A 57671-nucleotide genomic window follows, 5' to 3' on the forward strand; every position below is an offset into this window, starting at 1 on the left:
CACAGTTCGAAATCTGCCTTCTCCACACCGGGTTTAGCAATGATGTTCATCCGGAGACCAAATTTGACCTGGGCGTAATCATCTCCGAGCCAGTTCTTAGCCCGATAAGCCACATTATTCATGGCCATGATGCTGGCGGCACCTAAAGCAGCATTAACAGCTTCATCGGAAAGATGCTCGCTGGCTTCTTCCGAGATTTCCGAGAACACCGTATCATTTCGAGTAGCTGCTGCGGAGGCCAGCAAGCAGCCCCACAGTTGCTGTTCATTGAGCTCGCTGGAACGAATCAAGGATCCCAAGTTCAATTTGAGGTCCTTGGCGTATTCCGGCAGGCTGGAGCGCAAGTTATCAATGCTCATTACTTAAGAGCCCCCTGCACAACTTCCATCTTGTCGATGTTCTTCGTGGGGTCATTAGCCTGCCAGTTGCAAGCACAAACTTCTTCAGACTGCAACGCGTCGAGAACGCGCAGCACCTCATCGACATTGCGTCCCACAGCGTCGGGAGTAACCGAAACAAATTGAATAATGCCGTCGGGATCAATGATGAAGGTAGCTCGATCAGCCACACCAGCGGAGTTTTCCACACCCAGGGCACGGATGAGATCGTGACGGATGTCGGAGAACATCGGGAACGGGATTTCCTTCAGCTCAGGGTGGGTTGCCCGCCAATTGAAGTGGGAGAACTCGTTGTCGGTGGAGCCACCCAAGATCTGGGTGTCGCGATCTTCAAATTCCTCGTTGAGCTTGCCGAAAGCTGCAATTTCCGTCGGGCACACGAAGGTGAAGTCCTTCGGGTAGAAGAACACAACCTTCCACTTACCTTCGTACTTGTCTAGCGAGACGTTCTCAAAATAGTCCTCCGGCTGCTGCGCATTGGCCTTGTGCAGGTCTCCACCTTTTAGTGCGGTGAGCTCGAACTCGGGGAACTTTTCGCCAACGGTCAAAATCGCCATAACTTAACTCCTCCTCAGAGTGTTCTTTTCTAGGCCAGATCTAAGATTTCCTGGCCAAGGCAACCGAATGGCTGCCAACGACCCCCATTATGCACACCGAATCCCGTCGCGTCAATAGGAAATTACAACCAAGTCCGTTATAGTTATAGGTGTGTTTAATAAAGACTACCGACCCACCCTCGCTCAGCTTCGAACATTCGTTACTGTTGCTGAAAACCGCCACTTTGGCATTGCGGCAGCAAAATTAGGCATCTCCCAACCTTCTCTTTCTCAGGCCCTCGTGTCATTAGAAACTGGGCTCGGCGTGCAATTGATTGAGCGCTCCACGCGCAAGGTGTTAGTCACCCCCACGGGATTAGAGCTTCTACCTCTTGCTAAAGCCACGCTTGATGCCGCCGATGCATTTTTAGCCCGATCCAAAGGCGTTCAAGGCACTCTTACTGGGTCGCTGACGTTGGGGATTATTCCTACTATTGCCCCATATCTGCTTCCTGACTTATTGAAGCTTGTCCACGCGGACTACCCAGAACTGGAACTCAGCATTGTTGAAGACCAAACCCGCCACCTGGAAAATATGCTCCGGGACGGGCAAATTGATATGGCTCTTATGGCAGTACCTTCAGAATTACCGGGGATGCGTGAGATTCCGCTCTATTATGAAGACTTCGTTGTTGTGGTGCCCGAAGGCCATAACTTAGCCGGTCGCCATGACCTTGATCTGGAATGTTTAGAAGATCTGGACTTACTGTTATTAGATGACGGGCATTGCCTCCATGACCAAATTGTTGAACTGTGTCGTCAGGCAAATATCAAGCCTTCAGATGCCGCCCACGCTATTACCCGTGCGTCTAGCTTGACCACCGTCATGCAGCTTGTTGTTGGCCACATGGGTAGCACCTTGGTCCCCGTATCCGCGGTTGCAGCAGAATGCCAACGCCCCGGTTTAGCTACGGCTACGTTCGACGACAATGTCACCGCCCGACGCCGGGTGGGTCTGGTCTATCGCCATTCCAGTGCCCGTGAAGAAGAATTTATGGCTTTCGGAGCGATGATCACCCGAGCCTTTAATTCCGTTGCTCGCCAAAGTCGCGCGCTCCTCTGAGTTTCCTCCGATACAGAGCTAGAATCTAGCTTCAGTATGTCTCACTCTGCCTCTTCCCCCACCCGCGCTGATCTTTTTTCTCGACTCCCCCACGTTTCCCTCATCGAGGAACGTCGCTTCCGTCGGAGATTAAAAAAGGCCCGCTCCAGCTCCGCTCTCAACGCTATCGCACGAGATATTTCTGCCGCTGAACACCGCCTTCAACGTCGTCTCGACGTAATCCCTGAGTTGTCTTTCCCGGAACAACTGCCGGTGAGTGCGCGCAGATCTGACATCGCAAAGGCAATTGAAGAAAATCAGGTCGTTATTATTGCCGGCGAGACAGGTTCGGGTAAAACTACACAGATCCCCAAAATTTGTCTCGACATAGGCCGGGGGCGCCGGGGGCTGATCGGTCACACTCAACCTCGCCGCTTAGCCGCTCGCAGTGTTGCTGAAAGAATTGCCGAAGAACTGTCTCAACCAATTGGCTCGACAGTGGGCTACGCCATCCGCTTTGATGATCACGTTTCACCAGACACCAGCATCAAGCTGATGACAGATGGAATCTTGCTGGCAGAAATGCAGCGAGATCGCTTCTTTAACGCCTATGACACCATCATCATCGACGAAGCCCACGAACGCAGCTTAAATATTGACTTCCTCCTGGGTTATCTGAAACAGCTGCTGCCGAAAAGACCGGATCTCAAGGTAATCATCACCTCAGCTACTATTGACCCAGAGAGTTTTGCCCAGCATTTTTCCCAGCCCGATGGCACCCCAGCTCCCATTATTGAAGTTACTGGCCGAACGTACCCAGTCGAGATACGGTATCGACCCTTAACCCAAGAAAAGGGCAAAAAACTTATCGATATTGATCCGCTAGATGGTGTAATCTCCGCCTGCGAAGAACTCATGGCTGAAGGGCCCGGGGATATTTTATGCTTTTTCCCTGGAGAAAGAGATATCCGCGATGCTTTAGAAGCCATTGAGGGACGTCGCTGGAAAGGAGTTGACGTCACTCCCCTCTTCGGCCGCTTATCTAACCAGGAACAGCACAGAGTCTTTGCTCCTCACTCGGGCCGACGCATTGTCTTGGCCACCAATATCGCGGAAACGTCACTCACCGTACCCGGAATTCGCTATGTGGTAGATACCGGAACCGCTCGAATTTCACGTTATTCCTCTCGCACTAAGGTTCAACGACTACCCATCGAGGAAATCTCTCAGGCTAGCGCCAATCAGCGTGCTGGCCGGTGCGGACGAGTTGCTGAAGGTATTGCCATTCGTCTTTATTCTGAGCAAGATTTTCTGGCTCGGCCGGAATTTACCGATCCGGAGATTTTGAGAACAAATCTGGCAAGTGTCATTTTGCATATGGCTCATTTACATCTGGGAGACATTAGCCAATTCCCCTTTGTTCAAGCTCCAGATACAAAAGCCATTCGAGACGGTATAGCACTTCTTCATGAATTAGGGGCTTTAGAGGGCAAAGAAAAACATCATGAACCTGTGTTGACGAAAGTTGGAAAAACCTTGGCGCAAATTCCGGTTGATCCGCGGATGGCTAGGATGCTTATCGAGGCTGATCGACTGGGTTGTCTCAGAGACACCATAGTGGTTGTGGCGGCTATGACGGTACAAGATGTCCGTGAACGTCCCTTAGAATTTCAGACCCAAGCAGCCCAAAAACATGCGCGCTTTAGAAATAAGAAAAGTGACTTCCTGGGGATTTTAAATTTATGGGATTATATTGATGAACAGCGCAAAGAGCTATCAGGAAACCAATTCCGTAAAAGGATGAAAGCTGAATATCTCCATTATCTCCGAATCAGAGAATGGCGAGATTTAGTTTCCCAGCTTCATGATGTCACAAAAGATTTGGGCTGGACGGAGCCAGAATTCCGAGCCGAACAACGTGACCCTGAAGCAATTCACCGATCCCTCCTATCGGGTTTGCTATCTCATATCGGAGTCAAGGATTCCTCCACTCCTGATTTCCAGGGTGCGCGTAATACCCGTTTCCGTATTTTCCCTGGATCGGCGCTTTCCAAAAAGCCGCCACATTTTGTTATGGCGGCGGAGCTCGTCGAAACATCTCGGTTATGGGCTCGTGAAGTGGCTGAGATCAAGCCGGAATGGGCTGAGAATCTAGCGCCGCATTTGCTTAAGCATCACTATTCCGAGCCTGTGTGGTCTGCGAAGAAGGTTGCTGCGCAGGTACATCAACGCTCTACTCTTTTTGGTGTCCCGGTCGTCGATGACCGGCTTGTTCCCTATCACCGAATAGATCCACGTGCCGCCCGCGATATGTTTATTCGCCACGCACTAGTCGATGGGGAATGGAACACCCATCATGAGTTCTTTCATCGGAATCTCGCTGCATTGGATGAAGCCGGAGACGTCGAAGATAGGCTACGGCGCCGTGGGATTGTCGCCGATGATGAGGCACTATTCCAGTTTTATGATGCTCGTCTGCCGGAGTACGTAACCCACGGCAAGTCTTTTGACTCTTGGTGGAAGAAGAATCAACAACAACACCCTCACCTCTTAGATTTCGATAAAAAGGCTCTGTTGAGTGAAGAAGCCGAAGCAGCAACCGAGGTGGATTTCCCAAATTCGTGGACTCATTCTCAACATCAATTTGACTTGTCTTATCGCTTTGAGCCCGGCCATCCTCAAGATGGGGTTACTTTGCATGTTCCCCTGCCCATGTTGGCTTCAATTGATGCCACGGAATTTGACTGGTTGGTTCCTGGGTTGCGCTATGAATTGCTAACCGAACTGATTAGAAGCCTGCCGAAGACTTTAAGGCGGAATATAGTTCCGGCACCTGAGTATGCTGAGAAAGCTCTTCAACGACTACGCCCCTACGCCTCATCCCTGACTGCTCAGTTAGCTGAGATTCTCAGTGATCTAGGGGGGCAACGTATCACGGCGGAAGATTTTCAGCTTGGCAAAGTCTCTCCGCATTTAAAGATGTCCTATGCGGCTATTGACCGTCATCAAAAAATAGTCGATGCGGATAAAGATTTAGCTGCCCTAGTCAAGCGCCGAAGCCAGCAAATTAGGTCATCAGTTAGTCGCGTGAGTCGCAATGTGGAAAGCACGGTCGTTAAAACCTGGAATCAAGATACGCTAGGGACAATCCCTCGCAGCATCATGACGACAGTGGACGGACAAAACGTTGAGGCATATCCCGCGTTAGTAGTCAGCGCTCAAGGATTATCTATGAAGGTTCTCCCTACCCAGGCCGCAGCAGATACGGCGATGATGACCAGCATTCTCACCCTCCTGTTACGGGAAATCACTGTTGGGGTGGCACCAATGATCAAAGGGCTTCCCTTGCAACAAAAAGTAGCTATTGATCGCTATCCTCACGGTGGCGCGGATGGTCTTATCAACGATGCTCGGATAGCGGCGACCAGGGATGCTCTGATAGCAAACGGTGGCCCAGTGCGTGACCCCGATGAATTCACCATATTGTTGGGGAAGGTGAAAGATGAAGTACCAGGTCGGGTCAGGAAAAGTGTGGTGGCCTTGGCCCCCGCGCTGGTGAAATTTGAGAAAATTCAAGCCGAATTAGCCACCTGGACTGGCGAGGCAATCGTGGATATGCAGAGTCAGCTTGACTTCATGTTGCCTCAGAATGCACTCACGAAATATGGGATTTCCCGCCTTCAACACTTGCCACGTTATCTCCAAGCCATTGAAATTCGTTTAGAGGAAATGAGCCGCGATCCGGATCGAGACGCTGATCGTCAGGACCAAGTGGAAGAAGCACAAGAGTATTTAGCGAAGAAGCTCACGAAACTTCCACCGAACAGAGCTCAGTCCACAGCTGTTCGCGATATTCAGTGGCTCATCGAGGAGTTCCGCGTTAGTCTCTTCGCTCAACGTCTAGGGACAGCTCAGTCCGTTTCTATGCGGCGTATTCAAAAAGCAGTAGATAAGCTGCGCTAGTTTCGCTAGGAGCACTTGACCACGAATAGCTACTCTTCGTGCCGAAATTTCCGACGCATTAACCTGATCTCGCTCTCAAAGTCTTCTGCTGAATCGAAAGACTTATATACCGAAGCAAAACGCAGGTAGGCTACCTCATCCAACCGGCGTAAAGGTTCCAAAATTGCAAGACCAATGTCATTGGCCGCCACCTGCGAACTACCCTTTTTCCGAACAGCTTCCTCTACTTCCTGAGCAAGTAGTTTCAAAGCATCGTCGGAAACATCCCGGCCTTGACACGCCCGACGTACACCAATGATCAGTTTGTCGCGACTAAAAGGCTCAGTAATACCGTTTCTTTTGACAACGAGAAGCACCGCCTTTTCCACAGTGGTAAATCTCCCACCGCAACTACTGCACTCTCGTCGCCGCCTAATCGTCATACCCGCGTCGATGACCCGTGAGTCGATCACTCTCGAATGAGGAGTCTGACAAAAAGGACAGAGCATGAAGCCAACCTCGCACTAGGAAGAATTCTCAGCTGTATATCCTAGTGATCTGCTGGTACATGAGAAACCGCCTGGGTCCCATAAGAATTACTGTGGAGGTCATCGACACTATCCAAAAAAAGAAAACCTCCCAGGAGGCTCAATCCGAACACACCTCCGAGAATAAAATTCAGTACGTTGGTGCGTCGAACCTGGTAATTTCGACTCCCGTTTCCTGAATTCCCCTGCGTTCCCGCAATGCCATAATCACGTTTATATGTTCGATTCATCACTGATAGTGTTCGCACATTATCTCCATGCTCCGAATCCTTGGACATAGTAGGAGGATCCCAGACCTGGCCTTTAAAAGAGGGCCGAGAAGCGTGAAAATTGCGCCCTAAAATGCATGGTTTCTGAGCAATAGTCATTTCCGAATACCTTTCATTTCAATGTCATTGAACGTTCTGCGCTAGAGATACTAGACCTTCCAATGGACCATCCCGTTCTCTTCTTCGCTTCTATGTTCGATTTATAGCAATAATTCGAACATTTGTCCAGAGTTGTCGGTGTTTTAGTCGAACAGCTGTACCAAGATGAGCTAAAGTAAGGTACAGTGAAGTGAAGTACCGCATCGAAGATTGATGAAGAAGGGGAAGTATATGCCGCGGAAAAAGGGGGTTCGGACCTCAGTTAATAAGAAGTTAGATCAGTCAGATTTATCTGAGCGTCAACGGCGGATCTTGCAAGTTATTAATGACGCCGTCGTGCTTCGCGGATACCCCCCGAGCATTAGAGAAATTGGTGACGCTACTGGTTTACAGTCAACCTCATCCGTCGCCTATCAGCTCAAGGTTCTGGAAGAAAAAGGGTATCTACGGCGGGATCCAAATAAACCGCGAACCGTGAATCTTCGACTGCCGGATCAGTACACCTCCCCACAGCAGCGTGCGAAACAACCTGAACCCGACATCGACGCTGAACGCACCCCTCCTAGCTACATTCCTATCGTGGGGGAGATTGCAGCGGGAGCCCCTATCCTCGCTGAGGAAAATATTGCCGACTACTTCCCACTTCCCGAAGAAATTGTTGGAGATGGTGAATTATTCATGCTCAAAGTCGTCGGGCTTTCCATGAAAGACGCCGGCATTCTTGACGGGGATTGGGTAGTTGTTCGTTCACAACCAGTTGCAGAAGTCGGTGAATTCGTCGCCGCCATGATCGATGGAGAAGCAACAGTCAAAGAATTCCACCGCGATCGCTCAGGAGTGTGGTTACTTCCCCACAACGAAAGTTTTGATCCCATAAAAGCCAACGACGCCATCATCATGGGGAAAGTAGTCAGCATACTCAGAAAACTCTAATTCTGTTTCCACCACCTGCCCTCACCCCCATTTTTGGTTAGCTCTCTGACATATTTCTTCTCTCATCCGACCTCAACACGCACACTATAAGACCAGGTTATCGCCAGATTGTGCCCGATTATCCGCAGTACTTTGGGTATAGTCGGGCATCTCTTATGCCCGATCCCACGCATAACAACATAAATAGTGGGAACATAGAAACGTGAATGCCCATTTTCGCTCACAATGGGGGCACAAAGTTTAAGGATGATGATGTACGCAGAGGAAAGACGGAGACAAATTGCCTCGCTGACCGCAGTGGAGGGAAGAGTCAACGTCACAGAACTAGCAGGTCGCTTTGACGTGACCGCTGAAACCATCCGACGAGACCTCGCTGTTCTTGACCGAGAAGGGATTGTTCATCGAGTCCACGGCGGTGCGGTTGCTAGTCAGAATTTCCAAACCACTGAGCTTAGCCTTGACACTCGATTTCGTTCTGCACCCACGGCTAAATCAGCAATAGCTCGAGCAGCACTGAAGTATTTACCTGAACCTCATGGCGGAATGTTCCTGGATGCCGGAACCACGGTCACGGCTTTGGCTAATCTCATTGCCGAACAACCACATGCCCGCGACTGGTCAATCGTCACCAACTCTTTAGCGACTGCTCTTGACTTGGCTAATAAAGGGATGAGTGAAGTCCAACTCCTCGGTGGCAGCGTACGGGCTATCACTCAAGCAGTCATCGGTGATACAGCTTTGCGAACCCTAGCTCTCATGAGGGCTGATGTAGCGTTTATTGGCACCAATGCTTTGACTATTGATCATGGACTATCAACAGCGGACTCTCAAGAAGCTGCCATCAAATCTGCCATGGTCACAAATGCGCACAAAGTTGTAGTGCTATGTGATTCCACAAAGATGGGGAATGATTATTTGGTGAGTTTCGCTGGTATTGATGACATAGATGTCGTCATTACTGACACCGGAGCCGCAGACACCTTTGTTCGAGCTCTACGAGAGCGAGATATCGAAGTCGTGTTAGCAGAGTGACCATACCCCGTCATTGAACACTTAAGGCCTAGGCTTCTCTGCGAGCCTAGGCCTTAGGTTTAAGCAGATGCCAGGTTATCCCAGCAAAATAGCACGAACGGCTTCGCGAGCCTCTTGAGCGCCAGAAGAATCAAGCGCAGCTTCCGCAGCTTTTTGGCAGGTTTCAAGATCGACTTCAGCTAACTGAGCACCGACACCAGCAACAGCAGTTGAGGCGGCAGATAAGGAATCCACTCCCAAACCAGTAAGAACACAAGCCAAAAGTGGATCAGCTGCTGCCTCACCACACACCCCTACTGGGGTGCCGGTGCGTTTGCCTTCTAAACAGGTATGTTTAATGAGTCGAAGAACCGCAGGCTGCCAAGGATCCGTCAAATAAGCCAGCTGGGGAGACATACGGTCGGCGGCCATGGTGTATTGGGTGAGATCATTCGTCCCGATGGAAACAAAGTCCAGATAGGGCATGATCTTATCGGCCATAAGTGCCGCGGCTGGCACTTCAATCATGGCGCCGGCGGTCAAACCGCGCTCCTGGCACAGCCCAGCAAACCATTTTGCTTCCCTAGCGGTAGCCAACATTGGAGCCATCACCCAGGTAGGGGCTTGTTCCCCGCGCCCAAGCTTCTGAGAAGCCAAGGCAATAGCGTCGAGCTGCCTGGTCAACAAGGCTTCGTTATCTCGAGCAATACGCAATCCTCGTACCCCAAGAGCGGGATTCTCCTCTTCTGACATATTTGCGTAGGCAATCGGCTTGTCAGACCCTGCGTCCAAGGATCGCACTACCACCTTCGATTCAGGATAAGCAGCTAAAACCTTTGAATATACCTCCGCTTGTTCTTCGACGCTTGGCTCTTCCGTCGCGTTTAGGAAGCACAATTCGGTACGGAACAGGCCAATTCCTTCAGCCTGGGAACTCGCGGCAATTCGCGCCGCGTTGCCATCCTGAACGTTGGCAAGTAACTGGACTCTGTGCCCATCGCGAGTTGTAGCTGGCCCCACCCAGCGGGCGATAGCTTCAGCGCGGCTTCGTGACTCGGCAACCATCTGCCGGGCTTCTTCAGGGTCGGCATCAACAGTGACTGTACCCAGCGCCCCATCGACCAATACCACTTCACCGGCCGAAATATTACGCAGCGCGACGCCCGCCGCCACGATACACGGCAGATTAAGCTGACGAGCAATAATGGCCGTGTGGCTGGTCGGCCCGCCAAGCTCGGTGACTAACCCGATGATATGGGTTGTATCAAGGGCCGCAGTATCTGCTGGAGAAAGATCATCAGCGAACAGCACCGCTTCCTTGGAAACCTGCGGCAAGCCAGGTTCTGGTTCGCCGCGTAACTCAGCAACGACCCGGTCGCGAATATCCTTGAGGTCCATCGTCCGCTCTGCCATTACCCCACCGGCAGCCTCAAACATGTTGACGAACTTATCCGTCGCCGTCACCACGGAATATTCCGCCGAATGCCCACCCCGGACATTCTTCCGCACTGCCTTTTGCCAGCCCCGGTCCCGAACCATCCCGGCTGTTGCCTTAAGAACTTCAGCAGCAGGACCTTCAGCTTGTTCTGAACGGTTTTCTAGCCGCTGAGCTACAGTCTCAGCGGCTGATTGAAACCTTTCATATTCAGCCTCACGATGTTCTTCAGGGACTGCCTCACCCCCTTTAGGAAGCTCAGGTCGTGGTCTAATCCATACCACCGGAGCATAAGCGATTCCAGGAACTACACCCGTGCCGGAAACAGGCACAGAAGGAGAGGACGCAGACATAACGCCACCTATCTACATAAGGGGATCATTCTTAATTACAAGCACACCATAAATTCAGGAATACCGCAAAGACTCAAAAAGCAAAGCCTTGACTTTCGGACACATTCGGACATACAATACACACAAACAAAAATGAACGTGTCCAAGACCTCATCTGGTTCCGGAAGTGTTGTGTGCTATACGGAACCACGAATTGTTCACATCCCAAAAGGTAAGTGCTGTGATTGTTACCCTGACGCTTAATCCGAGCATCGATGCTACCCTCGCTCTCGCCGAACCGCTGGAACGAGGCAGCGTCCATCGCCTTGACTCAGCGACTCGGGTTGCTGGAGGGAAAGGCATCAACGTCTCAAATGCCATCCATCGTGCCCAATCTCAGACGTTAGCTATCTTCCCCAGCAGCATAGATGATTTATTTATCTCCCTACTCAAAGAAACCCAGATCCCTTATCGCTCTTTCCCTATTAACGAAGCAATTCGAACAAACACCACGGTAACTGAACCTGATGGTAAGACAACTAAACTTAACGGTCCTGGCCCTAGATTGACGCCGGAAGAAATCGATGGATTGGTTGAATTAACCCTCGCTGAAGCACAACAGGCGCAGTGGATAATTCTTGCTGGATCTTTACCTCCCGGCTGCCCCGAAGACCTATATTCCCACGTGATCAGGAAACTGAGAAGTCAGCAACCAGACTTGAAGATAGCTGTTGACACATCAGATGCTGCGATGGTGGCGTTGGGACAGAATCTTAGCGACGCTTGTCCGGACCTCATTAAACCCAATGGCCTCGAACTTGCTCAGCTCAGTGGAAATCACGGGGAATCCTTTGAAGAAGCGGCTGCACGTCGAGAATTTTCAGGAATTCTTGCTGCCGCTCAAGAACTACAACAACGCGGCATCCCGGAAATCCTCGTAACCTTAGGTGCATCCGGAGCCGTGCTGGTCACCCAGGACGGTGCCTGGCATGCTTCTCCACCCCCCATCACTGTGGTATCCACTGTCGGGGCTGGGGATTGTTCCCTAGCCGGATACGTTTTGTCCCGTAGCCGTGGAGCTGATTATCCACAATGTCTAAAGAATGCGGTGGCCTATGGATCCGCAGCTACAGCCTTACCAGGAACCACTATTCCTAGTCCTGAGCTGATTCACCCAGAGGCTGTTCAACTAACCCACTTGAAAACTCATCCCTAAATTCCCCATATCCCTATCAACTCAAGGAAGTTGCATCCAATGAATGCCGACCTCATCACCCCGGAGCTGGTGGTTCTGGATCAATCACTGGGAGATACCCCCGCCGATGTCATCACCGCCTTAGCCGCTCTAGTGACCCGAGCTGGCCGCAGCACCAGCACCGAACAGTTAGCCCAAGACGCTCAAGCACGGGAAAACAAATCACCCACCGGAGTCCCCGGCGGTGTGGCCATCCCCCACTGTCGATCTCGTGCAGTAACCCAAGCGACACTAGCGTGCGCCCGACTCTCCCACAAAGTTGATTTTTCAGGGCCGGACGGACCAGCAAACCTAGTTTTTCTTATCGCTGCACCGGAAGGAGCGGGAAAAGACCACTTACGTATTCTTTCCTCCCTAGCCCGAGCCCTCGTGCGAAAAGATTTCCTCGCTACTCTCAACCAAGCCCCGACCTCTGAAGAGTTTGTGCAGTCAATAAAGGAGGTGCTGAACCGCCCCAAGAAAACTGCCGACGCTACGAAAGCAAGCAGCGCGCAGGCGTCGGAGCTAAACACCAAGAATGAAGCCATTACCCGAATTGTGGCAGTTACCGCCTGCCCCACCGGAATTGCGCACACCTATATGGCGGCGGATTCATTAACCCAAACCGCCCAAGGCCGAAACGACGTAGAACTCCACGTAGAAACTCAGGGTTCTTCTGCCGTCACCCCCCTTGAGCCAGCAGTAATCAGCGCCGCAGACGCCGTTATTTTTGCCACCGACGTGGGGGTGAAAGACCGAGCACGCTTTGCCGGAAAACCCGTGATTAGCTCGGGGGTGAAACGAGCTATTAACGAGCCAGACCGGATGATCGACGAAGCGATTCACGCAGCTCGTACTCCTGGTGCACCTATAGTGCAAGCACAAGGAGACGGACACCAAAGCGAAACTAGCGACACCGAATCCGCAGTGGCGGAAAAACAAAGTTGGGGTCGACGCATACAGCAAGCTGTCATGACCGGCGTGAGCTACATGATTCCTTTCGTAGCTGCTGGCGGTCTACTTCTAGCACTGGGGTTCCTCGTCGGCGGATCAGATATGGCCAATGCTTGGAAAGCGCTCGCCACCGGCTTCTCCCCCACCAATTTACCCAGTCACACCATAGTTTCCGACGGAGAAACCTTCACCTTTGAGCGCTCCGGTTGGTTGCTTTACCTCGGTGCTTTGCTTTTTGCCAGCGGCCAAATGGCTATGCAATTCATCGTTCCAGCTCTCTCTGGATATATCGCCTACGCCTTAGCTGGCCGTCCTGGAATTGCGCCTGGTTTTGTCGGCGGAGCTCTTTCCGTTCTCCTTGGTGCCGGTTTTATTGGTGGCCTCGTCACCGGAATAATCGCCGGCTTAATAGCCATGTGGATCGGGTCATGGAAAGTACCTCGGGTGATTAGCTCCCTCATGCCAGTTGTCATCATCCCCCTTCTGTCTTCTCTATCAGTAGGGCTGCTAATGTTCTTGCTCCTAGGCCGACCACTCAGTATGGCCATGGACGGAATGCAAAATTGGCTCACCAGTATGTCTGGATCTTCAGCAGCCATCTTGGGAATTATCCTTGGCATGATGATGTGCTTTGACCTCGGTGGGCCCGTCAACAAAGCCGCTTACCTCTTTGCTACCGCGGGACTATCTACCGGCGATGAAGCAAGTCTCAAAATTATGGCAGCGGTCATGACCGCGGGTATGGTTCCGCCCATCGCCCTGAGCATTGCCACCTTCGTGCGGAAATCTCTCTTTACTCCAGCCGAACAAGAAAACGGTAAATCTGCATGGCTGCTAGGACTGAGCTTTGTCTCTGAAGGCGCCATTCCTTTTGCAGCCGCGGACCCCCTCCGGGTCATACCCGCCATGATGACGGGCGGAGCTGTCACCGGCGCCCTCAGCATGATGCTTGGGGTAGGAACTCAATCTCCCCACGGCGGAATCTTCGTCATTCTAGTGATTCAACCACAATGGGCATTTTTAGTGGCCTTAGCTGCCGGAATTCTAGTATCCACGCTCACGGTCATAGCACTCAAGCAATTCTGGCCTAGCAAGGCTAACCGCCTTGGAGCCAGCAACCATGAAACTGCATGAGATTTTCTATCCCATTGCAGATATAAAAATGCTGTACTTCCTGGCAGGTTGAGGAAATAACACCTAAAATATATAAAGAACCGAACTTGGTACGAAGGGTGACCATACCAGCCAAGTTCACACTCAAGAGGAAAGGAAAACCCATGGCCTCCAAGACCGTTACTGTCGGATCTTCCGTTGGGCTCCATGCCCGTCCAGCATCCATCATCGCTGATGCCGCTGGAGAGTACGATGACGATATCTTCCTCACCCTAGTGGGGTCAGAAGATGATGAAGAAACCGACGCCGCCTCCTCTTTGATGATCATGGCTCTTGGCGCGGAACAAGGGGATCAAGTTACTGTCACCTCAGATAATGAAGAGGCAGTGGAAAAGATTGCCGCGCTCATTGAAAAGGATCTCGATAACGCTTAAGAGGCTTGAGACCACACCAGAACCGGGGTTAGTTTACAACGACCAACCCCGGTTCTGGTGTATCTTCGGCTGGAGGAATTATTGAGGAAGTGTTAATAGCGCGCGGATTGTCCTTCTCCCACGTGACTATAGAGCCATTTAAGGACCGGGTAGGCCACAATAATTCCACCTGATCCCCAGGCAATGCCTTCTAAGTTAAGAGGTCCGACGGCCAAGGTGAGGTTGCCGATACCTGCGATTAACGCTATAGCTGCGGTGGTTAAATTAACTGGATTATTGAAATTGACCTTATTGTCCTGCCAAATTCGGATACCGAGCATTCCGATTAAACCGTAGAGAACAATAGTGGCACCGCCTAAAACCCCGGTGGGGATGGTAAAAATAAGCGCCCCGAATTTAGGAATAAAAGCCAAAGCTATGGCGGTGAAACCGGCCACCCAATAAGCCGCCGTTGAATACACCCGGGTGGCTGCCATAACACCAATATTTTCGGCATAGGTGGTAGTTCCGGAACCACCGAATCCACCGGCTAAGGTTGTGGCTAAACCATCACCAAAAAGCGCCGTGCCAGCGAGGTCATCGAGATCGCGGCGAGTCATTTCACTAACGGCTTTTACGTGGCCGACATTTTCTGCAATTAAGACAATGACCACAGGTAACGCCACTAAGATGGCAGACGCGGAGAATTGCGGAGCGTGGAACGTAGGAAACCCGATCCATGGAGCATGTGCAATAGCTTGGCGCGAGCCCTCAGCAAGATTGCCAGTGACGGCGGCGAAAATCCAACCCACCACGACGCCAATAAGAATTCCTAGGCGTGAAATCATGCCGCGGCCAGCAACAGTCGCCACAATGATCACCACCATTGTTACCGTGGCTACCAGTGGTTGAGCCTGAAAATTTCCGGTTGCTGCTGGCGCTAGATTCAGCCCGATGAGTGCCACGATGGCACCTGTGACCGCTGGCGGCATGACCGCGTCGATAACTCGTCGGCCTGCGATTTTCACCAGAATACCGACGCCCATTAACACGAGACCGACAAAAAGCACCGCTCCAGTCTGAGCGCTAGGACCTTCTGCCTGGCTAGCTGTAAGCGGAGCTATGAACGCAAACGATGATCCCAAATATGAGGGAAGTCGATTCCGGGTGAGGAGAAGAAAAATGAGCGTCCCCAGGCCGGAAAACAGCAAGGTGGTATTGACGGGGAATCCAGTGAGGGTAGGCACCAGGAGAGTTGCCCCAAACATGGCAATGACATGTTGCATACCAATGCCAATAGTGCGGGACCAGTTCAATCGTTCCTCTGGGGCTACGACCCCACCTGGTTCAATATGTTGTCCGTCGCCGTGAAGCGACCAGCCAAATAGTCGACCCGGAGATTCAGGTTGCTTAATCACGACCTGATTATAGGAGGAAAAATGACGTGGTGCTTTGTGGGGCAATCAGAAGGATGAGGCGGCTATTTATCTCGTAGCGAGATTCCTCGCCGATACCGCGGTTGTAGAGAAGGTGACAGCTGTACTCAATGGGAGGGCAACAGCAAAGGAACTATGATTCACTAGTTTCTAGTTTCAGGATTCCAGTTTTTAGTAAGGGGGCTGCACTCAACACCATCCCGGCTACAAAAGAGGTTTACCTGCTAATCCTGGGGACTTTCATAAAGTGACCATCCAAAGTCAGGTTCGTCATTAACTTCATAGAAGTCTATATATTCACCGTGTAGTACATGTAAATCCCAGTAGCCATCTTTTTGCAAACAGGCCAGCATTACTGCGTAATCTCTACCCTCAGCAACATCATTTGACCACGTGATTACCTCTTGCACGGATGAAGCATGCAGAATTCTATACGAGGAACGCAGAAACGTTTTACCCTCGATGGGATCCGGAGAGGTTTCCTTCCAAAAGAAAACCCAATACTCTGGATGATCTAGAAAACGATTTGAATATCTTAGTGAAGTATTATCCGGCTTAAATTTCTCAATCTCCATAAAATCCGTCCTTATCTATCCTGCAATTTACTAAATGAATTCATAATATTTGACTACCTAAGAATACTTTTGCTATTTAGTATCAGCCAGGTACTTATACAAAGTAGTACGTCCAATGCCTAGACGTCTAGCGACCACGGCTTTAGGCACCCCTTGGTCTACCCATTGTTTCGCTTGAGAGACTTGGGCAGGGGTTAATACTTTCGCTCTGCCTTTATACACCCCCCGAGCTTTCGCTTTCGCAATCCCTTCTGCCTGACGCTCACGAATAATTGCTCGCTCAAACTCAGCAACCGAACCTAACAACCCCAACATCAACCGGGATACAGGAGACGATGTTGCTGAATACACCTGTCCTTCTTTTAAAAACTTCACCGACACACCCCGACCGGTGAGCTCATCAATAAGGCCATACAAATCCACCAAAGATCTCGCAAGCCGATCCATCGAGACCACCACAAGCTGATCCCCCGCCCGGAGATAACGCAACGCCTCATCCAACTTCGGGCGTTTCCGTACCGACCCGCTCACGGTGTCTTCAAAGATCGTAAACACCTGTTCTTGATCTAAAAGATCACGCTGCCTATCAAGGTTTTGATCTTTCGAACTTACCCGCGCATTAGAGGAGTTCTTGCCCACTGGGCTACTTCAACTCCTTGGTCTGTCTTGGTTATTACCTGAGAAACCATGACATGTGAAATGTTTTTGACATTTGGTATAATTGGTCCCCGTTGAGCAAAACGTATTACTATACCCACGCCTATTCTATTACATTCATCGTTTGCTGTTTTTATCGGAATCCCTTATTTCGCTATCGCAATGGAGGGAATTGCGGTCTATTGTAAGATTCCCACTTCTATGGTAGGTGACGAATTAAGTAGAATCATCAAAACAATTTTTGGGGAAAGAATTAGTGCTTTTACTATAAGGAGATCGCGTGACTAAGAATTTAAAACCGCGTGGACGAAATAAGTTTGAGGCAACGGTCTTCGCCTATGGACCGACGAGACTGATAATGAGTATGTTTTTTTCAGTAGGATTCATTCTAATTGTTTCGGTTGCTGATGGTGTTTATTCTGTAGTGTGGGGCGTGATTTTTTTACTCACTGCAACGGCGGCTTCACTGTTTAATGTCACTGTTCGTGTGACCGTATCGGGTGATGTGAGGGTTTCAGTGTTAGGGATTCGAATTTTCCGCGATTCGGCAACGGATATTGTGGCTATTACTCGGCTTACTGATGCTGATAAGTCGTGGTCGACGAAAGTGTCTTTTGGCCTGTACTTCGCGGGCATCCGTACGTTATGGGCGGCTGCTGGTATTCCCGTTGTTCGTATACAAGGGGAGCGGAAATCGGTGATAGTTACGGTAACGAAAATAGATGAGTTTGTTGACTGCGTGGCAAAGTGTCAAGGGAAAGATCCCAGCGAAATCTATCGGGAGTCTACTTTCATGCGACAAAGCGCCAAATCCGAAGGGCGAATCGGTAACAAGAGCCGTCTGATGTAGATCCGGTTGACTTTCTAAATGTGCAGTGATGGGTTTTCAGGGGAATTATCGCATTGAGTCCCGTTGAACTCATCTGAGTAGTGCTTCGGTATGATCTGGTCCTCTCACGAATATGTTGGCATAGTTACGGAGAATCAATACACCGCCACCAGATCTCTTTAATCGTAGGCTGCTTTCCCTCAACAAAATACCTGGTTCGCAAAGCAATACGGCGTAGCTATCTGGTCATTATTTACGCAATCCTAGAGTCATGTAGCGCAACGTGAGCGGCGTGATAACCACACATTCCGTGAGCTCCACCCCCGGAGAGGGTGAGTCCGAGCAGAGGAAAATACCGTTATGCTCTGTGGAGTAGGGATTGACAGAGATACGAGGTAGAAAGATGAGCTGTTTGAGTGAATTAGCGCCGCCTATTATGTTGCCACCGATATAAAAGGCAGTTCCCCGAACATCCAAGAAGCAACTATGGGCCCCCCAAGGCTCTAAAACGATTTGAGCTTTTACATGTACAGGGCGCGAAAAATGAAACCTGTGTTCATAAACCGATCCCCGCACCCCTCCCTTAAGGGATCTAGTCTCGATACACTATATGTTCTTTTAGACAATCACAGAGAACCCCTGCCCAGAGAGTGAGTGTGGGAAGGGGGCTTTTAGGGCTTGTTGCTAACAGGAAGAGACAAAGACCTAATCACTGCAATTGGCCACCCTGAGAGGGAGTGATGAGGTCTTTGAGGTACAAGCAACAGACTTTTTGCTGTCTACCGAACCACCCACTCACAATATGTTCGTGCCATAGCATGAACATGCTTACGGACGATCATGTTTTATGCCGGTGTTACCGGATCGGATCTCCTGCTTCATTGATTCCGTATCGTTCTTGAAGGATCGATGACAGCATGGCTGAAGTATTCGTCTGCTTGTCGAAGGCTTCATTTTTTAATTCTTTTAACAACGGGGCTGGCACATAAAAAGTTGTTCTTTTCTGGGGATTCTTTCGTGCCGGAAGAGTTTCAATAACCTTTTTTGCTTGGTTTGCTCGCGGATTTTTAAAGCTCATCTTCATCTCCAAATGCATTAACTATTTCAGATAAAACATCGTCGTATCCATACAGCTTCTGTAGAACTCTCCCATATTCTCGTGCAATATCCACCTTTTCAGGAATACAGGAACGGAACGTTTCCACTCCCCAATTTTCAATAGTTTCTCTTGCTTCAATATAAAGCTTCGAATTGAAACCCACGTGAGTAAGAAGAACACCAACAGGCTTATCTCCTATCGCATCCAGAGTAGGAATAATACGAGCTACATCTTACGGTTTCGGAGAGGTGGGGATGATTATAAAATCAGCTACGTCTAAAGCTGACTGGATTTCTCGCGGCGATCCTGGTGGAGTATCCATAATAGATATTACTCCTTCAGGAAAACGCAGTCTCTCTATATCAGTCGCCGTCGCAGAGATGACTGCAAAGGGAAACCCCTTCTCCCGATCAGTAGCTTCCCGCGCCCAAGAGAAGCAACTTCCCTGTCGATCCAGGTCAGAGATTCGCGCACTAAAGCCGCGCCATTTGGCTGCCAGACCAAGAAAAACGCTGAGTTGTTTTCCCACCCCGGCTTTAGTGTTCACTATCGCGATAATCATACCCTCAAAAATGCTCTCACCAGCAGTAATTCCTACATGTTAAAACCTGCACATGCTAAAACTTGAAAAGGCTATAACATGATAGTGTTCTTCTAACCCAGAACTACACCTGAACTAACGAGAACTTCACTCGAGTTCACGGAGAAAAAGACCAAACTTGCCAGAGGTGTGCTTATCTCAAACAGATCACCTACACTCATGCCTATGCTTTCTCCCAGATGGTGACTGGGAGTTAAGCGAAGCCTGGAGCAGATGTCGACTGCCCCGGGCTTCAACTATTCATCAGTATCGGACTCAGAATAACACCAATGATATTCCAGAGAGATCCTCAACATGAGACTCTTCCCAGAAGAAGAACATATGGATGTATGTGCATATGAACATACAGTTGAATCTGTTCTAGTTAAATAGAACTTACTTGCATGAACAGAGTTATTCGAGTGCCCACTCTTCCCATAATTGGCAAAGGCTCGTGTCGTCTTCAAGAGCGGCAAGCTTCGCTTGTTTTAGAAGATCTTTATCCTTGACGTATAGACGTAAGGTTGCCGTTCGCTCCTGAAATCCAGCAAGAGGAGCCGATTTTATAGCTTTTCTCGCCTTATTGATTTCCACGGAATTTGCCGACTTTAAGGTTAAAATATCAGTTGAGCAAAACTCTCGCCTTTAAATATAAGCCATATAGGATTAAAGCCTCAATTATGAATACTCTGTCTTGTGAGAGAGTTTGATACGCATTCAAGAAAGTCTTGATTTGTGCATCATAATCTAAAGCTGAATAGATTGTATTGCAGACAAGTATACAAGCATCGTTTTCATCCTCACCTATTAATTCAATTGCAAAATCACACAGGCGGGCTTTCTGACCTAGCGTCCGATTTTTCATTCAGTCTGTCTAGCATTTCTCTCGAATTGTCTACCCCTTTCACAGAATAGCCCTGATTGCTCAGCGGTCTTGCTATTCGCCCGGTTCCGATTCCAAACTCGAAAATATTTGATTCTGGACTTCAACGGAATAAACAGTACGCAACATTGACTGAATCACTATAATCTGGATATAAAAGATCATATATTTCCGCAAGTTCACGGTGATAAAACTGGGTCATGACTTCATCCTAAGTGAACAGTCATATTCGTAGTATCCGATTTAGCTCCCTGATGTTGCATCCCGTCACTGGGAAAGCAAAGTAAAGATATACGTCGCCGTTTTAAGGCTGAGTGCTGGCTCCCTACTTCTTAGCTCCTTGATTGCGGTTACAGGCGACTTGCGTGGATCAATATTTTTGTCCTCAAGGACGGACCGCGCCCAGGCTACGCTTGCCTTTTTAGGGTCGTGTTCTTTTCCGAATATAAGGTTTATTTCTCCAATAGGATTCGTGGAGTCGCCGAAGATTCGAGATCTCATTTAAACTGTCTCCCCTCTAGCGGACGATGCCATGACAGATGTTATCGGTAAGATTGCGGGTGCCTCATCCTCACTTACGGTGTTGAGTTCAATCACCGTGCTATAGGAGGAATATCCTTTGATTGGTTCTACACTATTCACTCCTTAACATCCTTTCATTAGTGGTCCAATAGCACTTCCGCCGACCATTGAAATGCCCCCGCCGCATGCGAAGGAAGATTCTCCAATGAAACTTAAGATTCCTGGCGTTGCTGGAGCAACTCCAACATGAATTATTACTAGTTCTTATTCCGACGCATAGGCAGCATAACCAGTTACAAGATCTTGAGTCCGACTTGAGGCAGTTGTCCGGTTCACGACTAGATCTCCTTAAGATTAAGTTGGTTATTCCTGGTCCATGCGGAGCCGGAGTGGGATCTCATATGACACTGATCATTGTGCATGACGCTTGGAACTTAGAACTGCAACCGATAATACCCCGTTTCTCGAATTGAGAGATGGATCATGTATACCCCCCCGGAGAAAGCTCCTACTTGGGAAGACACCTAATAAAGGTATGGGAAACAATAATATAAAGGAAACCTTTAGGATTCATACTTAATCAGAATGTCACGGCAGCCTGAGAGGGGTTATCAACGTGAGCTTGGATTGTTCTATTTAGACAGTACATCAATGAGATCTTGTGGAAGACTAGATTTTAAATAGTTCACATTGGGTTATAAATAAGGAAAAATGACAGATACACAATAGCAAATTTCGCAACCTATAGTAACGTTTGGTACTATTCATAATTTTATCAAGGCGGTAAAGCGTAACACTATAAATATCTCCTAGTTTAATACCCCTTCCCCAAGATAAAGTATTGCTCGTTGGGAGGTGTAGTGGGTTTTTTCATGATTCTTCTCATATAGCCAATATCCCCTCCGAGAATGTCGCATAAGCCGGTTTCGATGCGGCAGAGCAGGTTCACGGGGCATCGAGCAGCAGCATTAGTCACACAGACGGGGTTACTAAGCCGTAGACAATATGCCCGGTAACTACCGGCCTGGGTGAGCGACAGCCCAGGTTGGTGCTGGTAAACCACTTGATAATGCGAGGTCACGGATGTCGGTGTTATCGACGTCGGTGACGGTCAAGGACTTTAAGCAGGCGGGGTTTGACTCAATCATCGGCATGCCCACGGCCTTAGTCCGGCTGGTGCGCCTATAGGGTCCGGCTTTCTCCAACATGGCTAGCGGGACATATAGCCGCCACAGATCATCGAACAAAGCGAGCTGTTCGGCCTCATCGAGGTGTGCGATCTCGTCTGGTGTCACTGGGGCCTATAGAGTCATGTCCAAAGCATGACACAAAGCGTGAGGGACAGATTCTGAGAAGACAGCAGTCACTAAACCTTAACTTCAGCATTCTTAAAACTGCCCGGTACTGTTTCCAGTCAGATACAAAATAGCTTGAAACAAATCTACTTCCTAAAGGAAGGAACACCGTTTATTGCTTACGGTATAGCTCAATTCTTACGCGGAGCGCTCCTACGTCCTCTAGGAAGGGAGACTCCAGCAGTTCGAAGAGCTCTATTTACTGTCTGCCTAGACACATTGAACTCATTCATCGCATCAGCGATAGAAGGATATTGTCCGGTCTGTCCGTAAGTATCGAGGAAGTACCCAGCTATCTTGGAACCCTTGCCCTTTGCTAACAGCTCCACGTCGATTATTGGCTTGTCGAAGTTTGGTTCGTTGTCTTTGTGCGTGTTCTCCTTGAGGTTCGTTCTTCCACCTCTGCGCTGCTTTCTGCCCACCTCTACGGCCCATCGTGGCGAGCGCTTTACGATCACGAGTGTTGCCGCGGAAATAGGCGCAGAAGACTTGCCGGTTCTCTGTGCTGAACTTGTCTTTCTGCTTAACACGTAGCCACGTACACGGCGTGCCATCGTCTGGCGATCTCGCATCGGGGCATCTCTGGGGATCTACCATCACTACCTACTTGTTGCGCAACGTTATACCCGTGTTCATAGGCATCAATAAGCAAGTTATCTTTCATCCGCTGACCAGAAGATCTAAGTCGGTGACCAGTTTTCAGTGCGTGTCGAAACGCGGTTTCATCCCGCGCTGCACGCCTCTTACTGATCCACAACACCCTCACTCCATCAATCAGATCAGGGTCATATTGGTCAAGTTTGTCGCCTAACTCGCTGACCACCTCGCGAGCCAACTTGTAAATTGCTTCAGCTTGTTCACGACGGGCTTTCACTGCTTCGATCAATTCCCGTCCGCCACTAAACCGCTGATATCTTTTCTTCGGCTCAGGGGTACCAGTGATCTCTTGAAGCTGTGCCATCAAATCACCCACCGGGTTCACGCATTTATGCTGACAGTACCAACGATAAACCGTTGGATCTTTCCCCTCATAAAACGGGGAACGGCTAAAACCATGAAAAATGCGGGTCATACCCGAGATACTCACCCAAGGCCTGAGTTGTTGCAGCAAGCAACCGCATATGCCGCGAATCCCCTACTGCAGGATTCGCATATGCTGGGTCAATCAACCACAATGCTTGAGCTTTGCCTGACAAGGGGTTAATTCCTACCCATGCTGGACCTATATTACGTTCTACTAGCCCTGCAAGCTGCCACCCCACATCTATAGCTAGATGCACCGGATGTCCACCGCTTTCCCCGGATATGTCAATATCAACCACAATCACTGAAGCATGCTTTTTCGAGGTCAGACTCACGTACAGGCACTTACTAAACGCTCTTGTTCCTACCCGGTACACACGAGGTTTTGTTTCCCCGTGTTGGTCTTGGTAAAACGCCTTAGAAAAGTTCCGTTCTGCGCATCCTTGCAGCACCTCGCATCCAAGATGAGCAAGCAGATGCTCCCGATCCAAGATACTTCCAGGGGTATCATCTAAACCTCCTGTAAAAAGGGAAGACGCTAACCCCGGAACAGAATATGGCCGTGCCGGTGTACCCGTTCAAGACATGGGACCACCCAAGGAACCGAGTACCGGTATTCGGAGTGTGCGCATTTGTATTCGGTGATTCACCTTGGTCAGGTTAGGTTCATGCAGACAACTACTCTCCGCGTTCCCGATGATCTCCGAACCCTCATTGCCGAAGCAGCAGAAGCAAATAGGCAGTCCCAAATCCAGCCGCCCAAGGGCATCTTCCTAAAGAATCCTATGACGCGACATGGCACGAACGTGCTATTGAAGTGTTGGAACATGTTTATGAAGGGGAATACCCCCAACTATTTCCCAACCACACTGACACTCTCAATGCATATGAGTGCGAGCTGGTCTGGGATATCCTCGACATGTTTAGGGTAATCCACTTCAGCGTGGAAGCGCTCGGTGAAAACGGGTGGGATGCTATCGGCGTCGAAAATGCCGAATGGTTCGGCAGAACGCGAGAGTCAGATGGCTGTCTACACGGAATACCTAGTTAAGAACGGCCGGTGGACTGAACAAGAAGAACTCATAAGAGAAGGAACAAACTCCCACAGACAAATGCTTCCGACTTATCAAGTCATGCTCGGAGCTTTCAAACCAATATGGCGCGAAGCAGTACGCGGAAGCAGTACGCGGAGGAGGGCGCTCCTATCTCAGCGCTCAAGATCTACGAAAAATCCTGCTCGCCGCCCCAGGCACACGGTGTGATGAAACCTAGAGACATGCAAGCAATTTATTGCCCGAAAATATCAATAACCCCGGCGATGTACTCCTACTTTCGTAGTGCAGGGATCGCTCCGGGGCTTTCAATACGAAGGCTAGCATATCCATCATGACTAGTCCAAGTCCGAACCCCGTACCACTATCTCAGTGGTTTTCACCTGCACGAATGAGCCGGTACGTCGGACACCCAGAACCAGAAAAGCTATATCTTTGGAATACTCGCCTCACAAAGACCTATCTCGCAGACATCGAACACCTTGAAGTGCTCCTCCGAAACTGCATCCACGATGCTCTAACCAGCAGATACGGCGACCGGTGGTTTGACAACCGTCGAATATCTTTCAGAGAAATAGCAGAAAGGAACATCAGAAAAGCGAAAAGTCGGGCCAGAGGGAGACAAGCGCCACCAGGAAAAATCATTGCTGAGCTCAGTTTTGACTTCTGACGCTACCTCCTAACTAACTATTATCAGGCGAGCGTCTGGCCTCAGGTAGAGAAGGCCTTGAAGAAAAGACCCGACAGCAGACAGCAGTTCGAAGGTTATGTAGACATTGTCTACAAGATGAGAAACAGGTGTTCTCACCACGAATCAATCGTCCAACAACACGATATAGCCAGTGAAAACACATATCTCGACTTCGTCGACAACGCCATCCACATGGTGACGGATTTCATTGATCCTGCTGCCGCGACATGGATCAAGAAGAATTCCCAAGTCCGCACCATACGAGCACAACGACCTTAGTCGTATACTTAACTGGCCAAGTTATGAATTCCTTTATCAAGGCCTTCACCGTTTTCATAAAAATCGTCACCTTAAAAACTAGCAGCTAGTACAAAAACATCAACGATTAGCCGCGGCGGACGGCGGGAGGTAAAAGTATATGACTTGGATAAACTCTGATTTAACCTTCCTGGCGGAGAACAGCCTCTTATTAAGACTATGTGCAGCCCAAATTGTGCTGCACATAGCTGAAGCTTTCCAGTGTATCCGTGCGCTCATATGTTAACTGCACGAGAAAGAGAAATCTTTGTCGATCGGAAGAACAGTAGTTGCCACTTTAAACGTATCCCCCATACGAGAGAACCACGAGTTCTGTGTCATGTCATCATAGCCAATAAGAGGGGTAAATTCTCCCTGACAGACAGGCTCCAGCAATTTGATAGGCATTACCGCCTGCTTATTTTCTATATCATCAGGGCGAACTACTATATACGCAAGGGATCCTTCATATGTTATAGATATTGGGGAGGGGCCACTGATGTTTAAATGAACTCTATATTCCTCAGCCCCCGTAGTTAAATTGATTGATGATAAATCATTGTTTCTATCTAAGGAAAATAGCCTATTGTGCGAAATGCTCGAAAAACGAGCCAAAGCTGGTGGAGTGTAATTTGATAGAGTCGCTTGTTTACTAGCTTCTGTAACTCCATCCTTATCGGTCAACAGAAGAGATATAGCGTCACCATCTTTATCTTCAGTAACTATAATACTCTGATCAGAATTACATGATAATCGGTTTTCAGGTCCAGGTTCATACTGAAAATCCCAAGATATCGGAGATATTTTCACACTATCATCTAAATTCCAGGTGACAATATTAGCTGTTCCCCGATCCTCATTCAGATCTCCATCGTCAGGAATAAACTCAATCCATTTTAATGTTCCGTCATTACAAACAGTCGGGCTGCTAATATGATCTTTTCTGTCAATGGACCTAATTCCGTTGGAATTAACTGAAACTACTTTTACGGAGTGAGGAGACGTGGTACTGCCTGTATTAAATAAAAATGCTCCACTCTGATGATTATCGGAAACTGAAGAAGTACTCTGCGTTCCAATACCCAATCCAGTCACCGGGAATGTTTTCTGGAGATTAAGGTTCTCATCTACCAGATGAATCGAATTTTCGTCAGGAACGGCAAAACTTTTTCCTATCCGGATAATTGAAGGAAAATATGTCGGCGCCAGTGAAAAAGCAATACCACCGTCTCCGTTTTTTGAAGACCAAAATACATTATTTCTATCACTATCAGTTAGAGGCCCGATGGTTTCAGTCGAAATACCTATATAGATTGAATCTTTCATTCCACCATTAGGAATTTGCTGATCTTTTGAACCTCGTAACCACAAAATAGAAATAATACTTAATATAGCCACCAAAGCAACAACCGCAAATCCAATCTTTTTCTTTATCAATTAATTACCCTTGTATTGTGGGAACGAAGAATATCGAGCGGATACACTGCAGGCTGATAAGGCTCATATGGATACCTCTCGCCAATGTCCAACCCACCTCCGGATGCATGTTTATATGCCGCCCACACAAGTTGAGAACAGTTGTATGAATCCCTATCAATTTTACCGATTCGGGTAGCAGCAAAGTTACTTTCGTATCCTTTCCCTACCTTACTTTCCGCCCAACTTGCAGCCCTATCTCATGTGTGTCCGTATTAACAGACAGGTAAGTAGGCTGACACACGCCAATTCGTTCGCTTCCCTTTAATCTCTGAACTACAGAATCGAAACCTATCGCCTCAACCGTAGTTATCTTCGATGGATCTTTATTACCCTGACTAATAACGATACCATTGTGCTGGTAATTAATTCCCCTTAAACACACAGCTTTTGAAAAGCCTAAATCACGTCGGCCAGTGCATTGACTACCTGGCAGTACAACAACAGCCCCGCCACAACCAGTTCCAGGAGTGTGAAGAAAATTCTATTGTCACGCTCTCACCCTCACAGACAAGAACCAATTCTTCCTCTAGTCGTAAACTAAAAAATCCCTCATCTCGCAATCATCATGTGATCTCCCCCAAAAAACCATCTTTCCAGTAGTTACTTATCGTGCCGAATAAGAACAATCATCACACGACGTGATTAAGACACTCCTTCAACGCCTCCTGGTCCACTTCACTAGGCGTTAACCCGGATTAGTGGCCAGATTATATATCTGGGTATTAAGTTCATCACTCTGGAGATAAACGGTAGTGGTATGTTTCTGGCTTCAGACTGAATTATATCGACCATCTGAGTCGTAATTAATGACTCATAAATCACTATTCATTAATGTCGAATTTCAGGATTCCGGTTTTTAATAACGGGGCTGCACTCAACACCATCCCGGCTATGGCACTAATAAGAAGCACGTCAGATGGTTCGATAATCTTTAGCACTATGCCGGATAGAGCCATGCCCACGGGTGCGAGAACAGAACTAACACCGGTTTGAAGAGCAAACACTTTCCCCTGATCCGTTTTGTCAAACTGTTTCGAGACAAAATGAGTAAAAAACGGAGAGGAATAAGCACTAGCAAAAGAAGAAGCACATTTAGCGCTTATCGGCCATAGCCCAGGACATCCCAGCGCTATCAACCCACTGGCTAGGTAATCACCCAATGACCCAAACACAACACCGAAGCCTGGAAACCTCGGAGACCGATATATCTTGGCACCTAACGCACCGAGCACCAACGCACAGACACCTAAAGACTGATACGCCCCTACAACCGTGGAATCGTATTTATCTACCAAGACTAGAGGCAACGCCACGCTCATTACTCCCCCGCATATCGAACCAATCATGGAGGTGACTGCCCACAGCGGAAGCCACGAGGATCGGCGAGACACGCTCATCAGCTGCGACCATTGCGCATACACATTCAACTTACTTAAGACATCACCATATTTTCTAGCACCCACCCCATCTTTTTGTTCCATAACTCGGGGCTCAACCACACATCTCACAATCAACGCCGTCACAAGAAAAGACACAGCGTCAATCACTAGTCCCCACCGGGAAAGACCAACAGCAATCATGATGCCGCCCGTAGCAGCACCTAGGGACAAGGAAATCCTATTAACAAGAGAATTAGTAGCAAGCACGTCTTTTAACCTGGACGCCGGAACCAATTCCGCCCACAATGACGCTAGCGCCGGACGAAAGTACCCAGCACACATCCCATTAGTAAAACACCCCAGCAAAATTAATGGTAACGAGGCATAGTTATCTACCAGAATGCCGGCGAGCACTAAGAGATTGGCTATGCCTCGCAACAGATCACTTTTAACCAGAATGCCTACCCGAGATCCATGATCGGCATGAACCCCTCCCGCAGCAAAGGATAACAACATTCCCACCGCTAACGACGTCAAAGCAACGCTAGTTCCGGTTCCTCCCAAAGAAGACGCAACAGCGATTGTCAGGACCACCCCAGTCAATCCGTTACCGAAAGATCCTATTATCGACGCCCATCGCAGACGATACAAATCACGAGAATGAACAGAATCAATTTTCTGCAAATCAGAAATAAACAGCATAATTTACCCGTTAGTCGCAGCTAGGGCGGTGACTATCTCATTACTAATGAGAAATCGTTGATTAACCCAATCACAAGCTACTCCCTCATTCAACGCCAGGAAAATTTCAACAGCACCTCAACAAAGACGTACCAGAATTTTTCCCGATAATAGTTCGCACATTACGCTATTTCCACTCCCTCAGTAGTCCCAACACTAACTCCTAATCTAAAAACCTGACTAACGTCCTTTTAGCGCCTACTGTCACAACCATTAGTGTGAGGAGAATCCTCTCCTACCTTCGACTTTTGATCATCTTTCCGAGCAATCTCGCCCTGATAGCTTTTAGTGTCTCCCTATCGATTTTTGGTTATCCTCAGGAAGGTAGCCCCAGTCGAGAAGGAAATGAACCATGGCCGAGTTAGCTCTCCCCTTACACCGCATCGTCGTCGGCTCTCATACCGAGTGGAGCCACGCTGTCCGTTCGTGTTTATCTCTTCTAGAAAAAGACGGCCTGATCACCTCCACCTATTCCAATGCTGTGATCACTAGCATCAAATCAGGAGAGGGCTTATACATGGATCTAGGATATGAAGTCCTCTTGGCACATACACGGCCTGAGCAGGGCTCACTCGGTGTGGGGCTAGCCCTAACGGTGCTTGATTCCCCGGTCCTCCTTAACGGGGATCAGCGACACCCCATTCGACAAATCTGGGGACTGTGCGCTCTCGACTCTCATTCTCATCAAGAGCTCATGGCAAATTTCGCCAAGGTGCTGATGAATGAGGCTATTCGTCAGAAAATCTCGCAGGCGACTTCGGCTACGGAGATCCACGACCTCATATCTCAGGCCTAGCAACAGACCCCTGAGTTGAACTTGTCCACGAAAGGAAACCGAAGATGAAATTCATGGCAATGTGTAGTTCCGGTCTAGGTTCTAGTTTTATGGTGGAGCTAAATATCAAAAACGCCCTCCAAGAATTGGGAGTTAACGACGCTGAGGTAACGCATTCTGATCTTGGTGGCGCCTCTCCGAATGATGCCGATGTTTTTGTCATCGGCAGAGATTTAGCTGATGCCACTGATCATTTCCCCAATCGGGTCATCCTTGACAGCATCATTGATAAAGCCGAACTGAAAAAGAAACTCGCTGCGGTATGCCAAGAAAAAGGACTTCTCTAATTAACTTCAGTGGGAAACAATTATGAACTCTATTCTCAAGTTCTTTGTTGATGTTTTTAGTCAACCAGCGGTCATTATCGGTCTTATCGCTCTTTTGGGGTTGGTTCTTCAGCGAAAGAGCTTTTCAGACACCATGAAAGGAACCATTAAATCCTTCGTAGGCTTTTTGGTTCTCGCAGCTGGCGCCGGACTTGTATCTGATTCCCTTGAGCCGTTTGGAAACATGTTCTCCAGCGTATTCGGGGTGCAAGGTGTCGTCCCCAACAATGAAGCCATTGTTGGCCCCGTGTTGCTGCAATATGGCAGCACCGCCGCCTTGATTTTCTTCTTCGGAATGATCGTTAATGTTATTTTTGCCCGGCTGACGAACTTCAAATACATCTATCTATCCGGTCACGTAGCCTTATACCAATCTGCCATGCTGGCCGTGATTTTAATTGTGGCCGGATTCAGCCCCTGGCAAGCCATCATCATCGGCGCCCTAGCAGAAGGCGTTATCACAACTATTTCGCCCGCTGTAGTCCAGCCGTTCTTACATCGCGCCACAGGAACCAACGACGTCGCTCTCGGCCACACCGGAGGTTTTGGCATAGCTTTTTCTGGCTGGCTCGCCTCAATCACCAAAGGGAACCCAGAGCATTCAACCGAAACCATGAATGTCCCCAAGAATCTATCCTTTGTCCGAGACACCAATGTCGTCATCATGCTATCGATGGGCATAATTTTTCTGGTGGTAGCACTCATCGCCGGCCCTAGCTATGTTCACACCCAGATTTCTGACGGGCAAAACTACCTAGTCTGGGCGGTCATGCAGGCAGGTCGATTCACCGCCGGAGTATTTATTATTCTGGCTGGTGTCCGCGCAGTCCTCAATGAAATCGTCCCTGCATTTCAAGGGATTTCTCAAAAGCTCGTGCCGAATTCCAAGCCGGCCCTGGATGTTCCCATTACGTTCACCTTTGCCCCCAATGCGGTGATGATCGGCTTTTTGTCCTCACTGGTTGCCGGGATTCTTGGAATGATCGTTATGGGGATAAGCGGATTAACCGTCATCATTCCAGGAATTGTTGCTCACTTTATGACTGGTGGCGCCTCCGGAGTAATCGGCAATGCCGTCGGTGGCCGCCGCGGCGCTATCATTGGTGCGTTTGGAAATGGGGTGTTTATCACCCTGGTTCCGTTTCTTTTGCTCCCCGTCCTCGGCGAAATCGGCAACGCTTCGTCCACTTTCGGTGACTCCGACTACGGAGTCATTGGCCTCTACGTAGGTTGGCTGAATATGGGGCTAGGACAGCTCGGTATCCTCGCTGGCGTGCTTGTCGCCGTCGCAGGGGTGTTTCTTTCTTCCTGGTGGATAGGCCGGAAAGAAGCTGCGACGTCCACGACCGAATAGATAGTTCGACGCCCAGGTCTCGATGTTGATTACTCGGCCACCTGGGTAGCGTGTTCAACCTGATACTGCGCTAATTCTTGCGCCATCTCTTGGGGTAAACGCACCTCCATGAGAGTTCCGTCGGACTGATACTCTTCGCGGAGGACGGTACCTAGCTCATGGATCCGAGATACAATCTCTCCTTTAGTAAAGGGAATGAGCAGAGTTACGTGGGCGTCGAGTTCATTAAGAAGTAGTTCTATCCGAGCTTCTAATTCTGGAATTCCTTGGCCTGTTTTCGCTGAAACAAATACTGCCTCGTCCAGATGATGTCGCAATTCTGCCAGGGTCAAGGAATCAGCCTGGTCTATTTTGTTCACGACGATAATCTCCGGGGGCATATCCACGCCAGAGTCTCGAATAACTTCCGCTAGCACCCCATTGACCGCCTGAATTTGTTTTAGCGGGAAAGGGTCCGACCCATCAACGACATGCAATACAACATCTGCCTGGGTTACTTCTTCCAGAGTAGATTTAAAAGCCTCAACTAATTGAGTAGGCAGGTGACGGACAAACCCGACGGTATCGGTCATTACCACTGCCCTACCATCAGCTAGTTCTGCGCGTCGGGTGGTAGGGTCCAAGGTCGCGAAAAGCGCATTTTCTACCAATACGCCGGCTCCTGTTAGGGCGTTAATGAGTGATGATTTTCCCGCATTGGTGTATCCGGCAATCGCAATTTTCGGGATTGCTGAGGCCTGCCGTCGAGCGCGTTTCACTTCCCGAGCTGTTTTCATCCCGGCAAGTTCTCGTCGGAGTTTCGCCATGTCAGCACGAAGCCTGCGTCGATCAGCCTCAATTTTGGTTTCTCCGGGACCACGTAATCCAACACCGCCATTGCTTCCAGCCCGGCCACCAGCTTGCCGCGAAAGGCTCCCGCCCCATCCACGCACCCTGGTAATGAGGTATTCCATCTGAGCTAAAGAAACCTGCGCCTTGCCTTCACGTGATTTCGCATGTTGAGCAAATATGTCCAAAATCAACATTGTTCGATCAATGACTTTGGTGTTCAAGGAATTTTCCAAGGCCACCAATTGACCAGGCGCAAGTTCACCATCGCACACCACGGTGTCAGCTGAGGTGGCATTGATAATGTCTTTGAGTTCGTTAACTTTCCCAGACCCAATGTAGGTGCCGGGGTCGGGTTTGTCTCGACGCTGATAAAGCATGTCAATGACTTCCGCACCGGCGGTTTCAGCAAGAGCAGCTAACTCATCCATTCTCGCTTCTACTTCAGCGACGCTCCCCTCTGTCCACACTCCCACTAAGATGACGCGCTCCAGGCGAAGTTTTCGGTACTCCACCTCGTAGCCGTCATCTTGTTCCTCGGCGTGAATAGTTGTATCGCGATGCACCCGGCGAAAAGCGTTTCTTTCGGCAAGATCAAACTCACCGACCGTTGGGCTCATACCATCATCATCAAAGACCTGCTCTAAAAGGTCTTCATGCTCAACGTTGGTCATTATCTCCTTCACATAGGATCACTTGGTTCTTGGACATTAGCACATAGTCACGGAGTACAATCAGCCTCATGACTACAGACCTTAAGAGCATTGGACTGGATTTCCCCCGGTGGCAAGACGCCGTGGAAGCCGCAATTGCTACTGATAAATTGGCTGTCACGGGCGAAGTTCGTGACGGTCAACTCATCCAATATTCCGATGCTTCTGGGGCTCGTATCATCATCCTCGCGGTAGAGCCATTTGCGACTTTCGCCGGTTTTGAGTCCACAGCCCAGGTTTTTGGTCACCTCTCCATGATTAACGATGTGCTCGCTCTTGTCGAGATCGTCGACGCTTTTGGCCATAAACTCACCGAAGTCACGCTAAATTTAGCCCAAGGGCCATTATTGGCGGACGCCCCGGCACAACAATGGCAGCAACTGCATATCGCCGCTCTCGCTGTGGACTATCAACTATATAACTCAGCGGCTGATTACACCTCCGCAACGGGAGAAATATCCACCGCTAAGATTCACAGCCCCGGCGCTGACATTATTGCTGCTGGTTCCGGCGCAGAAGTCCCTGACGCGTCAGTTGATTTTCTTGGGCGAGTGATCCAATCGGATTACCGAGTCAATGAGTTAACCGGCCAGCGCTTTATCCACGTGGTCCTCGATAGCGTAGTCAGTCTCGATGTGTGCCTCCCTGATGCTGAATCTTTACCTGCTAAGGATTCAATTCTCAGCGGCCGAGGAGTCTTAACTGGTTCAGTAATCATTGCCTCCGGATGTGGTGGCTCAGGTGGCTGCGGATGTGGCCACGGCGGGTGCGGTGGTCACTAACCAGGCGAGCGTACTGATATATCATGGGAAACCTCATGCGAATTTCGAAGCTACTAGTTGTCGGGGCACTGATTTTCTGCTGCCTTGTTATCGGTAGCTTCCTGCAGATTTCCCTAGTCGCTCTCTTTGTTATCGTACCTGTGGCCTGTCTTGGCTGGCTTGTCTTCCGACAAGACCCAGATACCGCCGAAAGCGAGTCATTACGGCAATCTATCGCCGCCAGCTCCCAAGATATTCGAGATATTCTCGACGCCTACGACCGATTCTGTTATTCCCCAGACGCTGATAGCCTGACGGAACGAACCCTCCACTATCCCGCTCTAGCGGATAAAAAATGCCGGATTAAAGAAATCCGGATTTTCCATCAACAAGCAGAACGCTCCCGGCGCTTTTTGCGTCGCCTAGAAAATCAACTGTCCACCAAATGCACCCTATCTCATCTGGAGCGTCTTTTAGCTTTAACTGACCACCGTTGTCAGGAGCTATCCCAAGCCTGGCACAAAGCCAAGCAGGTCGCCAAAACTTACGGTGTCAACTATTAAGACCTCGCCACAATAGGCGCTATTTTTCCCTCGGCAAGAATCACCGACGGCCCTCTTAATGTAGCGTCATGGGCAGAAATGCTCACTTCCACTCGACCACCAGGGATATGGACCAATATGGTGCCGTGTTGACGCCCGGAGTCCAATAACGCAGCTTGTGCTGCAGCTACTGTCCCGGTGCCGCAGGAGAGAGTTTCTCCTACTCCGCGCTCATACACTCTCATATTTACTTCTCCGGACCCGGTTAAGGGCGTAAGTATCTCCACGTTGACTCCGTGCGGAAAAAACTGCTTGTCCCACTCCGGCGCAGTGCGAAAATCCAGCTGTGAGAGCTGATCCGACGTCAAGTCCGAGACCACACAAGCAAGGTGCGGGTTCCCCATATCTATTCCCCACCCGGAGTAATGCTGATTATCGAAAATGCAAGAACTTTCCCCCATGATGGCAGGGGTTCCCATGCTCACGGTGACATCGGCTAAGTAGAGGTCAGCGCTATGCACGTGCACGTTTTTGACACCGGCTCTTGTGCCCACCGGAAAACATGAATTGAGAGTGAGTTCTCGGCTATATAGCCAGTGAGCAAAAACCCGGACTCCGTTGCCACACATTTCCGCTAGTGAACCATCGGCGTTGCGGTAGTCCATAAACCAGGTGTCTCGCTCAATACCTTCATCTAGATGTGAGATTTCACCTCGATCAAGCAGAGCGCCAGCACGAATTACCCGAAGTATCCCATCTGCACCGAGCCCTCGGTGTCGATCGCACAGCCAGGCAACGTGCTGTGCTGTCAACGGATGTTCTCCTTCCGGGTCCGGAATAATAATAAAGTCATTCCCAGTACCGTGCCCTTTGGCAAAAGTTAACTCGGGTAACTGAAATTCTTCCATCATGATTGAACCTAGCTGTCTTCCTGTTCCAATAACTGTTGCACGCCAACCAGCGGATCATTCTTCGCCTCAACCCAGTGAATCCGTGGATCTCGTTTAAACCACGCGCGCTGGCGTCGGACGTAACGACGGGTTCCACTGATCGTTTTCTCCCGCGCTTCCTCTTCGCTTAGCTGCCCGTCGAACATATCTAAAACCTGGGCATAACCAATAGCTTGCCCGGCGGTGGAGTCACGAACCAACCCCTTAGTTTGTAAGTGACGGACTTCCTCGATCAACCCCCGATCAAACATCCGGTGAGTTCTTGTCTCAATCCGAGGATTAAGCCACTCTGACTCGGCAAACAACCCCACCAATAGAGCATTCCACCGTGGTACCGCCCGGCGGTTGGGCTGACTCGCTTTAAAAGGTTTACCTGTTAATTCAATAACCTCAAGTGCCCGTACCGTTCGCCGCGGATCTTGATCTTCAATGGTGGCGGCAGCCTCAGGATCTCGCTTAGCCAACTCCGCATGAAGTTGGTGAATTCCTACGTCAGCAAGCCTGGATTCCCACTTGGCTCGAACCTGCGCGTCAGTAGGCGGGAAATCCCACTGATCAATTAAAGATTGCACATAGAGCATGGAACCACCCACAATGATAGGAACTCTCCCCCGTGCTTGGATAGCTTCCACATCTGCGGCGGCGTCGTGCTGGTAGCGAGCTACTGAGGCGGTGCACGTTACCGGAATAACATCCAATTGGTGATGAGGAATTCCCGCTCGCTCCTCTACGGTGAGTTTGGCTGTTCCAATATCCATTCCTTGATATAGCTGCATCGAATCAGCATTTACAATTTCCCCATCTAAGAGGTGGGCCAAAGCAATGGAGAGAGCAGATTTACCCACAGCGGTGGGACCTATTATGGCAATGGGCCGCGGCGGTGGAGAGATCCTTGACATGCTGTTACACATTACCTTCTGGGATTTCCCACGCTCCTAGATATCGCCCAACTCCAGTAGATGTATCTGCCGCTAGGAGTTGAGATTTTGTGGGGCGAATATCCGCTAATTCCAGCCACAGATCCGGTTCAATCACCCCCGCAGCTTTAAGCTCTTGCGCCGTGGTTGTGGGCACCTGGGTGGGATCAGACACCACCATTTGGCACCAGCGGTCTGCCCATGAGGACTCAGAAAGCATCGCCAAGGGAGCCCGAGGCGTTAAACCCGCAGAACCGTCCACTGCCACCAAGGTAAGAGCGTTAGGGTCCAGTGGCCGAAGATGGGAACGAGAAGCAGAAACCCGTTGTTCGGCTAGGGGACCCAAAAATATTCTCTGGATAATTTCAGCCAGATAATGCCCATCTTCTGCCTCTGGTGTTCCTGGCATCGCACCCCAGGCCCGTAGGCTACCCTTATGTCGGGTGTACCAACGCGAATCTCGGGATCCCACCAGATGGATTAGACGTTTAGGGAAAGCTCGATGCTCTTCTCTAAGACAGTCCTCTAATGCTCGTGCAAGTTGTTGACCAGCGGCATCTGCCGGAGCGAGCTGAGCTATAAGTGCTGGACTTCCGGGCATAATTATCAGATTTCGATGCACGTTTACCAGACTACTGGTCAATTCAGGCACCACTTCGCTGACATAAGGATTGAAAGGCGGTATGTTGAATCTGACGACGTTAGGCACCGTAATGCACGGTACGCATCCCCAATGAGCGAGGAGAAGATTATGACTGAGAACCCTACCCCTACCCCTGGTTCCCCCGCTGGAGATTCCTCGCTGAGTACCCCTACGCCTAAACCCGGTCCCCGTCCCGGCGCCCCGAAACCGGGTTCTCGTCCCTCTGCCCCAGCGGCGATGCGGACCCCGGCACCTCTTCCTCATCAGCCCCAGAATGACCCGCGGAAATGGGGGCGGATTGATGAAGATGGGACAGTCTATCTCAAAACTGCTCAGGGGGAACGCGTTATCGGCTCGTGGCAAGCCGGTACCCCTGAAGAAGGAATTGCCCACTATGGTAAGCGTTTCGATGACTTAGCCACGGAAGTGGAGTTGTTGGAATCTCGCTTACATGCTCATCCAGAAGAAGCCCTCAGTATCCAGCACACCGCGGCAGAACTCCAGGAAACCTTGGATGACCAGGCTGTTTTAGGCGACGTCGAAGGGCTGCGACAACGCTTGAGCGATATCAAAGATCACTCAGATCAGGCCAATGAACAAGTCCAGAAGAATCGCGAAGAGCGCCGCCTTAATGCGATAGCTCGTAAGGAAAAACTGGCGGCCGAAGCAGAGCAGCTGGCTGCGGATTCAACGGATTGGAAGGCTGCCGGTGACCGGATCCGCGCAATTTTAGAGGAGTGGCGTTCTATCCGGGGAATTGATCGGAAGACCGATGACGCCTTGTGGAAGCGTTACTCTAAAGCACGTGATTCTTTTAATCGGCGACGTGGTTCCCACTTTGCCGAGTTGGATCGGAACCGGGCACAAGCACGTCGCACTAAAGAAGAATTAGTGGAACGAGCACGCGCCTTGCAAGATTCCCAAGACTGGAATGCCACTGCTAAGGCATATCGAGATCTCATGGATGAGTGGAAAGCTGCCGGACGAGCACCACGCGAGATCGATGATAAATTGTGGGCTGAATTCCGTGCCGCCCAAGACCACTTTTTTGGTGCGCGCAACGCCGTAAATCAACAACGTGACCGAGAATTTGCTCATAATGCCGAGTTGAAAGAAGCGCTGTTAGCGGAGTACGAGCCTCAGATCCAGCCAGATCACGATCTTGAAGGTGCGCGAGCTAAGTTGCGTGAGCTTCAAGAAAAGTGGGAAGAGATTGGCTACGTGCCACGACATCGAATCCGTGAATTTGAGAACCGAATTCGTGATATTGAGCACCGTGTTTCTGATGCTGCCGCAGCGCAATGGCGACGCACTGATCCTGAGGCTCAAGCTCGCGCCGCCCAATTTAGCGCACGAGTCACTGAGCTCCAGCACCAAGCAGAAGCAGCCGAGGCTAAGGGCGATGTGCGAAAAGCAGCACAACTTCGGGAACAAGCGGAACAGTGGGCCCAGTGGGCAAAAACTGCGGAACAAGCCGTTGAGGATCGTTAATGGTCTGGTGTCAAGTGAGTCCGCCACAGGACTACACCTCACCCACCACGGTCGTTATCAACAGAGTCTTAATGGCTAATCTGGAAATCCAGGAAACTACTGGGCACACCGAGCAATGCACCACTGTGGAAGCATTCTTAGCGGCCCTTCAACCCAGTCCAGAGCACCGCAATTATTTCTTCGCCGACGTCCACCCCGATCCAGAGTCTCCCATTAACTTTTCGCAACTTCCCCAGGGAGAATTTGGTCTACCTCTCATTCCGGCAACAGGACCAGAAAGCGACAATCTTCTTACTGCGGATTATCATGCCTTCCTTCTCTGTGGAGTCTCAGTACAGGCGTACCCAGATCAACTCAGCGCCAGCCTCGTCGTGGACGCCAATTATCTTCCGGCACCTGCAACCTTGGCAGAAGACGTCCCAGGCGCTACCTATGATCTGGTTCATTCCATGATCGATCTGGCCGAGACAATAGCTCGAAATCTAGGCCGTTCACAGGTCACTAGCTGGTGTTACTTGGGAAATGGTGATAATCCTTTTGCTAATTTTTGGTCTCGAGCATGGTCAGACCACGGCTATATCGTCGCCCACCGTGAAGACCAGTATCTAGTGGAGATGTCAGAAAATAGCAGCGAACTTGTTAGTCCAGCCGACCTAGCCGGTATCAAGGTTCATTGCTATGACGAAGCCGGATGCCCGGATTATCTCCTGCCGGCACTATGCCAACTCTTGGATATCGCCGAGCGGGATATTCCGGCCGGGGATCTGGGACTTTCAGACACCGCGTGGACGTCTGATCGGGTTCGCTCGGAAGAAAAAAGCGCTCAGGATGGCAATTATCGAAGCATTAACGTGTTACTTACTAATGAGCAGAACCAGCCCGTAGCTCTGAGTCAGATTTCCCAACACCACTCGGATATGCCAGAGGTAGCGAGTCAAGTCTTGACGGTGGTGATGCCTGAATGGCGTCGTAACGGGATAGGCACCGCGGTGAAAAGAATCGCCTGGCATCAGGTGCGGGAACTGTGGCCGCAGGTAAGGAGTATCGGCACCTCAATGGCGCCAGATAATTCCGGAATGCTGGCGATTAATAACGGCCTTGGTATGACCAGGGTTTCCCGATCCTGCTGCTGGATGAAAGATCTTAAGGCCGTCTCATAATCCTAAGAACTCCAGGCCCAGAGGAGAGATTAGGAGCTCACCTCGATACTAGATACTAGTGATGTTGATGTCTCCGGTGTGCCTGGGCGCGACGATCATCCACTAAGAGCGGATTAGTTTCCCACTCCTGTTGAGCGCGGCTTTTTAGCTCTTCTCGTTGATTCAGTGCAACATAATCCGGGACATCATGATCGCGGCGCTGCTGAGCCAGCTTCAACTGTTCAGGATCACGCTTAAGGATAATCATGCTGAAAACGACGGTGGCTGCAATAACCGGGAGAATACTGAGATACATTCCCCACGACGCATGTCCAGATGGACTTCCCTCTGTGGTCTGACGAAGCCATAAAGCCAAAACGACATAGAATGTTCCGACGCAGCTAAACATCCATGCGATCCAGGAAAAAATCGTTTTTCGGAACAGCAACAGCAAGCCGTTAAACACACCGGGGCCTAGGGTGATGAGGTAGATATAGACGTATTCGGTGATTCGGATTTCACCGCTTCGGGCTTTGTCGGTGAGCAATAAGACATCTATCCCTTTGATGCCAGTGGAGGTGAAAGGGAGAAAGAGACTGATTAGCCAGAGCAGAAAAATCGCGCCAAGAATCCATATTTTGGGGCCAAGATTCATTGACTGAGCAGCTTTATATTCTTTGGCTTTGAGGTCTTCTTTCAGTTGAAAAGCCTCTTCGGCTTTGTCCCACTGATCGCTCATCGAAAATCCTTTATTTATTTGGGTATTACAGTCCGCGTATCTGCGGCAAACCCAACCCTACGCCCACTGGAGCTGTTGTGGGAACTTTGCCGGCTTCGCTCATATCGCCAGCTTTTGTTCGACGATGAGACAGCACACCGGCGTCTGCGATAAGGAAGTGCGGAGCCGAGCCGGTTACCTCTACGTCAACCACGTCACCTGGGCGAATGTCTCCATCCACGGCGTTCGGTGTAGCTGCATGAGGCTGAAAGTGCACCAGTCGTCCGTCACGAGCCCGGCCAGTCATACGGTGCGTCTTATTGTTCTTGCGCCCCCCTCCTGCTTGGACAAGAAGCTCGACACGTCGCCCAATAAATGCCCGATTTTCCTCGGCGCAAATTCGCTCCTGGACAGCTATTAAACGCTCATAGCGGTCCTGAACGACGTCCTTAGGGATTTGGTTATCCATCTCCCCCGCCGGGGTGCCCGGACGAATAGAATATTGGAACGTATAAGCAGAACTAAATCTCGCTTCTTCGAGCACATTTAGGGTAGCTTGAAAATCTTCCTCAGTCTCCCCTGGAAAACCAACAATAATGTCGGTGGTTATTGCTGCCTCGGGAATCTTTTCCCGGACCTCTTCCACAATTCTCAAGAATTTCTTGGTGCGATAGCTGCGTCGCATATCTTTTAAGACACGGTCAGAACCAGATTGCAAAGGCATATGCAACTGGGGACACACATTAGGGGTTTCTGCCATGGCGTCAATAACATCGGAGGTGAATTCCGCCGGATGAGGACTAGTGAATCGCACGCGCTCTAGTCCTTCAATGTCACCGCATGCTCGTAGTAAACGGGAAAAAGCAGAACGATCGCGTGGTAGATCAGGGTCTGCGAAGTTGACGCCATAGGCATTGACGTTTTGCCCCAGGAGAGTTACTTCGCTGACACCTTGGTCAACCAGGGCCTGAACCTCCGCCAGGATATCTCCAGGGCGCCGGTCTACTTCTTTACCCCGGAGGGAAGGGACAATACAAAAAGTGCAGGTGTTATTGCAGCCGACGGAAATGGACACCCAGCCCGAATATGCGGAATCACGTTTTGCCGGGAGGACTGAAGGAAATTGTTCAAGAGATTCGACGATTTCCACTTCAGCCTTGTGGTTGTGCCGGGCTCGTTCCAGCAAAGCAGGTAGGGAACCAAGATTGTGGGTCCCGAATACTACATCCACCCAAGGAGCTTTTTTGATGACGACGTCTCGATCCTTTTGCGCTAGGCAGCCGCCCACCGCGATTTGCATCCCTGGATGATTATCTTTGGTGGCTTTCAACAGGCCCAACGTACCGTACAGCCGAGAATCCGCGTTTTCGCGCACCGCGCAGGTATTAAACACAACGAGGTCTGGTTCATCCCCCTCACGCACGGGGGAATAACCGGCATCTTCCAACAGCCCGGACAAACGCTCCGAGTCATGAACATTCATCTGACAGCCAAAAGTGCGTACTTCATAGGTCCGTCCGGCGTTGTTAAGAACAGCAGAATTTTCTTTTTCTGGGCTGAATTGAGTTGTCACGAAGCAATATTGTAGCTAGCTACCGGCACGCGACAAACTTCCTTCTCCACCCCCTTTAGGGAGAGGGTTTTGCCACTACATCACAGCTACACCCACGTGATTCACCCCACAAAAGGGGTAGATCAGATAGCTGAAGCACTAGAAGTTGTCACATTTACTTTATGCTGTGTCCTATGGCACAGAACAAACCGATGATCCGCATGGCGGGCGTCGAAAAATATTTTGATGATTATCACGCCCTTCGGGACATTAATTTAGAGATTCCCCGTGGCCAAGTGGTGGTAGTTTTAGGCCCGTCAGGTTCAGGTAAATCCACTCTGTGCCGCACCATTAACCGCCTGGAAACAATTGATTCTGGGGTTATTGAAATTGATGGTGTAGCTCTTCCCGAGGAAGGCAAAGCTCTTGCCAAATTGAGGGCTGAGGTTGGGATGGTGTTCCAGTCTTTCAATCTTTTCCCTCATTTAAGGATTCGGGATAATGTCACTCTGGGGCCGATCAAAGTCCGTCAGCTCAATAAAGCCGAAGCTGCGAAAAGGGCCGATGTCCTGCTCGAAAGAGTGGGTATAGCTACGCAGGCAGAAAAGTATCCAGCCCAGCTATCGGGTGGTCAGCAGCAACGTGTCGCTATAGCTCGAGCCCTGGCGATGGATCCCAAGGTGATGCTCTTTGATGAGCCTACGTCAGCTCTGGATCCAGAAATGGTCAATGAGGTGTTAGAGGTCATGGCTGACCTCGCTCGCGAAGGCATGACCATGGTGGTGGTAACTCATGAAATGGGATTTGCCCGACGCGTAGCTGACCGCGTCTTATTCATGGCCGACGGCGCCATTGTGGAAGATTCCACTCCCGAGGATTTTTTCACCAACCCCCAAAGCGATCGCGCCAAGGATTTCCTTAACAAGATTCTTGCCCACTAATCCCCTTATCTGAAGGAGACAATCATGAAATCTTCCCTTTCCCGGGTCCTAGCATTGTGCGCTGCAGCCGGAGTAGCACTCAGTACCCTAACTGCCTGTGGTGGAGGATCAGAAGGACTATTAGCCCAAATCGAATCAGGCAAAGTCACAGCTGGTGCTAAATATGACCAGCCAGGCTTAGGGCTTCGCGGTTCCGATGAATCCATGAGCGGATTAGATGTAGAAGTCAGTAAATACGTCATTAACCACATTGCTAAGGAGAAAGGCTGGAAAGAACCCGAAATCACGTTCCGGGAAACTCCGACTGCTCAGCGAGAAACGTTGATTCAAAACGGTGAGGTTGGGATGATTGCGGCTACCTACTCCATTAATGAAGGCCGTGCTCAAAGTGTTAACTTTGCTGGACCCTACCTGGTTACTCATCAAGCTTTGTTGGTGCGGGAAAATGATAATTCCATCAAGGGTCTTAATGATCTCAATGGAAAGATTCTGTGCACCACCTCTGGATCTACTCCCGCCCAAAAGGTTAAGGAGGCACTGCCAGGAGTCCAGCTCCAGGAATTTGATGTGTATTCTTCCTGCGTTGAGGCACTGCGCAATGGCACGGTCGATGCTCTCACAACTGACGCCACTATTTTGAACGGCTACTCTGCACAGTCTCCGAACACTTTCCGGGTGGTTCCGCTGCTGAAGCCTGACGGCTCCCAGTTTACCGACGAGTATTACGGAGTCGGCTTGGCTAAAGATGATCAGGAAGCTACCGATGCTGTCAATGAGGCGCTCACAGCCATGATCAAAGACGGTACTTTTGACCGTTTAGTGAGCGAAAACCTAGGCAAAGCGGAAGGCGTTTCTCCAGGTACACCTGGGGATCTCTCCTTCCTGAAGAAGTAACCGGACAAAGCGACAAAGCACAAGGGAGTTCTAGCGGATGTCCTCATTCTTATCTGACCTTGGACCCGCACTCATTCCAGCTTTTTGGATGACCATAAAGTTGTCTATTATCTCTGGAATTGGCGCGCTGCTTCTTGGCACCGTTCTAACCGCCATGCGGGTATCACCAGTGGGGATCATCCGCTTTCTCTCCGCGTTTTATATCAACACCATCAGAAACACTCCTCTGACATTAGTGGTGCTGTTTTGCTCTTTCGGGTTATACCAAAACCTCGGCCTGACGTTGGCTAACCCCACATCCCCTACGTTTTTGGTAGACAATAATGTCCGTCTCGCCATTCTTGGATTCATTCTCTACACGTCGGCCTTTGTCGCAGAGTCTTTAAGATCAGGAATCAACACCGTTGATTTCGGCCAGGCGGAAGCCGCCAGGTCACTTGGTCTGAACTTTAGTCAAACATTCCGATTTATTGTCTTCCCTCAAGCCCTACGCTCCGCCATCGTCCCGTTGGGCAATACATTCATCGCATTGATCAAGAACACCACAATAGCTTCGGCTATTGGGGTAGCTGAGGCTTCCTTGCTGATGAAAGGAACAATCGAAATGAACGCTAACTACTTGTTCCTGATCTTCGGGATATTCGCACTGGGATTTATGGTCCTCACCCTACCCACCGGAATGGTATTCACTAGCTTATCTCGGCGACTGGCGGTGAAGAAATAAAAATGAGTGTTCGCGCTACAGTTCTCTATGACACCCCCGGACCACGAGGACGTCGATTAAATCTTCTGCTCAGCGGAGTTTCTTTCCTCATCATCGCGGGTATCTTGTGGTGGGTACTATCAACGCTCCACCACAATGGTCAATTAGCAGCGTCCCGTTGGCTTCCCTTCCTTAATTCACGCACCTGGTCCACCTATATCTTGCCGGGTCTATGGGGCACTCTTCGCGCCGCGTTTTTGTCCATTATTTTCGCTCTGATCCTGGGTACTGTTCTTGGTCTAGGCCGCCTGTCTCGAAACCGAGGTGTCGCAGCTCTCTGTGGCGTAATCGTGGAATTTTTTCGCGCTATCCCGGTCCTACTACTCATGATCTTTGCGTATCAGCTGTTTGCCCACTACCACCTGGTTGCTTCCAAACAGCTGGCCCTATCAGCAGTCGTCACGGGTTTAACTCTCTACAACGGTTCAGTCATTGCTGAGATTCTTCGTGCTGGCATTCACTCCCTTCCCCGAGGTCAAACTGAAGCTGCCGAGGCTCTGGGACTCAGTCACTCCCAAACAATGAAACTGGTTCTGTTGCCTCAAGCTGTGGCCGCCATGCTGCCTGCCTTGATTGCCCAAATGGTCATTGCCCTCAAAGATTCGGCCCTGGGTTATCAAATTGGCTACGTGGAAGTGGTACGCTCTGGTATCCAATCGGCCTCAGCCAATCGTAATTTCATTGCATCCTTGGTGGTGGTCGCCATCATCATGATTCTGATTAATTATGGCTTAACCTGGGTAGCTAACCGCGTCGAACGCCAACTGAGAGCTGGTCGGGCTCGTCGTAATATTGTTGCGAAGGTTCCCGAACATGCGCATCAGGGATTAGAGACCAAAGATAATGTCAATGCGGACTGGCATAATCCTGGTTATCACGAAGTGCGAAACCCAGGCGAGTAGCTCTCCGTTTCGCGACGGGTAACTCTATCCCCCTTGCCTTAGTTGAGCTATTCGTTCTTCCAGTGCGTGGCGGGCTAACCGCACGCACAATCCCTGCCTAAAACCTCGCCTGGTTAGCATCCCCACCAGACGTCGCACTTCTTTGTCCCGTTCTTTCTTATCTGACGGAATAGCCTTGATGGACCGGGCTTTCTTTTCTAGCAATTTTTGCGCGATAGCTTCATCCTCGGCATGAGTAATCTGTGCCAAAGCTTTTTGCCGATCCGCGACAGACACTCCCTTATGTTGTAATTCCCAGTCCAAAGCCTGTGCCGATTTCGCTCGCCGTTTCCTCCGCTGTTCTACCCATTGGTGGGCAAATTGCTCATCATCGATGAGTCCAGCATTCTCCAAATCAGCGATGACGGACTCTACGATCAGCTCTGGGAAATCTAGCGCTAAGAGCCTACCCCTTAATTCTTCTCTAGAGCGCGATCGCTGATCCAACAGTTTTAAGGCACGACGTCGCACTGGTTCCTTATTCAGTTCCTCCTGATGATCAAATAGCTCACTCTTGATCTCACCAGCTGCATGTTTCTTCAATAATTCATGCACAGCGATGAGGCGCTTTTCCTGGGACTCAGAGTGGTGGACCATGGTTGTGTTTAGGCTTCCTCAGCGTCCTCATCATCAAAATCGACGTTCGGAATCATGTCCACCGGATCGTCACTGAGCTCGTCATGTTCTTCCTCTTTGGCATAGGGGCCCACCCCGAGTTTGGTGAGAATTTTCTTTTCAATTTCATCGGAAAGTTCCGGGGTAGATCTCAGATACTGGCGTACCTTTTCTTTCCCTTGTCCTAATTGGTCCCCCTCATAGGTAAACCAACTTCCCGATTTCTTAATAATTCCGTTCTCTACGCCTAAATCAATGAGCGAAGATTCACGGGAAATTCCTTCTCCATAAAGAATGTCAAATTCCGCAGTTTTAAATGGTGGGGATACTTTATTCTTGACTACTTTGAGACGAGTCCGGCTACCAATGGCGTCCTGCCCGTCTTTCAGAGTTTGAATGCGACGCACATCACATCGAACAGAGGAATAGAATTTCAGCGCTTTTCCACCGGTAGTAGTCTCGGGGGACCCGAACATCACCCCAATTTTTTCGCGCAGCTGATTGATAAAAATAGCTGTAGTTCCAGCATTGTAGAGCGCTCCAGTCATTTTCCGGAGTGCTTGGCTCATCAATCGCGCCTGGAGGCCAACATGACTGTCCCCCATCTCACCTTCAATCTCTGCTTTGGGAGTCAACGCAGCTACGGAGTCCACCACGATGATGTCGATAGCCCCGGAACGGACAAGCATATCCGCTATTTCTAGGGCTTGTTCACCGGTGTCAGGCTGAGAAACAAGTAACGCATCGGTATCAACACCGAGTTTCCGCGCATACTCTGGATCCAAAGCATGTTCAGCATCGATAAAAGCAGCTATTCCCCCAGCTTTTTGGGCTGATGCGATGGCATGCAGAGCTACTGTGGTTTTACCGGACGACTCCGGACCATAAATCTCAACGATTCTTCCCCGCGGGAACCCTCCTACTCCGAGCGCAATATCAATAGCGGTATTTCCGGAAGAAATTGCTTGCACTGGTGGCCTATTTTCGTCCCCCAAGCGCATCACGGCACCCTTACCGAAGTCTTTTTCTATCATCGCCAAGGCGGACTCTAAGGCCTTGGTCCGGTCATCCCCACTCACCGGACCGGAAGCGCTCTTCTTTTTCTTTGCGGCCATAACTGAACCCATCCTTTACTCGATTACTTTGTCCTCAACTGTTTTGACTCCCGGAACCCGTCAAAGGATCCCTCCCCCTGATAAAAGCGGTACCGGGTGGTTTATGTACACGCCATACCTTAAGCCAAGGGCCGGACATCAACCCCAAACCTACACAAACAATTGTTCGAATACAACCAGACACGCCGCTCTCTTCCGCACACCCAAAAGTGCCTGAAATTCCCCCTCTCACCAACCCCCGGTAGGTTATTAAGGCATGACTAACTCTCGGCCTTCATATACCACCGCCGACCTAGCGTACATCACTGTTTTCGCCGCACTCATTTGTGTCCTTGGTTTCTTTAGCATCCCCATCGGAGGCCTCGGAGTCCCTATTGTTTTACAAAACGCCGGTATTATCCTCGCTGGATTAGTCCTAGGGGGGCGGCGTGGCACCCTCACCACTTGCCTTTTCCTTATCATCGGCATCGTTTTGCCGGTACTCGCCGGAGGACGCACCACCTTGGCCGCTCTTGCCGGCCCCACCGCTGGATATCTCCTCGGATATATACTGTCTGCTTTCGTGGCCGGGATCATCGCCTACCAGGCTCCGGAAAAGAAGCTAGGTCGAATTCTTGTTTTCGCCCTCGCTAGTATCGCCGCAGTAGCAACGCAATACCTCTTCGGCATCCTTGGCCTCATGTGGCGCAGCAGTCTCGATTTCACCGCCGCTCTTATCGCCCAGGGACCATATATTCTCGGCGATATATACAAGTTAATTTTTGTCATCATTATTGCACTCGGCGTTCATATGGCCTTCCCTGATCTCATTCGACACCGTTCACGCCCCTAAACCATGCCTGAAGTTTCTTTTCACTCTGTTTCACTCCAATTCGACGACCAACTCATCCTCGATAACCTCTCCTTTCGCCTGAGCGAACATAGAATCGGCATTATCGGAGAAAATGGAAGTGGTAAGTCATCCCTCGTCCGGCTGATTAATGGTCTTAGTGTTGCCACTTCTGGTGAGGTAAAAGTTAATGGGTTAAACCCCGCCCGCCAAGCCAAAGAAGTTCGACGTCTTGTTGGCTTCATCTTTTCCGACGCAGACAATCAGATCATCATGCCGAGAGTTCGCGATGACGTCGATTTTTCCCTTCGTCGACGTGGACTTTCTCGAGATGAACGCCAAAATCGGGTCGATGCGGTTCTAGAGCAATTTGGGTTGACTGAGATAGCTGAGCAGACTCCACATTCGCTATCTAGTGGGCAAAAGCAATTACTAGCTCTAGCGTCAGTTATTGTCATCAACCCCGATATTATTATCGCCGATGAACCCACGACCCTGTTGGATTTACGCAATAGAATCAAAATCTCTCGAATATTCTCGCAACTACAGCAACAATTAATCGTGGTTAGCCACGATCTTGATATTTTAGAGAATTTCGACCGCATCCTTTGCGTCGATCACCACAGAATTATTGCCGATGGTTCTCCACACGAGGTTCTTCCTTTTTATCGCACTCTGATGACGGAGCGAGCGTCGTGAATAATCCCCCCTTAGGCGTCTATTTTCCTGGGAATTCGATTATTCATCGACTCACTCCGGGTCCTAAATTCCTCGGGCTTATTATTTATATTCTGGTGGTCACGTTCGCTATTTCTCAGCTGCGGTGGGCGTTGGTAGCGGCAACGATCCCTCTGGCCGGGTTTATCATTGCAAAAATTCCGCTGCGGTTGGCCTTGCAACAACTGTGGCCTCCTGTGCCTCTTCTGCTCACGTTGGGGGCGTTTCGTTGGTGGTCAAGCGATATGTTCTCAGCGGCGTTGATGGTCACCGTGCTGTTCTTATCAATTATGGCTGCAGCTTTGGTGACGTTGACTACTCCGCTAACTCAATTGATGGATTCTCTGGATCACACTGGAGCGCCATTAGCACGGCTCGGTGTTCCCGTCGAAGCGATTTCTTTGGCCATCACGTTGACAATTCGCTTAATTCCAGTCTTGTTCCTTATGATGAGTGAGGTGCTCGACGCAAGAAAAGCTCGTGGCGCGGGATGGTCCTTAACAGCTTTTGGTGTTCCTCTGATGGTTCGTTGCATGAAAAAAGCCCGGGCGCTCGGGGAGGCGCTCCAGGCTCGTGGCGTCGATGAGGACGACTTTTAGTTATTAGTTCTCGCCACGTAGTTCTCTGAGCCGCTGGGCAACTGCATCATTGCTATTGTGATCCTCAGCGGGGCTAGATCCTATCTGGTGCTGGGAATCAGCCTGATGAGTCTCTACCGCAGGAGAGTTCTTCTTATTCATTTCAGCCCGGATTTGCTCCAGTCGAGAATGCCCGGCCATATTCAGGCCAGCTTGCTCCACCTCAGCCATCCGCCCTTGAACCGAGTTTTGAGCTAATTCAGCTTCTCCTAGGGCTTTAGCATAACGGCGTTCGATTTTGTCTCGTACTTGATCCAGGTTCGGGGTACTCCCAGCAACCATCTGATTCATTGACTGCAGGGACTCGGACACCTTTTCTTGCATCTTGGCTTGTTCCAGCTGGCTGAGCAATTTAGTACGCTCAGCTACTTTCTGCTGGAGTGCCATGGAGTTACGCTCCACAGCTTGCTTGGCCTGATCTGCTTGACGCAGAGCTTGATCATGGAGCTTCTTGGTATCTTCAACCGTTTGCTCCGCGTTAACTAACTGGGTAGCGAAAGCCTCCGCGGTGTTTTCATATTCTTGGGCTTTTCGCTCATCCCCCTCAGCGCGCGCCTTGTCCGCCAACTGAAGGGCTTGCCGGGTATTGGCCTGCAATTTCTCAATATCGGCCAATTGGCGATTCAGCTGCATTTCCAGTTGCCGCTGATTACCAATTACAGCTGCAGCCTGCTGGGAAAGCTCTTGGTGTTGACGTTGAGCTTCTTCGATGGCCTGCTGAATTTGTACCTTGGGATCGGCGTTTTCTTCAATCTTGGAATCGAAAAGCGCCATTAGGTACTTCCATGCTTTTACAAAGGGATTAGCCATCGCTGTTGCGGCCTCCTACGCCTCAAAATACTTCTCTAAAACATGTTAAATTAGCGCACCGGATACAGGTCCGCTAGCAAGAGCCGCCCCTATGGTAACCGATCCTGGTAAGAAACGCCTTAAACCCCGGCTAATTCTTCTGCAACAGATTGCAATGCCATGGAACCTGCCGCCTCAATTAAAACATCAGCCACACTCACCTCAAGAGCATGACACACTGAGGCTAGTAATTCCGAGGACACTTCTTTACGGCCTCGCTCTAGCTCAGATAAATATCCCGGAGAAACACAGGCCTTTTCCGCTAATTCCCGCAGAGTAATGGCACGGTCATTCCGAAATGATCTCAAGGCCTCCCCCAACGCTTCTCGCAGCAATGGTTCCGGCGCCGGTTCTGGCCTGATTCTCCCCTTGAGGGGGGTGTCCAGCAGTGCAGTGTTAGTACTCATTACTTAACCTAACGCTCAAACAACAGCATTTGTTCCCAGGATGTCGAGAAGAAATTCTATTCCTTTGTTGACGCTCTCCTGACGAATATACTCGCGGGTTTCTCGTGCACTCCCACGCGAGCTCAGGTGAAGATGGTGATAAAAGATGCTCGACGCCGGTCCAGCCACTCCTATCCACACCTCTCCGACGTCGTGACCGTCCTGGGGCTCCGGGCCGGCTACCCCCGTAAGCGAAATCCCCCAGGTAGCACGGCAGGTATTTTGCGCCCCTTGAGCCATCGCTATAGCGGTGCTCGCGGCAACCGGACCGTCCTTCTCCAAGATTGTCGTCGGAACTCCCGCAAGGAGGTGTTTTAATTCCGTGGCATAGGTGATTAATCCTCCTCGAAGCACAGCCGATGCACCGGGTACTGAGGCGAGAGTGGCGCTAAATAATCCAGCGGTTAAAGATTCACAACTAGCTACTGTTTCACCACGTTGGCGCAGTTCAGTAACAAGTTCAGCAGCTGAGGTCATGTCATTGTTTTCCTGAATCAACCAGATATTGAATACCGGTAATCACGGTTATTGCCAGCGCGGCTGCCATGACGATATGGGCGGGCCACATCATCCAGGCGGGTAAGGGGCACAGATACAGTGCCACGGCTAACGCTTGGAGAGTGGTTTTCCATTTTCCACCACGGCTAGCGGGAACAACTTTCCCACGCCTGAGTAACACCATCCGCCAGAAAGTGATACCTAGTTCTCTCACCACAATCACTATGGTGACCCACCACCACAGCACACCGATAATGTTAAGACACACCAAAGCAGAAATCATGAGGGCTTTATCTGCAATCGGATCAGCTATTTTTCCGAAATTGGTGATAATTCCCCTAGCTCGAGCAATATCGCCGTCAAGTTTGTCCGTGATCATCAGTGCAGCGAAGACCCCGAAGCTGGCCCAGCGATACCCCAAGTGTTCACCTTGTCCGCGAATTACTAGCCACACAAAAACCGGGACGAAGAGTATCCGCAGACAGGTCAACACATTGGGCAGGTTCACATTGGACTGCCGGACCTGGTTTCCTCGAACATTGCTCACCCTCACCACCCTACCCGGTGGCGCCGCCACGGCCAGGAACCTGCTGGAGAATTCTCCAGCACAGTACAGTGTTAGTTATGAATTATTTTGCTGTGCTGTATCACTATGCTGCAGATTCCGAGCGTATTGCCGCTATTCGCCCTGAACACCGTGAATTCCTCGGCGAATTGCTCAACCAAGGAATCGTGGTGGGTTCCGGGCCCTATACCGATGGAAACGGTGGAGCCTTAATTATTATTCGTCTTCCTGAATCGGCAACCGCAGAAGATGCAGCGGAGCTCATGGACCGCGATCCCTTCCACCTTAAGGGGGCATTGTCAGGCCGCGACATCCGACCCTGGAATCCAGTTCTCAATATTTTTGGGGACTAACGCCGCTTAAGCTGATGAGGGCCAATCCTCCCCGGTGGTTTTCGCAGTATTCCACTGGGGTGCAATAGCGCCTTGAGCTTCATCCCGTTTGGATTTAATTACCGAAGCAATAACGGTAATAGTGAGTACCACGAGGATAAATATGAGAGAAAAGACCGTCGGTACTTCTGGGACAGCGACGTCGTGGCCACCGTTAATAAACGGAATATTATTTTCATGGAGGGCGTGCAGGACCAATTTCACGCCAATAAACCCTAGAATTATCCCCAAACCATAGGGTAGATAGACCAGGCGATCTAAAAGACCATCTAAGAGGAAATACATTTGCCGCAAACCTAAGAGCGCAAAGGCGTTTGTTGTAAAAACAATATACGGTTCGACGGTAATTCCATAAATCGCCGGAATGGAATCCAAAGCAAAAATCAAATCAACCATTCCAATAGCGACCAAAGCCACCACCAAGGGGGTCAGTGCTAGTTTCCCTCGGCTTTTGCCCGCTTCGGGCGCTAAACGCAGAGCTAGTTTATCTGCATGGTAATTCTCAGTAACTGGAATGACTTTTCTTAGCCAAATAATGACTTTCATGTCTTGGGGATCTGTTTCTGGCGTGTCGTTGACTTCATTCCAGATCAGCTTGATGGCGGTATAAAGCAGGAAAATTCCGAACAGGTAGAAAACATCTGACCACGCATGGATCACCGCCGCACCCAGCAAGATAAAGATGAGTCGGAACACTAGCGCTAAAGCAATACCAATGAGGAGAACCTTTTGCTGGTATTTTCTTGGGATCTTAAAGGAACCCATGATCAACGCGAAAATAAAAAGATTATCGACACTGAGTGCTTTTTCAGTGATATAGCCGGTAAAGAATTCCACTCCATGTTGGTGGGGATTGCCGGGTTCTCCCCATGTTAACCAGAGAAAACCACCAAAAATGCAGGCTAAGGCCACGTAGAATAGTGACCACCAGGCGGATTCTTTCAGGCTGGGTTCGTGGGGAGTGCGGACGTGGGAATAGAAATCGAAAAAGAAAAAACCGATGATCACAGCGATGGTGATCACCCATGTCAAAGCATTGACTTCCATGCTCTCATGGACCTCCGGAAGTGTCTCGAACTTACCGGAGGTCTCCCCCACCCGAAGAAGGATCTTCGGGCCGGTGTGGCCGGGGCTTAAGGTTCAAAGCGTCCGTGTTGACGACCATCACCGTGTCTGGGGTACTCCCCTCCTTATGTGATGAGTACTTTACGGCAAAAAGGAGCGACTGCCAACTGACGGTTGCTCGTGACGCGCGCCATGAAGGGTTAAAAAGCTCCAGAGGATGGATTATTTCCGGCTTCTATGACCCGAGTTTCAGGTGCTGACTCGGCCTGAACCTCTTTGGGAGCTTCGGCTGGATCGGCGCCTTTAACCATCCAGATAGTGGTTTCTAATTCCTCGGGTTTAACAAGGACTTCTCGAGCTTTGGACCCCTCGGAAGGCCCTACAATACCCCGGCTTTCCATGAGATCCATCAAACGGCCAGCCTTGGCGAAACCGACTCGAAGTTTCCGCTGCAGCATGGACGTCGAACCCATTTGGGAGGTGACCACAAGCTCGATAGCTTCAAGTAGGTCATCCATATCCTTACCGATTTCTTCATCGATGTCCCGCTTGGATTCGGAAACACGCTCATCGGTTACTCCCTCGGTATAAACCGGTTCGCGCTGAGCCTTAGCCTGATCCACCACAGCCTGGATTTCTTCATCGGTGACAAACGCACCCTGCAACCGCACCGGTTTATTAGCCCCCTGGGCAATAAAAAGCCCGTCTCCCATTCCAATGAGTTTTTCAGCTCCACCCTGATCCAAGATGACTCGAGAGTCAGTCAACGAGGACGTAGCAAAAGCTAGCCGGGAGGGGACATTGGTCTTAATCAAACCAGTCACCACGTCAACTGAGGGCCGCTGAGTAGCAAGCACCAAGTGGATTCCCGCAGCCCGAGCTTTCTGAGTAATCCGAACAATGGAATCCTCAATTTCCTTCGGCGCGGTCATCATAAGGTCAGCCAACTCATCGACAACGCAAACAATAAAAGGATAGGGCCGGTATTCTCGCTGGGAACCAGCCGGGGCTTGAACCTGCCCGGCTTTAACCTTGCGATTGAAGTCTTTAATGTGCCGCACCCGCGCAGACTTCATATCCAAATACCGCTGCTCCATCTCCTCCACCAACCACTGCAAAGCAGCGCTAGCTTTCTTCGGCTGCGTGATAATAGGGGTAATCAGATGAGGAATCCCCTCATACGGAGTCAACTCCACCATTTTTGGATCGACAAGGATCAATCGAACGTCCTCAGGCGTAGATCGTGTGAGGAGCGAAACTAACAGAGAGTTCACAAAGGCTGACTTACCGGAACCGGTGGAACCTGCGACCAACAGATGCGGCATTTTCTGCACTGAATGACACACAAAGTCGCCCTCAATGTCTTTGCCCAACCCCACCAACATGGGGTCCGGGTTTGCTTTAGTTTTCGCTGCATTGAGAACATCTCCAAGACGCACCATCTCACGGTCTGGATTAGGAACCTCAATTCCAACCGCAGACTTCCCGGGAATCGGGGTGAGAAGCCGAACATTATCGGTGGCAACAGCATAAGCCAGGTTGGATTGCAGGTTGGTGATCTTAGAAACTTTCACACCAGGGCCTAATTCCACCTCATACCGGGTCACTGTTGGCCCGCGTGAAAATCCAGTAACAGTAGCGTTGACCTTGAACTCACGGAATACATCGGTAATAGCGTCAATAATCCGATCGTTCACCTCAGAGTGTTGCTTCGGCGGTTCGCCAGGGATCAGCAACTCCGAACTTGGCAATTGATAATCATCACCTTGTTCCTCCAGGACGCCGGGCTCAGCCGTGGGCTTAGGTTGGGCAACAGTCTTTGCCAGTGTCGGCTGGGGTGTCGAGACTGGGGCAGCTACAGGAGTTGTTGGCGGAGTCGTAGTCTGCTCAGAATCCTCCCTCGGATCTCTGTGTTCCACCGGATCCGAGTGCTCACTTTGCTGATAAGCACGAGCGCTTGCCACCCAGCGTTGATGCGTTTGGGCAACGGGATCGTCCGATGATAGCTCTACTGTGGGATCTTCCCCACCACCTGCAGAATTATTGTTTTCGGGATAAACCGCGGCAGCTGGCGTCGCCCCGAATAATCCAGTTTCAGTTGTCTGCTCCTGGGCAGATGCCGGCTGAAAAACCCCGCTTTTTGAGGTGGAGCGACGCCTGGGAGCTCGACGCGGTATAGCTACTGTGGGCGCGGTGGTGTGGGAGGGATCCTTACCAGCGGCACGTTCCTCTAATTCGAAATCCACGTGGCCGTAACGGTCATCGTCATCTGATTCCTCTTCTGAGGAGGAACCTTGGATCAGTTCTTTGATGACGTTGACAAATTCTCGGGTGGTAATGCCTGTGGCTTTGAGTGCGCCATAGACTAATACCAAAGCCAGAATCGGGACCGCCAAATAGGTGCTAAATCCTAGAGACAGGGGACCGCCTATGACCGCCCCGATTATGCCTCCGGCGCGGCCGCGGCCAGTGCTGTCAATTGGATTGCCAGCAAAAACGTGAATAAGTGCCAGCATGGCCAACACAATAATGGCGACACCGAGGGTGCCTTGGGCGCGATGCGGAATATCGCGAAGTTTGTTGAGCATGAGGGCGATAGCAAAGACCACGAGCGCCACCGGAAGAATCAGGGCGCCTGCCCCGATGAGGAAATGAGCTCCGGTGTCAATGGCTTCGCCTACTGGCCCTGCGACGTCGAACCATACGGATGCGCCTAAGACAACGGCTATTCCAATGAGGCTAAGACCTAGGCCATCGGAGTGCTCATCGATCCAGGAGAAAAAGGATTCTGAGTGAGGCGGTTGAGCCGATAGTTCTTCTTCACTTTCTGGTTCTGGATCAGGGGTGAGAAAATCATCAGGATCTTCGAGGCCACCATAAACATTGTTGTTTTTATCTCGGGCACGAATTTTGTTGCTTACCCCTCTCGTGACGCTACCTACCCCGCGTGCAGCGGAGCCAAAAAGCACCCCTATCCCCTGTCCGACAGCTTTAAAAGCACTTCCGGTTCGTTCCGCAGAGGTCTCAGCAGCCCGGTTCGCTACTGCAAATGAGGATGTCGGCGTGCCGCTGCCACGGTCAAAAGACCGGGTAGCCGGAGTTCGGCTCCCGGTGGAATAGGAAGAGCGTCCTTGGGGGCGCGTTTTATCTCGCGCTGATTCTCGGTACCCTCTCGAACGCTGTGCAGCGGCATTCTTGACAGACATGCCTTTAACAATAGCCGCTAAGGCCTCACCATTCACATTTGCCACACCGGGGTTGAGGAGATTGTGACATGCTCCAGACCCTTCAGGAAAGACAAGTTTATAGACTAGACCTGGTAATCAGGTTGGCGTCTCCGTCAATGCGAATATCGACGGCGTCGCGCCCCGTAGCAAAAAGCAGAAGCTCGCCTGGATCCCCGAAGACGTGGACTCCGTTGTCGCCACGCTGCGCAACTCTACGAGTATCCGCGGCAGTAATCGGCGGATAGCCGGTGGGAACCAGATGAATTGGGGCAGCGCTCTGAGACAGTAACCGCACCCCGATCAGACGGAGAATCCTGACCAATGAGTCGTTGACCGCGGCAGAAAATTCTCTTGGCTCCCAGTCTCCTTCAGCCCGGCGAACATCTTCGAAATGAATGAAGTGTTCCGAAGTGTTGATGAGTGAGTCAAGAAATCGGATGGGGTTATAACGTTGGGGGCCGCGCCGCCAGCGATTCACCAATTCCTCATAGTCAAGGTGCTGATAGGACTCTTTGACCTTGCGTTCGTAGGAGGCAAGAGCGGGAAAGAAAATCGCCACGGCGGCGTCGGGTCTATTTTCTCGAAGAAAAAGATGCATGGCTAAGTCCTGGGTGGTCCACCCTTCGCACAAGGTGGGGGCCGACGGACCTTTGCGCAGCAGCATATCAGCCAGACGTTCACGTTCGGTAGCGGCAAAAGACATAAACCCCAGCCTAGCCTTTATGGAAAGCTAAACCGGGGTTGACATTCCCAAAGCGGTGAGCACTATAAACTCGGGCGAGTACCCTGTAATTCCGCATCACCGATGTATTCGGTATCGGAACTCATCGGTACCACGGTGGGTACCACCATTGGTTCACGGCGCCACTTTTGTTCCACGTATCGGGAAACCTTGCGGCGCAGCTGCTTCACCATTCGGTAAGGATCATTTTCACCTTCGGCAGCCAGATCATTCATGGTGGATTCCACTAATTTAGCGATTTCCGGAATCATCGCCTTGGCGTCCTCAGAGAAGCCTTTGGCCACGACGCTGGGGAATTCAAGAAGCCGACCAGTACGGTTATCAATGACCGCAGTGATGGCTAGCAACCCGCCCTCGCCTAGGGAGGTACGATCAGCTAACACTTCGGCGTCAATATCGCCCATGCGGACCCCATCGACGAAGAGATTGCCCACCGGGATTTGACCCACAACCCGGGCGCGGCCATCAACGAGGTCAACTACCACGCCGTTTTGAGCAAGAACTACCCGGTCAGCGGGAACCCCGGTAGCGATGGCCAATTCCTTGTTGGCGCGCAGATGCCGCCATTCCCCATGCACCGGCATCGCATTTCGAGGCCGCGCAGCGTTATAGAGGAAGAGAAGTTCACCGGCAAAACCGTGACCAGAGGTGTGAACTTTAGCGTCTTTGCCGGTGACCACCGTGGCGCCAATTTGAGCAAGCATATTAATGACGCCGAAAACGGCTTCTTCATTACCAGGGACCAGCG

58 protein-coding genes and 1 pseudogene (2 of these 59 running past the window's edge) are annotated in these 57671 nt (G+C 50.3%); 26 read left to right on the plus strand and 33 right to left on the minus strand.

Annotation, left to right across the window (positions count from 1 at the left end; translation table 11 throughout):
- Both GP475_RS06775 and GP475_RS06780 read right to left on the minus strand, forming a co-directional pair.
- Positions 1 to 359, minus strand: the 5' portion of a protein-coding gene (locus GP475_RS06775) for a carboxymuconolactone decarboxylase family protein (RefSeq protein ID WP_187973685.1). Its footprint begins 166 nt before the window's first position; 359 of the gene's 525 nt are visible here — the first part of the coding sequence; its start codon is at positions 357 to 359; its stop codon lies beyond the left edge, outside the window.
- Positions 359 to 955: a peroxiredoxin gene (locus GP475_RS06780; protein ID WP_187973686.1), complete on the minus strand. Its 597-nt coding sequence runs from the start codon at positions 953 to 955 to the stop codon at positions 359 to 361. Before GP475_RS06780 ends, GP475_RS06775 begins: the two co-directional genes overlap by 1 nt.
- A gap of 151 nt (positions 956 to 1106) precedes the next feature.
- Between GP475_RS06780 and GP475_RS06785 the strand changes: the two genes are divergently transcribed.
- Together GP475_RS06785 and hrpA are read left to right on the plus strand one after the other, a co-directional pair.
- Positions 1107 to 2057 (plus strand): hydrogen peroxide-inducible genes activator, encoded by a 951-nt coding sequence (locus GP475_RS06785; RefSeq protein ID WP_187973687.1) that lies wholly within the window; start codon positions 1107 to 1109, stop codon positions 2055 to 2057.
- A gap of 36 nt (positions 2058 to 2093) precedes the next feature.
- On the plus strand, positions 2094 to 5999 hold the full coding sequence (hrpA, locus tag GP475_RS06790; protein WP_187973688.1) for an ATP-dependent RNA helicase HrpA: 3906 nt from the start codon (positions 2094 to 2096) through the stop codon (positions 5997 to 5999).
- Between the two features lie 29 nt (positions 6000 to 6028).
- Here the strand turns inward: hrpA and nrdR are convergent, their stop codons facing one another.
- Positions 6029 to 6487 (minus strand): transcriptional regulator NrdR, encoded by a 459-nt coding sequence (nrdR, locus tag GP475_RS06795; RefSeq protein WP_187973689.1) that lies wholly within the window; start codon positions 6485 to 6487, stop codon positions 6029 to 6031.
- A 41-nt stretch (positions 6488 to 6528) separates the two neighbouring features.
- Positions 6529 to 6894, minus strand: a complete 366-nt coding sequence (locus tag GP475_RS06800; RefSeq protein ID WP_187973690.1) for a hypothetical protein — start codon at positions 6892 to 6894, stop codon at positions 6529 to 6531.
- 231 nt (positions 6895 to 7125) lie between these two features.
- Here GP475_RS06800 and lexA point away from each other — a divergent pair, with 231 nt between their 5' ends.
- A complete protein-coding gene (gene lexA / locus GP475_RS06805) occupies positions 7126 to 7827 on the plus strand; it encodes a transcriptional repressor LexA (protein ID WP_187973691.1) in 702 nt (233 codons plus the stop codon).
- Positions 7828 to 8079: 252 nt separating this feature from the next.
- Positions 8080 to 8859, plus strand: a complete 780-nt coding sequence (locus GP475_RS06810; protein ID WP_187975837.1) for a DeoR/GlpR family DNA-binding transcription regulator — start codon at positions 8080 to 8082, stop codon at positions 8857 to 8859.
- Positions 8860 to 8934: 75 nt separating this feature from the next.
- Here the strand turns inward: GP475_RS06810 and ptsP are convergent, their stop codons facing one another.
- On the minus strand, positions 8935 to 10626 hold the full coding sequence (gene ptsP, locus GP475_RS06815) for a phosphoenolpyruvate--protein phosphotransferase (protein WP_187973692.1): 1692 nt from the start codon (positions 10624 to 10626) through the stop codon (positions 8935 to 8937).
- 220 nt (positions 10627 to 10846) lie between these two features.
- Between ptsP and GP475_RS06820 the strand changes: the two genes are divergently transcribed.
- The 3 genes from GP475_RS06820 to GP475_RS06830 all read left to right on the plus strand — a co-directional run bounded on the left by GP475_RS06820 (position 10847) and on the right by GP475_RS06830 (position 14340).
- A complete protein-coding gene (locus GP475_RS06820) occupies positions 10847 to 11821 on the plus strand; it encodes a 1-phosphofructokinase family hexose kinase (protein WP_187973693.1) in 975 nt (324 codons plus the stop codon).
- Positions 11822 to 11860: 39 nt separating this feature from the next.
- Positions 11861 to 13927 carry a PTS fructose transporter subunit IIABC gene (locus GP475_RS06825; RefSeq protein WP_187973694.1) on the plus strand — a complete coding sequence of 689 codons (2067 nt, stop codon included), beginning with the start codon at positions 11861 to 11863 and terminating at the stop codon, positions 13925 to 13927.
- Between the two features lie 143 nt (positions 13928 to 14070).
- A complete protein-coding gene (locus GP475_RS06830; protein ID WP_187973695.1) occupies positions 14071 to 14340 on the plus strand; it encodes an HPr family phosphocarrier protein in 270 nt (89 codons plus the stop codon).
- Positions 14341 to 14432: 92 nt separating this feature from the next.
- Here GP475_RS06830 and GP475_RS06835 read toward each other — a convergent pair whose 3' ends face one another.
- The 3 genes from GP475_RS06835 to GP475_RS06845 all read right to left on the minus strand — a co-directional run bounded on the left by GP475_RS06835 (position 14433) and on the right by GP475_RS06845 (position 16969).
- On the minus strand, positions 14433 to 15734 hold the full coding sequence (locus GP475_RS06835) for a uracil-xanthine permease family protein (RefSeq protein WP_187975838.1): 1302 nt from the start codon (positions 15732 to 15734) through the stop codon (positions 14433 to 14435).
- Between the two features lie 245 nt (positions 15735 to 15979).
- The gene (locus GP475_RS06840; protein ID WP_187973696.1) at positions 15980 to 16330 is read right to left on the minus strand and encodes a hypothetical protein; all 351 of its coding nucleotides are present in this window, start codon (positions 16328 to 16330) and stop codon (positions 15980 to 15982) included.
- A gap of 72 nt (positions 16331 to 16402) precedes the next feature.
- Positions 16403 to 16969: a recombinase family protein gene (locus GP475_RS06845; protein WP_187973697.1), complete on the minus strand. Its 567-nt coding sequence runs from the start codon at positions 16967 to 16969 to the stop codon at positions 16403 to 16405.
- Positions 16970 to 17267: 298 nt separating this feature from the next.
- Here GP475_RS06845 and GP475_RS06850 point away from each other — a divergent pair, with 298 nt between their 5' ends.
- Positions 17268 to 17837, plus strand: a complete 570-nt coding sequence (locus GP475_RS06850) for a hypothetical protein (RefSeq protein ID WP_187973698.1) — start codon at positions 17268 to 17270, stop codon at positions 17835 to 17837.
- An 835-nt stretch (positions 17838 to 18672) separates the two neighbouring features.
- Here the strand turns inward: GP475_RS06850 and GP475_RS06855 are convergent.
- The 7 genes from GP475_RS06855 to GP475_RS12490 form a co-directional block, all read right to left on the minus strand.
- A complete protein-coding gene (locus tag GP475_RS06855; protein ID WP_187973699.1) occupies positions 18673 to 18894 on the minus strand; it encodes a hypothetical protein in 222 nt (73 codons plus the stop codon).
- Positions 18884 to 19078: a hypothetical protein gene (locus tag GP475_RS06860; RefSeq protein ID WP_187973700.1), complete on the minus strand. Its 195-nt coding sequence runs from the start codon at positions 19076 to 19078 to the stop codon at positions 18884 to 18886. Before GP475_RS06860 ends, GP475_RS06855 begins: the two co-directional genes overlap by 11 nt.
- A gap of 69 nt (positions 19079 to 19147) precedes the next feature.
- Complete coding sequence (locus GP475_RS06865; protein WP_187973701.1) at positions 19148 to 19477, minus strand: ParA family protein; 330 nt, start codon at positions 19475 to 19477, stop codon at positions 19148 to 19150.
- Between the two features lie 842 nt (positions 19478 to 20319).
- Positions 20320 to 20466 carry a methyltransferase domain-containing protein gene (locus GP475_RS12655; RefSeq protein WP_187975839.1) on the minus strand — a complete coding sequence of 49 codons (147 nt, stop codon included), beginning with the start codon at positions 20464 to 20466 and terminating at the stop codon, positions 20320 to 20322.
- 1450 nt (positions 20467 to 21916) lie between these two features.
- Positions 21917 to 22195 carry a hypothetical protein gene (locus GP475_RS06880; RefSeq protein WP_187973703.1) on the minus strand — a complete coding sequence of 93 codons (279 nt, stop codon included), beginning with the start codon at positions 22193 to 22195 and terminating at the stop codon, positions 21917 to 21919.
- A 583-nt stretch (positions 22196 to 22778) separates the two neighbouring features.
- On the minus strand, positions 22779 to 23327 hold the full coding sequence (locus GP475_RS12485; protein ID WP_262485149.1) for a hypothetical protein: 549 nt from the start codon (positions 23325 to 23327) through the stop codon (positions 22779 to 22781).
- Complete coding sequence (locus GP475_RS12490) at positions 23302 to 23613, minus strand: replication initiation protein (RefSeq protein ID WP_262485150.1); 312 nt, start codon at positions 23611 to 23613, stop codon at positions 23302 to 23304. Before GP475_RS12490 ends, GP475_RS12485 begins: the two co-directional genes overlap by 26 nt.
- Positions 23614 to 24095: 482 nt before the next feature.
- Between GP475_RS12490 and GP475_RS12660 the strand changes: the two genes are divergently transcribed.
- The 3 genes from GP475_RS12660 to GP475_RS12495 all read left to right on the plus strand — a co-directional run bounded on the left by GP475_RS12660 (position 24096) and on the right by GP475_RS12495 (position 25300).
- Complete coding sequence (locus tag GP475_RS12660) at positions 24096 to 24329, plus strand: YfbU family protein (RefSeq protein WP_187973704.1); 234 nt, start codon at positions 24096 to 24098, stop codon at positions 24327 to 24329.
- Complete coding sequence (locus GP475_RS12665; RefSeq protein ID WP_394367374.1) at positions 24268 to 24540, plus strand: YfbU family protein; 273 nt, start codon at positions 24268 to 24270, stop codon at positions 24538 to 24540. Before GP475_RS12660 ends, GP475_RS12665 begins: the two co-directional genes overlap by 62 nt.
- A gap of 577 nt (positions 24541 to 25117) precedes the next feature.
- A complete protein-coding gene (locus tag GP475_RS12495; protein ID WP_262485151.1) occupies positions 25118 to 25300 on the plus strand; it encodes a hypothetical protein in 183 nt (60 codons plus the stop codon).
- Positions 25301 to 25561: 261 nt separating this feature from the next.
- Here GP475_RS12495 and GP475_RS06905 read toward each other — a convergent pair whose 3' ends face one another.
- A complete protein-coding gene (locus tag GP475_RS06905; protein WP_187973706.1) occupies positions 25562 to 26755 on the minus strand; it encodes a hypothetical protein in 1194 nt (397 codons plus the stop codon).
- 863 nt (positions 26756 to 27618) lie between these two features.
- Positions 27619 to 28878 (minus strand): MFS transporter, encoded by a 1260-nt coding sequence (locus tag GP475_RS06910; protein ID WP_187973707.1) that lies wholly within the window; start codon positions 28876 to 28878, stop codon positions 27619 to 27621.
- Between the two features lie 391 nt (positions 28879 to 29269).
- Between GP475_RS06910 and GP475_RS06915 the strand changes: the two genes are divergently transcribed.
- Genes GP475_RS06915 through GP475_RS06925 form a run of 3 tightly spaced genes read left to right on the plus strand, consistent with a single transcriptional unit; the run spans position 29270 to position 31432 of the window.
- Positions 29270 to 29713 (plus strand): PTS sugar transporter subunit IIA, encoded by a 444-nt coding sequence (locus GP475_RS06915; protein ID WP_187973708.1) that lies wholly within the window; start codon positions 29270 to 29272, stop codon positions 29711 to 29713.
- Positions 29714 to 29757: 44 nt separating this feature from the next.
- Positions 29758 to 30039, plus strand: coding sequence for a PTS sugar transporter subunit IIB (locus GP475_RS06920; RefSeq protein ID WP_187973709.1), 282 nt, complete (start codon positions 29758 to 29760; stop codon positions 30037 to 30039).
- Positions 30040 to 30061: 22 nt separating this feature from the next.
- Complete coding sequence (locus GP475_RS06925; RefSeq protein WP_187973710.1) at positions 30062 to 31432, plus strand: PTS ascorbate transporter subunit IIC; 1371 nt, start codon at positions 30062 to 30064, stop codon at positions 31430 to 31432.
- Between the two features lie 29 nt (positions 31433 to 31461).
- Here GP475_RS06925 and hflX read toward each other — a convergent pair whose 3' ends face one another.
- Positions 31462 to 32934 (minus strand): GTPase HflX, encoded by a 1473-nt coding sequence (gene hflX, locus GP475_RS06930; RefSeq protein WP_187973711.1) that lies wholly within the window; start codon positions 32932 to 32934, stop codon positions 31462 to 31464.
- 68 nt (positions 32935 to 33002) lie between these two features.
- Here hflX and GP475_RS06935 point away from each other — a divergent pair, with 68 nt between their 5' ends.
- Together GP475_RS06935 and GP475_RS06940 are read left to right on the plus strand one after the other, a co-directional pair.
- Complete coding sequence (locus GP475_RS06935; protein ID WP_187973712.1) at positions 33003 to 33755, plus strand: hypothetical protein; 753 nt, start codon at positions 33003 to 33005, stop codon at positions 33753 to 33755.
- Positions 33756 to 33790: 35 nt separating this feature from the next.
- A complete protein-coding gene (locus GP475_RS06940; protein WP_187973713.1) occupies positions 33791 to 34297 on the plus strand; it encodes a hypothetical protein in 507 nt (168 codons plus the stop codon).
- On the opposite strand, the gene dapF is transcribed toward GP475_RS06940, so the two are convergent.
- The 3 genes from dapF to GP475_RS06955 are packed head-to-tail and all read right to left on the minus strand — an operon-like array spanning position 34294 to position 36765.
- Positions 34294 to 35184, minus strand: a complete 891-nt coding sequence (gene dapF / locus GP475_RS06945) for a diaminopimelate epimerase (protein ID WP_187975840.1) — start codon at positions 35182 to 35184, stop codon at positions 34294 to 34296. The two genes, GP475_RS06940 and dapF, sit on opposite strands and share 4 nt — an antisense overlap.
- Positions 35185 to 35195: 11 nt before the next feature.
- On the minus strand, positions 35196 to 36125 hold the full coding sequence (gene miaA / locus GP475_RS06950; RefSeq protein ID WP_187973714.1) for a tRNA (adenosine(37)-N6)-dimethylallyltransferase MiaA: 930 nt from the start codon (positions 36123 to 36125) through the stop codon (positions 35196 to 35198).
- 4 nt (positions 36126 to 36129) lie between these two features.
- On the minus strand, positions 36130 to 36765 hold the full coding sequence (locus tag GP475_RS06955) for a hypothetical protein (protein ID WP_187973715.1): 636 nt from the start codon (positions 36763 to 36765) through the stop codon (positions 36130 to 36132).
- A 129-nt stretch (positions 36766 to 36894) separates the two neighbouring features.
- Here GP475_RS06955 and GP475_RS06960 point away from each other — a divergent pair, with 129 nt between their 5' ends.
- On the plus strand, positions 36895 to 38277 hold the full coding sequence (locus GP475_RS06960) for a DUF349 domain-containing protein (RefSeq protein WP_187973716.1): 1383 nt from the start codon (positions 36895 to 36897) through the stop codon (positions 38275 to 38277).
- A 14-nt stretch (positions 38278 to 38291) separates the two neighbouring features.
- Complete coding sequence (locus GP475_RS06965) at positions 38292 to 39437, plus strand: hypothetical protein (protein ID WP_187973717.1); 1146 nt, start codon at positions 38292 to 38294, stop codon at positions 39435 to 39437.
- A 55-nt stretch (positions 39438 to 39492) separates the two neighbouring features.
- On the opposite strand, the gene GP475_RS06970 is transcribed toward GP475_RS06965, so the two are convergent.
- Positions 39493 to 40155 (minus strand): Rv2732c family membrane protein, encoded by a 663-nt coding sequence (locus GP475_RS06970; protein ID WP_187973718.1) that lies wholly within the window; start codon positions 40153 to 40155, stop codon positions 39493 to 39495.
- 25 nt (positions 40156 to 40180) lie between these two features.
- A complete protein-coding gene (miaB, locus tag GP475_RS06975) occupies positions 40181 to 41707 on the minus strand; it encodes a tRNA (N6-isopentenyl adenosine(37)-C2)-methylthiotransferase MiaB (protein WP_187973719.1) in 1527 nt (508 codons plus the stop codon).
- A gap of 191 nt (positions 41708 to 41898) precedes the next feature.
- On the opposite strand from miaB, the gene gluA reads away from it, so the two are divergent.
- From gluA to GP475_RS06995, 4 genes are read left to right on the plus strand one after another with little or no spacing between them, the layout of a single operon-like run.
- Positions 41899 to 42627 carry a glutamate ABC transporter ATP-binding protein GluA gene (gene gluA / locus GP475_RS06980; protein WP_187975841.1) on the plus strand — a complete coding sequence of 243 codons (729 nt, stop codon included), beginning with the start codon at positions 41899 to 41901 and terminating at the stop codon, positions 42625 to 42627.
- A 24-nt stretch (positions 42628 to 42651) separates the two neighbouring features.
- Complete coding sequence (locus GP475_RS06985; RefSeq protein WP_187973720.1) at positions 42652 to 43521, plus strand: glutamate ABC transporter substrate-binding protein; 870 nt, start codon at positions 42652 to 42654, stop codon at positions 43519 to 43521.
- Between the two features lie 37 nt (positions 43522 to 43558).
- Positions 43559 to 44245, plus strand: a complete 687-nt coding sequence (locus GP475_RS06990) for an amino acid ABC transporter permease (RefSeq protein ID WP_187973721.1) — start codon at positions 43559 to 43561, stop codon at positions 44243 to 44245.
- A gap of 2 nt (positions 44246 to 44247) precedes the next feature.
- Entirely contained in the window at positions 44248 to 45186 is a 939-nt protein-coding gene (locus tag GP475_RS06995) for an amino acid ABC transporter permease (RefSeq protein ID WP_187973722.1), read from the plus strand.
- Positions 45187 to 45210: 24 nt separating this feature from the next.
- Here GP475_RS06995 and GP475_RS07000 read toward each other — a convergent pair whose 3' ends face one another.
- A complete protein-coding gene (locus GP475_RS07000) occupies positions 45211 to 45822 on the minus strand; it encodes a regulatory protein RecX (RefSeq protein WP_187973723.1) in 612 nt (203 codons plus the stop codon).
- An 8-nt stretch (positions 45823 to 45830) separates the two neighbouring features.
- Positions 45831 to 46955, minus strand: a complete 1125-nt coding sequence (gene recA / locus GP475_RS07005) for a recombinase RecA (RefSeq protein ID WP_187973724.1) — start codon at positions 46953 to 46955, stop codon at positions 45831 to 45833.
- A 256-nt stretch (positions 46956 to 47211) separates the two neighbouring features.
- On the opposite strand from recA, the gene GP475_RS07010 reads away from it, so the two are divergent.
- Genes GP475_RS07010 through GP475_RS07020 form a run of 3 tightly spaced genes read left to right on the plus strand, consistent with a single transcriptional unit; the run spans position 47212 to position 49100 of the window.
- On the plus strand, positions 47212 to 47787 hold the full coding sequence (locus tag GP475_RS07010) for a biotin transporter BioY (protein WP_187973725.1): 576 nt from the start codon (positions 47212 to 47214) through the stop codon (positions 47785 to 47787).
- A 3-nt stretch (positions 47788 to 47790) separates the two neighbouring features.
- On the plus strand, positions 47791 to 48483 hold the full coding sequence (locus tag GP475_RS07015; RefSeq protein WP_187973726.1) for an energy-coupling factor ABC transporter ATP-binding protein: 693 nt from the start codon (positions 47791 to 47793) through the stop codon (positions 48481 to 48483).
- The gene (locus tag GP475_RS07020; RefSeq protein ID WP_187973727.1) at positions 48480 to 49100 is read left to right on the plus strand and encodes an energy-coupling factor transporter transmembrane component T family protein; all 621 of its coding nucleotides are present in this window, start codon (positions 48480 to 48482) and stop codon (positions 49098 to 49100) included. The genes GP475_RS07015 and GP475_RS07020 overlap by 4 nt, the downstream gene beginning before the upstream one ends.
- A gap of 117 nt (positions 49101 to 49217) precedes the next feature.
- On the opposite strand, the pseudogene GP475_RS07025 reads toward GP475_RS07020, so the two are convergent.
- From GP475_RS07025 to pgsA, 4 genes and pseudogenes are all read right to left on the minus strand, one after another.
- Positions 49218 to 49949 (minus strand): annotated as a pseudogene (locus GP475_RS07025) (PspA/IM30 family protein); the annotation flags it as partial.
- A gap of 119 nt (positions 49950 to 50068) precedes the next feature.
- Positions 50069 to 50395: a helix-turn-helix domain-containing protein gene (locus tag GP475_RS07030; RefSeq protein WP_187973729.1), complete on the minus strand. Its 327-nt coding sequence runs from the start codon at positions 50393 to 50395 to the stop codon at positions 50069 to 50071.
- Positions 50396 to 50410: 15 nt separating this feature from the next.
- Complete coding sequence (locus tag GP475_RS07035; protein ID WP_187973730.1) at positions 50411 to 50911, minus strand: CinA family protein; 501 nt, start codon at positions 50909 to 50911, stop codon at positions 50411 to 50413.
- Position 50912: 1 nt separating this feature from the next.
- Entirely contained in the window at positions 50913 to 51479 is a 567-nt protein-coding gene (gene pgsA, locus GP475_RS07040; RefSeq protein WP_224400457.1) for a CDP-diacylglycerol--glycerol-3-phosphate 3-phosphatidyltransferase, read from the minus strand.
- A 77-nt stretch (positions 51480 to 51556) separates the two neighbouring features.
- Here pgsA and GP475_RS07045 point away from each other — a divergent pair, with 77 nt between their 5' ends.
- Positions 51557 to 51850: a YciI family protein gene (locus tag GP475_RS07045; protein WP_187973731.1), complete on the plus strand. Its 294-nt coding sequence runs from the start codon at positions 51557 to 51559 to the stop codon at positions 51848 to 51850.
- A gap of 6 nt (positions 51851 to 51856) precedes the next feature.
- Here the strand turns inward: GP475_RS07045 and GP475_RS07050 are convergent, their stop codons facing one another.
- The 4 genes from GP475_RS07050 to GP475_RS07065 all read right to left on the minus strand — a co-directional run.
- Positions 51857 to 52936 carry a TerC family protein gene (locus GP475_RS07050; RefSeq protein WP_187973732.1) on the minus strand — a complete coding sequence of 360 codons (1080 nt, stop codon included), beginning with the start codon at positions 52934 to 52936 and terminating at the stop codon, positions 51857 to 51859.
- Positions 52937 to 53154: 218 nt separating this feature from the next.
- Positions 53155 to 56160 carry a DNA translocase FtsK gene (locus GP475_RS07055; RefSeq protein ID WP_187973733.1) on the minus strand — a complete coding sequence of 1002 codons (3006 nt, stop codon included), beginning with the start codon at positions 56158 to 56160 and terminating at the stop codon, positions 53155 to 53157.
- Between the two features lie 97 nt (positions 56161 to 56257).
- Entirely contained in the window at positions 56258 to 56884 is a 627-nt protein-coding gene (locus GP475_RS07060) for a TIGR03085 family metal-binding protein (protein WP_187973734.1), read from the minus strand.
- Positions 56885 to 56946: 62 nt separating this feature from the next.
- On the minus strand, positions 56947 to 57671 hold the final stretch of the coding sequence (locus GP475_RS07065) for a ribonuclease J (protein WP_187973735.1). It continues 1270 nt past the right edge of the window; 725 of the gene's 1995 nt are visible here — the last part of the coding sequence; the start codon falls outside the window, past its right edge — the gene reads right to left on this strand; it ends in the stop codon at positions 56947 to 56949.

Source organism: Corynebacterium poyangense (assembly GCF_014522205.1).
In the GTDB taxonomy this organism is placed as follows: Bacteria; Actinomycetota; Actinomycetes; order Mycobacteriales; family Mycobacteriaceae; genus Corynebacterium; species Corynebacterium poyangense.

Coding starts and splice junctions, on each gene's coding strand:
- GP475_RS06780 (WP_187973686.1), bottom strand. CDS start 955: ATGGCGATTTTGACCGTTGGCGAAAAGTTCCCCGAGTTCGAGCTCACC.
- hrpA (WP_187973688.1), top strand. CDS start 2,094: ATGTCTCACTCTGCCTCTTCCCCCACCCGCGCTGATCTTTTTTCTCGA.
- nrdR (WP_187973689.1), bottom strand. CDS start 6,487: ATGCTCTGTCCTTTTTGTCAGACTCCTCATTCGAGAGTGATCGACTCA.
- GP475_RS06800 (WP_187973690.1), bottom strand. CDS start 6,894: ATGACTATTGCTCAGAAACCATGCATTTTAGGGCGCAATTTTCACGCT.
- lexA (WP_187973691.1), top strand. CDS start 7,126: ATGCCGCGGAAAAAGGGGGTTCGGACCTCAGTTAATAAGAAGTTAGAT.
- GP475_RS06810 (WP_187975837.1), top strand. CDS start 8,080: ATGTACGCAGAGGAAAGACGGAGACAAATTGCCTCGCTGACCGCAGTG.
- ptsP (WP_187973692.1), bottom strand. CDS start 10,626: ATGTCTGCGTCCTCTCCTTCTGTGCCTGTTTCCGGCACGGGTGTAGTT.
- GP475_RS06825 (WP_187973694.1), top strand. CDS start 11,861: ATGAATGCCGACCTCATCACCCCGGAGCTGGTGGTTCTGGATCAATCA.
- GP475_RS06830 (WP_187973695.1), top strand. CDS start 14,071: ATGGCCTCCAAGACCGTTACTGTCGGATCTTCCGTTGGGCTCCATGCC.
- GP475_RS06840 (WP_187973696.1), bottom strand. CDS start 16,330: ATGGAGATTGAGAAATTTAAGCCGGATAATACTTCACTAAGATATTCA.
- GP475_RS06855 (WP_187973699.1), bottom strand. CDS start 18,894: ATGAGCTTTAAAAATCCGCGAGCAAACCAAGCAAAAAAGGTTATTGAA.
- GP475_RS06865 (WP_187973701.1), bottom strand. CDS start 19,477: ATGATTATCGCGATAGTGAACACTAAAGCCGGGGTGGGAAAACAACTC.
- GP475_RS12485 (WP_262485149.1), bottom strand. CDS start 23,327: ATGACCCGCATTTTTCATGGTTTTAGCCGTTCCCCGTTTTATGAGGGG.
- GP475_RS12665 (WP_394367374.1), top strand. CDS start 24,268: ATGCCGAATGGTTCGGCAGAACGCGAGAGTCAGATGGCTGTCTACACG.
- GP475_RS12495 (WP_262485151.1), top strand. CDS start 25,118: ATGAGAAACAGGTGTTCTCACCACGAATCAATCGTCCAACAACACGAT.
- GP475_RS06910 (WP_187973707.1), bottom strand. CDS start 28,878: ATGCTGTTTATTTCTGATTTGCAGAAAATTGATTCTGTTCATTCTCGT.
- GP475_RS06915 (WP_187973708.1), top strand. CDS start 29,270: ATGGCCGAGTTAGCTCTCCCCTTACACCGCATCGTCGTCGGCTCTCAT.
- GP475_RS06920 (WP_187973709.1), top strand. CDS start 29,758: ATGAAATTCATGGCAATGTGTAGTTCCGGTCTAGGTTCTAGTTTTATG.
- GP475_RS06925 (WP_187973710.1), top strand. CDS start 30,062: ATGAACTCTATTCTCAAGTTCTTTGTTGATGTTTTTAGTCAACCAGCG.
- hflX (WP_187973711.1), bottom strand. CDS start 32,934: ATGACCAACGTTGAGCATGAAGACCTTTTAGAGCAGGTCTTTGATGAT.
- GP475_RS06935 (WP_187973712.1), top strand. CDS start 33,003: ATGACTACAGACCTTAAGAGCATTGGACTGGATTTCCCCCGGTGGCAA.
- GP475_RS06940 (WP_187973713.1), top strand. CDS start 33,791: ATGCGAATTTCGAAGCTACTAGTTGTCGGGGCACTGATTTTCTGCTGC.
- dapF (WP_187975840.1), bottom strand. CDS start 35,184: ATGGAAGAATTTCAGTTACCCGAGTTAACTTTTGCCAAAGGGCACGGT.
- miaA (WP_187973714.1), bottom strand. CDS start 36,125: ATGTCAAGGATCTCTCCACCGCCGCGGCCCATTGCCATAATAGGTCCC.
- GP475_RS06960 (WP_187973716.1), top strand. CDS start 36,895: ATGACTGAGAACCCTACCCCTACCCCTGGTTCCCCCGCTGGAGATTCC.
- GP475_RS06970 (WP_187973718.1), bottom strand. CDS start 40,155: ATGAGCGATCAGTGGGACAAAGCCGAAGAGGCTTTTCAACTGAAAGAA.
- gluA (WP_187975841.1), top strand. CDS start 41,899: ATGATCCGCATGGCGGGCGTCGAAAAATATTTTGATGATTATCACGCC.
- GP475_RS06985 (WP_187973720.1), top strand. CDS start 42,652: ATGAAATCTTCCCTTTCCCGGGTCCTAGCATTGTGCGCTGCAGCCGGA.
- GP475_RS06990 (WP_187973721.1), top strand. CDS start 43,559: ATGTCCTCATTCTTATCTGACCTTGGACCCGCACTCATTCCAGCTTTT.
- GP475_RS06995 (WP_187973722.1), top strand. CDS start 44,248: ATGAGTGTTCGCGCTACAGTTCTCTATGACACCCCCGGACCACGAGGA.
- GP475_RS07000 (WP_187973723.1), bottom strand. CDS start 45,822: ATGGTCCACCACTCTGAGTCCCAGGAAAAGCGCCTCATCGCTGTGCAT.
- recA (WP_187973724.1), bottom strand. CDS start 46,955: ATGGCCGCAAAGAAAAAGAAGAGCGCTTCCGGTCCGGTGAGTGGGGAT.
- GP475_RS07010 (WP_187973725.1), top strand. CDS start 47,212: ATGACTAACTCTCGGCCTTCATATACCACCGCCGACCTAGCGTACATC.
- GP475_RS07015 (WP_187973726.1), top strand. CDS start 47,791: ATGCCTGAAGTTTCTTTTCACTCTGTTTCACTCCAATTCGACGACCAA.
- GP475_RS07030 (WP_187973729.1), bottom strand. CDS start 50,395: ATGAGTACTAACACTGCACTGCTGGACACCCCCCTCAAGGGGAGAATC.
- GP475_RS07035 (WP_187973730.1), bottom strand. CDS start 50,911: ATGACCTCAGCTGCTGAACTTGTTACTGAACTGCGCCAACGTGGTGAA.
- GP475_RS07045 (WP_187973731.1), top strand. CDS start 51,557: ATGAATTATTTTGCTGTGCTGTATCACTATGCTGCAGATTCCGAGCGT.
- GP475_RS07050 (WP_187973732.1), bottom strand. CDS start 52,936: ATGGAAGTCAATGCTTTGACATGGGTGATCACCATCGCTGTGATCATC.
- GP475_RS07055 (WP_187973733.1), bottom strand. CDS start 56,160: ATGTCTGTCAAGAATGCCGCTGCACAGCGTTCGAGAGGGTACCGAGAA.
- GP475_RS07060 (WP_187973734.1), bottom strand. CDS start 56,884: ATGTCTTTTGCCGCTACCGAACGTGAACGTCTGGCTGATATGCTGCTG.